The organism is Rhodococcus phenolicus (assembly GCF_001646785.1).
Taxonomy (GTDB): domain Bacteria; phylum Actinomycetota; class Actinomycetes; order Mycobacteriales; family Mycobacteriaceae; genus Rhodococcus; species Rhodococcus phenolicus.
The window spans coordinates 1-57,671 of record NZ_LRRH01000023.1 but is presented as its reverse complement, the minus strand read 5'-3'; the positions used below and the strand labels follow the sequence as shown (position 1 = coordinate 57,671).

Below are 57,671 nucleotides of genomic sequence, written 5' to 3'. Positions count from 1 at the left end.
CTGCGCCGATCGTGGGTGGGGCCGCACAGACCCAACGACAGCGCATCCTCGAGCCCGAGCAGACGACGCACGATCAGCGCGCGGTTCGCCCACGGGCAGGCCCGCGCCGCGACCAGCCGGTATCGACCGGCCTCGACGGGGTGACCGTCGCGGCCGTCGGCCGTGATCCGCGTCGTCAGATAGCGGGTGTCGCGGTCGAATTCGCCGGGCTCGACGTAGCTCCCGGACTCGTTGCTACCGGAATCGGACCGTTCGGTCACGGGATCTCCTTCCGTGCGTACTGGACTACACGCTAGCGCGCAGCTGCACCGTGAGGTGGCTTCCGCACTCCTCGTACCCCAGCGCGGCGGCCAGACCACGGCCGGCGAGATTGTCGCGGCGGACCCGCCACTGCGGAACCAGTCCGGCATCGAGGGCATCGTGCGTCGCCAGGGTCGCGACGGTCGCGGCCAGCCCGAGCCGCCGGTGTTCGGGGACGGTCAGCGCCACCACGTCGGCGAGGATGCCGTGCATTTCGCCGTATCCGGCTGCGGACAGCGGACGATGATCGTCGTCGAGCAGTACGAACACGCGGTCGCCTGCGGCGGGCGTGGCGTCGATCGTGTCGTCCGGCGGGCAGCGCCGGCGCAGCTCGGCGAGGTCGCGGGCGTCGTGTGAGATCAGCGGATCGCGTACGCGGCTCGCATCGACCCAGTCCGCGCAGTAGTGCAGCAGGTGCGTGCGCGCTCCGTGCCCGCCGGTCGCCGCGCGCACCGCCGACGCGTCGAGCGCGGTGTCCGGGATGTGCGCCACCGCGTCCACCGCGTCGCCGGGGCCGGTCACCGCGGTCGCCGTGCCCAACCTGAGCACGTGCAGCCGGTCGGCGGTATCGTCCACGCGCGTTGCTCGCCCGGACCTGCCGAGCGCGTCGTCGTCGAGGGCGAGTTCACGGCACCAGGCGAGCTGCACGATGTCCAGGAGATGTCGGTCCACGCGGCTACCGTAGACCCGCCCCGGCAGAAGGAGAGTGCGTGAACACCGAGATCGAGCCGTGGCCGGCACTGTGGGCGCTGTGCCTCGGCTTCTCGCGGTCACGGCGATGACGCTGCCGCTGATGTTCTCTGCGCAGGCGGTGCGCGGGCTCAGCCCGACCGGTTCGGCGGTCGATGTGGTTGCCCGCCGCCGTGCTGGTCGTCGGCCTCGTCGCTCCCTGTTCTTCGCCCGCCCGCACAGCCGGTCGAAGCGGCCTGCGGTAGCCGATTCGGACACTGCGGACGTCGCGCGGAGCTGAGCCCGCCGAACCCACCCCCAAATGTGATGCACGCCATATAGTGCGAGTCACGCAGACGATCGGAGGTGGCGATGTCGCCGGCGTTGGTGCAGTTCTCTGGTGGTGCCGAATGGCTGCGCGACGAACGCGTCACCCGGCACGCGGGCATCTTCCGGTACGAGGGCCTCGAGCCGTGCCTGGCGGAGCTCCTCGACCGCAGTGCGCTGCGGTTCGCGCAGCGCACTGCCGCCGTGGACCGGTCCGGTCGCGGCATCACCTACCGCGAACTGTGGGCCGCCGCCGCCCGCGTCGCCGGGGGTCTGCTGGACCAGGGTGTCGGCCCGGCGGATCGCGTCGTCGTGCACTTCCGCAACGGATTCGACTGGCTCCACGCGTTTCTCGGTGTCGTCCTGGCCGGTGGTGTGCCGGTACTGCCCGACCCGACGTGCAGTGACACCGAACTCGAATGGATCGTCGCGGACAGCGGCGCGATCGTGCTGCTCGACGGGGAACTGCCCGACGGGATCGCATTCCTCGACGGTGGTGCCGCGCCCGACGAGCTGGCGTTGCTCTACTACGTGCGCAAGTGCGGCGGGGGACTGCACGGCGTCGAACTGAGCAACGAGAACATCCTGTCCACCATCGAGGCGGTCGTCCACGCGATGGATCTCGGTGTCGGCGGGGTGCGCACCGTGATCACGGCGCCGTTGTCCACCGCGGTCGGGTGCGGTGTGCAGCTGTTGCCCACGCTCTCCGTCGGCGGCACCGTCGTCGCGGCCGGGGCGCGCGGTATCCGGGTGCCGTGGCGGCACCTGCGCGCCTCGTTTCCGACCGCGCGCTGCGTGCGCGGATGGGGGGTCGCCGAGACCGGCGGGATCGGGCTGGTGCTGCCGATCGAGTTCCGGCAACGGCATCCCCGCAGTATCGGGATTCCCTTCGGCGGTATGGAGGTCGCGTTGTTCGGTCCCGATGCCGAAAACGGCGTCGGTGAACTGTTGTGCCGCGGACCGAGTGTCGCGCGCAGGTACTGGAACGATCCACAATCCACCGCCGAGACGTTCGGCGACGGCTGGTTCCGCACGGGCGATCAGGTGCAGATCGACGAGGACGGGTTCGTCACCCAGCTAGCGGTACGAGTGTCGTGATGTGGTGCGGACTCCGGTATACAGCTGATGTGCCGTGACCCACACCGGGGCGGCGCATCCGACCCGCCCAGTGGAGGTATACGCACATGTCCGACGTGGTTTTGCTCGAGCGTCGCGGTCGAGTACTGATCATCACCATCAACCGGCCCGACGCCCGTAACGCCGTCAACGCGGCCGTCAGCCACGCGCTGGCCGACGCGATCGACGTGCTCGACGGCGACGACGACCTGTCGGTCGGCGTCCTCACCGGAGCGGGCGGAAACTTCTGCGCGGGCATGGACCTCAAGGCGTTCGTCGCCGGCGAGAACGTCGTGGTCCCCGGCCGGGGTATGGGCTTCACCGAGCAGCCGCCCCGCAAGCCGCTGATCTCCGCGGTCGAGGGCTTCGCGCTCGCCGGTGGCACCGAACTGGTGCTGGCCACCGATCTCGTGGTCGCCGCCAAGGGCGCCAAGTTCGGTATCCCCGAGGTCAAGCGCGGTCTCGTCGCCGCCGGTGGTGGTCTGCTGCGCCTGCCCACGCGCATCCCGTACCAGAAGGCACTCGAGCTCGCCCTGACCGGCGACTCGTTCACCGCCGAGGAAGCGTACGGTTTCGGGTTCGTCAACACGCTCACCGAACCCGGCGGTGCCCTCGACGGTGCTCTCGCACTCGCCGAGCGGATCACCGCCAACGGCCCGCTCGCGGTGGCGGTGACCAAGCAGATCGTCGCGTCCGCCGCGGACTGGTCGTCGGACGAGGCCTTCGCGAAGCAGATGGAGTTCGCCGGTCCGGTGTTCGTGTCGGAGGACGCCCGCGAGGGCGCGACGGCGTTCGCGGAGAAGCGCGCCCCTGTGTGGAAGGGTCGCTGACACGTCCGCGGTGCCCGTTCGGCGGACGGGCACCGCGGTTCCGGTACCAGGAGGAGTGAACGTATGAGCGCCGAACTGCACGTGCACATCGAGGGCACGCTCGAACCCGAGCTGATCTTTGCGCTCGCCGAACGCAACGGGGTGAGCCTGCCGTACCGCGACCTCGCGGATCTACGGTCCCGATACGAGTTCACCGATCTCGGATCGTTCCTGGAGCTGTACTACGCCAACATGCAGGTCCTGCGCACGGCGCAGGACTTCGCCGATCTCGCCCGCGCCTACCTGACGCGGGCGGCCGACGCGGGCGTGACCCGCGCCGAGTTCTTCTTCGACCCGCAGGCCCACACCAGCCGCGGGGTCCCGCTGCGCGAGGTCGTGGACGGGCTCGCCGACGCCGTTGCCGACCGTGGTCGTGAGTTCGGTGTCGACGCCGCGATGATCGCGTCGATCGTGCGGGACCGTCCGGTGCACGAGGCGGGTGAGGTGTTCGGTGAGCTGCTGAGACTGCGCGCCCCGATCATCGGTCTCGGCCTCGACTCCGCGGAGGTCGGTTATCCGCCCTCGTTGTTCGAGGACGTGTTCGCTCGTGCCCGCGCCGAGGGGCTGCACGTCGTCGCGCACGCCGGAGAAGAGGGACCCCCGGACTACGTCCGCCAGGCGCTGGATCTGCTCGGCGCCGAACGCATCGACCACGGCATCCGGTCGCTCGAGGATCCGGAGCTGGTGGCGCGGCTCGTCGACGAGCAGGTTCCGCTCACCGTGTGCCCGCTGTCGAACGTGCGCCTGGGGGTGGTCGATTCGATCGAGCACCACCCGCTGCGCCGCATGCTCGACGCCGGACTGATGGTCACCGTCAACTCCGACGACCCGGCCTATTTCGGCGGCTACCTCGACGACAACGTCGCCGCGCTGCGCAGCGGGCTGGCTCTGACCGACGCCGAGCACGAGACGGTGGTGCGGAACTCGCTCGCGGCGGCGTTCATCTGAGCGCACCGTTGCTCCGGGTCCCGAACACCCGCTCGAGATAAGAGTTGACGAACATCCCGTTCGGGTCGACGCGTTCGCGCACGGCGAGGAAATCGTCGAATCGCGGATACGCGGGCCGCAGGTCGTCGGCCGTACGCGTGTGCAGCTTTCCCCAGTGCGGCCGGCCGTCGACGCCGCGCACGATCTCCTCGACGGTCGCGAAGTAGTCGCGGTGATCGCGGCGGTGGAACTCGTGCACCGCGACGTAGGCGGTGTCGCGACCGTGCGCGGTGGACAGCCACACGTCGTCGGCGGCCGCGAACCGCACCTCGACGGGAAACGCGACCTGCCGGCCCGTGCGTTCGAGTCCCCGGGCGATGTCGGCGAGCACGCCGGGTAGCGCGGCCACGGGGATCGCGTACTCCATCTCCCGGAACCGCACGCGCCGCGGGGAGGCGAACACCGCGTAGCTGCGGTCGGTGAACTCGCGGGGCGACAGGACCCGGCCGGCCACCTCGTTGATCCGTGGGATCAGGCCCGGCGCCCGCGTCCCGACATGCTGCAGCGCACCGAACACACCGTTGGAGAGCAGTTCGTCGTCGACGAAACCGCGGACCCGGCCGACCGGCTCGGTCGGTTCGGCGCCTTCGATGCGGATGTTGCGTTTGGTCAGGACACGGTCGGTGTGCGGGAACCAGTAGAACTCGAAATGGTCCACCGCGAGCCGGTCGTCGTCGAGCACCGTGAGCGTTTCGGTGAGGGTCGCGGGTGCCTCGGTCGCGCGCAGCCGGAACGCGTGTACGCAGTCGAGTGTCAGGGACGTGAGAATGCCGACCGAGCCGACGCCGAGACGGACCGCCTCGAACAGTTCCGGATCGGCGGTGGGGGAGCAGTGCACGGTGCGCCCGTCCGCGAGCACGACGGTGGCCGCGCACACCTGGGTGGCCAGCCCCCCGAATCCTGCTCCGGTGCCGTGAGTTCCGGTGGAGACGGCACCGGCGATCGACTGGACGTCGATGTCACCGAGATTCGCCAGTGCCAGCCCGTGCGACCACAGCAGCCGGTTGAGTTCGTGCAGGCGGGTACCGGCGCCGACGGTGACGAGCGCGCCGGTCGCGGTCGGCTCGACCCGCTCGATTCCGGCGACGCCGTCGAGGGAGACGAGGACCCCGTCGGTGACCGCCGCGCCGGTGAACGAATGCCCGGCGCCCACCGCTTTGACCCGATCGCCGCGTTCGGCGGCCCGGGTGACGACGGCCGCGACCTCGTCGGCGCTACGGGGGGTGTCGAATGCGCGGGGGGTCGCGTGCTCGGTTCGCGCCCAGTTGCGCCAGGTTGCCATGACGCACATCGTGCTCTTGGACGTCCGTCCAGGTCAAGGGTTGCAGGGTGGTCGCGTTCCCCACGGGGACAGCCGCGAGCCTCTACCATCGGGGAATGCTGAACCGGTTGCCCGCGGATGAGCGTCGCGCCCAGCTCATCGAATCCGCCCTCGATCTCGCAGAGCGCGGCGGAGTCGGCGCGGTCACGGTGCGGGCGGTCGCGGAGAACGCCGGCGTGTCCCTGGGCGTCGTGCACTACTGCTTCGAGAGCAAGGAAGCGCTCGTCGTCGCGATGGGGGAAACGCTCATCCGCCAGCTCAGCGAGGCACTGCACGTCGCGTTCGACCTTCCCCACGACGGTCCGGATCCGCAAGGGGTACGGGGGCTCCGGCAGCTCCTGTACGCCGGGCTCAACGCGATGTGGCCCATGATCGAGGCGACCGCCGACCGTCAGATCCTCACCTACGAGATCACCACCTACTCGCTGCGACAGCGGGCGTCGGAGGCCGATCTCGGAGGCCGGATCGCCGACGAGCAGTACCGGATCATGGACGCGGAGGCCTGTCGTTTTCTCGCCGACTGCGCCGAACGCACCGGGACGACGTGGACCGAACCGATCGAGGGCATCGCGCGGATGTCGCTCGCGATGATCGACGGTCTCGTGCTGCGGTGGCTCGTCGATCGCAACGGCGACTTCATCGTCGCGGAACTCGACGACATGGCCGGGATCATCGCTACCCGCGCGGTCGAACGACGCTGAGCGGAGACGCCGCACCTGCCGACAAACGAGCATTGATCTGGACAAGCGTCCACTCGGGTGTTCGACTGGTCCCACCGACGACCCGACGATTGGACCCGCCGTGACATCGCCCCTCGACCGGCTCGACACCGCGACCGCCGACCTCGATCCGCCCTTCGCCGCCGCCGACCTGGCCACGTTGCGCCGCAACGCCGCCGACCTGGTCCGGCGCGCGGGCGGTACACCCGTTCGGGTCGCGAGCAAATCGGTGCGTTGCCGCGCGGTCCTCGAGGAGGTCCTGGGAGCGGATCTGACAGGTTCGCCCTCGGCTTTCCGGGGCATCATGGCGTACTCGCTGCGTGAAGCGTTGTGGCTGGTCGACCGCGGGGCCCGCGACGTGCTCCTCGGTTACCCGACCGTCGACCGCGCTGCCCTCGCCGAACTGTCCTCGCGACCCGGAGCCCTCGATGCGATCACCCTGATGGTCGACTCCACCGCCCAGCTCGGGGTGATGCGCGATGCGTTCGGCAGCGCCCGCATCCGCCCGCGGGTGTGCCTCGACGTCGACGCGTCGCTGCGGCTCGGGCCGGTGCACCTGGGGGTGCGGCGATCCCCGCTGCGCGGTCCGGACGACGCCGCGCAGCTCGCCCGGTGCGCGACCACCGCCGGCTTCTCCGTCGTCGGTGTGATGTTCTACGAGGCGCAGATCGCCGGTCTTCCGGACTCGTCTCTGCCGGTGCGGCTCGTCAAACGCGCGTCGGCGCGGGAGCTTTCGACCCGCCGGGGTGTCGTCGTCGACGCCGTGCGGTCGGTCGTCGGCGATCTCGAGATCGTCAACAGTGGCGGGACCGGTTCCCTCGAAGTGAGTTCCGCGGATCCGGTCGTCACCGAGGTGACCGCCGGGTCCGGGTTGTACGTGCCGACCCTGTTCGACCGCTACCGCGCGTTCACGCCGCATCCGGCGCTGTTCTTCGCGTTGCCGGCGGTGCGCAAACCGACGCCGGCGATCACGACGCTGTTCGGCGGCGGTTACATCGCGTCGGGGCCCGCGGGAGCGTCGCGGGTGCCGCGGCCGGTGCGCCCGGCGGGTCTGCGGCTGATGCGCAACGAGGGCGCGGGAGAAGTGCAGACACCGGTCACCGGGCGCGCCGCCGCCGACCTTCCCATCGGTGGGCGCGCCTGGTTCCGGCATGCCAAGGCCGGTGAACTGTGCGAGCGGTTCACCCACCTGCATCTGGTCGACGAGGACGGCTCGCGCCACACGGTCCCGACCTATCGCGGCGAGGGCCACTGTTGGTGACCCCCCGCGCTCGTGCGTGGTTTCGGTAGCGGGTGCTACCGAAACCACGCACGGCAGGACAATGAGCGGCATGCCGTTCATAGCCGGGGCCACGGGCCGCATCCACTACCGATCCTGGAACACGGACGCGGCCGACGCCGCGATCGTCTTCGCGCACGGTATGGGCCAGCACAGCGGCCACTACCATCGGTTCGCCGCGGGCCTGGCCACGGCCGGGATCGCCCTGTGGAGCGTCGATCTGGCCGGTCACGGGCTGTCGGAGGGGACGCCGGGGGAGCCGGGCGACATCACCGCCCACGCCGCCGATCTGGCAGCGCTCACGACGCTCGCCGAGGACGACGGCATTCCGCTCGCGGTGATGGGACATTCGCTCGGTGCCGCGACGGTTCTGGCCCTGCTGCGCACCGACGCAGCCCGATTCGGCCGGGTCGTGTTGTGCGGGACCCCGCGCAGTGCGACCGTCCCCGCGACCGCCGGGGTTCTCGAAGCCGCCGGTCTGCCGGTGCTTGCGGTGCACGGCGTCGACGACCGGCTCGCCCCGATCGATCCGGTCCGTGAATGGGCCGCGACCGTCCCCGGTCTCGTGCTGCGCGAATATCCGGATGCCGGGCACGATCTCCTGCACGAGCCGGTGTATCGGACGGTCACCCGCGACATCGCCGGCTTCGTGGCGTGAGCGGAGGGCCGGAGCGCCACGGCCCGCGCGTGTATCGAACACGCACGGGCCGTGGCGGATCGGTGACGACCGGGTTCCGCGAGGATCAGTTGTAGATCGAGGCGATCGCGTCGCCGTGAACCTCGTGGATGATGTTGCGCTTGAGCTTGAGCGTCGGCGTCAGCTCACCGGACTCGACTGTGAAGTCGACGTCCAGGATCCGGTACTTCTTGATGGCTTCGGCCTTCGACACCTTCTTGTTGGTGTCGGCGACCGCGGCGTCGATCTCGGCGATCAGGTCCGCGTTCTTGATCAGTTCCGCGACCGTCGTGTCGGCCGGAACATCGTTGCGTTCCTTCCAGCCGGGCAGGACCTCGGGGTCGAGGGTGATGATCGCGCCGATGAACGGCTTGGAGTCGCCGACGACGATCACCTGGCTGATCAGCGGGTGCGCGCGCAGCGAGTCCTCGAGGACGGCCGGGGCGACGTTCTTGCCACCGGCGGTGACGATGAGTTCCTTCTTGCGGCCGGTGATCGAGATGAAGCCGTCCGCGTCGACGGTGGCGATGTCGCCGGTGTGGAACCATCCGTCGACGAGCGCGTCCTTCGTGGCCTGCTCGTTCTTCCAGTAGCCCTCGAACACGACCGGACCCTTGAGCAGAAGCTCGCCGTCCTCGGCGATCTTCGCCGAGTGGCCGTTGAACGGACGGCCGACCGTACCGACCTTCTGGTTGCCGGGGGTGTTCATGACGACGCCGCCGGTGGTCTCGGTGAGGCCGTAGCCCTCGAGGACGTTGACACCGACACCGCGGAAGAAGTGACCCAGGCGGGCACCGAGCGCGGCTCCGCCGGAAACCGCCTGCGTCGCGTTGCCGCCGAGGGCGGCACGCAGCTTGCCGTAGACGAGCTTGTCGAACAGGGCGTGCTTGAGCTTGAGACCGAGGCCCGGTCCGCCGGCCTCGAGCGCCTGGCTGTATTCGATGGCGGTGTCGGACGCCTTCTCGAAGATCTTGCCCTTGCCGCCGTCGTACGCCTTCTGCTTCGCGGAGTTGTACACCTTCTCGAACACACGGGGCACCGAGAGGATGAAGTTCGGCTTGAACTCGGCGAACTGGTCGAGCAGCGTGGTCAGGTCCGAGGTGTGCGCGACGGTGACCTTGTTGTCGAACGCCGCGAACGAGATGAGCCGCGCGAAGACGTGCGCGAGCGGCAGGAACAGCAGGGTGCGCTTGCCCGGCACCATCGAATCCGGAAGCTGGATCGCCGCTGCGGCCGATTCGGCGTACAGGTTGCGATGCTTGAGCTGCACGCCCTTCGGGCGGCCCGTCGTGCCGGAGGTGTAGATGAGGGTGGCCGCGGAATCCGCGTTCACCTGCTTGCGGCGCTCCTCGACCTGCTCGTCGGTGACGGCTGCGCCGCGCGCGACGAGTTCCTCGATCGCACCCTTGCTGCCGTCTCCGGCGACGATGCGCAGGACCTCGCGGACGGTCGGCGCCCCCTCGGCGACCTCCTTGACCACGTCGGCCAGTTCGTCGTTCTCGACGACGAGCAGCGACGTGCCGGAGTCCTCGAGGATCCACTGCGACTGGTCGGCGGACGACGTCTCGTAGATCGCGACGGTCGCGCCGCCCGCGGTCCAGATGGCGTAGTCGAGCAGGACCCATTCGTAGCGGGTGGACGAGAGGAGCGCGACGCGATCGCCGAGCTCGATGCCGGAGGCGATCAGGCCCTTGGCGACGGCGCGGACCTGATCGGCGAATTCCTTCGCGGTGACCTTGGTCCAGGTGCCGTCGACGAGCCGCTCGAACGGCACGAAGTTCGGGGACTCCTTTTCGTGCCTGAAGACGGAATCCGCCATCGATGCGTCCTCGGGAATCGAGAACGTCTGTGGCACGGAAATCTCACTCACTGCTGACCCCTCCATCGTTTTGCCTTGGGATGTGCATTGCATCACAGGTCGGGGCGTTTTGCACCAAGCAGGGTGTCCGTTATGCGCTGTTTTCAACCGGAGGTGCGGGTGATTTCCGTTACGTTCGGTAACACTGGTTACTCGTCGGTAGGCAATGACGCAGGTCACAGCGGTTTCAGCAGTTCGGCGGCCTCGGAATCGGTCAATTGGTGAAAATCGTCGTACGCCGCTCCGACGCTGTCCTGATCCGCGGGTTGCAGCGGGCACACCACGTCGTCCGCGACCCTCAGCAACCGGTGGATCGCCTCGGGTGAGGCGACCGGCACCGCCACCACGACCCGGCCCGCCCCCTCGGCGCGGGCGGCCAGGCACGCCGCCGCGGCCGTTGCGCCGGTGGCGAGGCCGTCGTCGACCAGCACGACCGTCCGGCCCGCGAGCGGGATACGGTCGCGGTCGCCGCGCAGCAGACGTGCCCGGCGGTCGAGTTCGGTGCGTTCGCGATCCTCGACCCGGGCGAGGGAGTTCTCACCGATCCCGCCCCGCCGCAGGATCTCCTCGTTGAGGATGCGGGCGCCGCCCTCGGCGATCGCGCCCATCGCGAGCTCGGGTTGCCAGGGCACGCCGAGCTTGCGGACGACGAGCACGTCGAGCGGAGCCCCGAGTTCCCGCGCGACCTCCCGCGCCACCGGGATCCCGCCGCGGGGAAGTGCCAGGATCACCGGTTGCGCGTCGCGCAGGTGCCCGACCGAGCGGGCCAGCCGCCGCCCGGCCTGTTCACGGCCGGAATAGCGCACGACTCCAGTATGACCCCGCCGTTCCCGGAACAGCCGCACGCTCGTCGTCGCGCGGCTGTCCTCCTCGTCGGCTGCGGGAGCGGCTAGGACAGGTCGCCCGACAGGTAGGAGTGGTACGCGGGCAGGTCGAGCTGTCCGTGCCCGGACAGGCCGATCACGAGGACCTCGGGTGTGGTCAGGCCCTTGGCGTACTCGGCGGCAGCGGCGATCGCGTGCGCGGATTCGGGTGCGGGCACGATGCCCTCGGTGCGGGCGAACTGCACGGCGGCGGCGAACGCCTCGGTCTGGGGAACCGCCTTGCCCTCGACGTACCCGAGTTCGACGGTGTGGCTGAGCAGCGGTGCCATGCCGTGGTAGCGCAGGCCGCCGGCGTGGATCGGATCGGGGATGAAGTCCTGGCCGAGGGTGTGCATCTTCAGCAGCGGCGTCAGTCCCGCGATGTCGCCGTGGTCGTAGCGGTATTCGCCCCGGGTGATGGACGGGCACGCGGCCGGCTCGACGGCCACCACGCGCGTGGCGGCACGCTCGTGCAGTACCTCGCGGATGAACGGGAACGCCAGGCCCGCGAGATTCGAGCCGCCCCCCGCGCAGCCGAACACGACGTCGGCGTTCTCCTCGCCGGCGGCACGCAGCTGGGCGACGGCCTCGAGGCCGATCACGGTCTGGTGGAGCACGACGTGGTTGAGCACGCTGCCGAGGGTGTAGCGGGCGGCCGGGTCCTTCACCGCGACCTCGACGGCCTCGGACACGGCGATGCCGAGGGAGCCGGGGGTGTCCGGATGGTCGGCGAGGACCTGACGGCCCGCGTCGGTGAGCTCGGACGGACTGGCGTGCACCGTGCCGCCGTACGTCTCGATGAGGAACCGGCGGTACGGCTTCGAGTCGTACGACGCGCGTACCTGCCACACCTCGAGGTCGATGCCGAACTTCGCGCACGCGAACGACAGGGCCGAACCCCATTGCCCGGCACCCGTTTCGGTGGTGAGCCGGGTGACGCCGTCGATCGAGTTGTAGTACGCCTGCGCGACCGCGGAGTTGACCTTGTGGCTGCCGACCGGGCTCACGCCCTCGTACTTGACGTAGATGTGGGCCGGCGTGCCGAGGGCCTTCTCGAACGAGTGCGCCCGGATCAGCGGGGTGGTGCGGTAGTTGCGGTAGGCGTCCCGGACCGGTTCGGGGATCTCGATGTCCGTCTCCGTGGACAGTTCCTGTTCGATCAGGCCCTTCGCGAACAGCGGGGCCAGGTCGTCCGCGGTGATCGGTTCCTTCGTGCCGGGGTGCAGGTGCGGCGGCGGAGCGACGGGCAGGTCGCCGGTGATGTTGTACCAGTGGGTGGGAATGCTGACGGGCTCCGACACCGGGTCGTCCTTTCGATGTGCAACGAGAACTCGTTCAGTGTGCCAACGCACACCTGTAGGCCCGGCGGCGGTGTGGCCTCTACCCAAAATATGTAGACCGGTCTATTATCGAAGGGTGACCACCAAGGGCGCGCGGACCAGAACGCGCATGATCGACACGACGCTCGAACTCATCCAGACCCGCGGCTATCACGGCACCGGGCTCGCACACATCACCGCCGGCGCCGCGGCACCGCGCGGCTCGCTCTACTTCCATTTCCCCGGCGGCAAGGACGAACTCGTCGCCGCCGCCCTGGACCGGGTCGGCGCCGAGTTCACCGGCCTGCTCGAGTCCCTGATCGCCGGCGGCGCGGACGCAAGGACCGTCGTCGCCGCCGTCTTCGACGATCTCGCCGCGCGGCTCGACGGCTCCGGCTTCGCGGCCGGATGCGCGATCGCGTCCGTCGCCGTCGATGCCGCCGCGGAGAATCCCGCGCTCCAGGAGAGCTGCGCCCGGGTGTACGAGTCGTGGCGGGTCGTACTCGAACAGCTCTTGGCCCGCGACGGCGTACCGAATCCGGCACGGCTCGCGGGAGCGATCGTCAGCCTCGTCGAAGGCGCGACCGTCGTGGCGCGGGCACGGCGCGACACCGAACCGCTGGACGAGGCGCGGACCGTCGTCCTCGAACTGATCGGAGCCACGCGATGACCGGGGCCGGGTCCACGGTGGTGTTCGGTGCGACCGGTTTCATCGGCCGTGGCCTGCTGCGCGAGCTGCTCACCGCCCCGGCGGACGACGGCCGGATCGTCGCGGTGGTGCGCTCGGCGGCATCCGGGACCCGGCTGCGGGAGCGGCTCGCGGGCGAGGGGCTCCCGCTCGACCGGCTCTCGATCCACCTCTTCGATCCCGGCGCCGCGGCGATCACCCTCGAACCGGCCGTGCCGGACGTGCGCGACGTCCACAATCTCGCTGCCGCGTTCGCCTTCGGCATGACACCGGAGGCGGCCCGCGCGGTGAACGTGGTTCTGGCCGAGAAGATCACCCGTTTCGCCGCCGCGGCGCACGCGCGCAGGCTGGTCCACGTCAGCGGATATCGCGTCGGGGCCCACCCCACGACGCCGGTGCCCTGGCCGTCGCGTCACCGCCGCCGCGTCTACGGACGGCTCGGGGCCTACGAAGCATCGAAGATCGAAGCCGACGCGGTGGTCCGCGCTCTCGCGGCCGAGCTGGACGTCCCGCTCACCGTCGTCAACCCCGGCACCGTGATCGGCGACTCCCGGACGGGGGAGGCCGACCAGTACCTGGGGCTGGCGGACCTCGTGCTGCAACTGTCCCGCGGGGAGTTGCGAGCGGTACCCGGATCTCGGGGCGCCGTGCTGCCGGTCGTCACCGTCGACCATCTCGCGCGATTCCTGGCGCTGGTACCGCGGGACCCGGGTGCGGCGGGGGAGGCCTACTGGGTGCTCGACGACGCGACGCCGCCGTTGCCCGAGCTCGTCGCTCTGCTGGCGGACGAGCTGGGGGTGCCGGCGCCGCGCCGTCGCGTTCCCGTCGCCGCGCTGCGGGTCCTGCCGGAACGGCTGACCGGGGCGCAGAAGGAGACGCTGAGTTTCATCAGTGCCGACACCTATCCGACGGCCTCGGCCACCGCGTTCACACGCAGGCACGGCTTCGGTCATCCGCCGGTGCAGCCCGCACTGCGACGCTGGGCGAAGCATCTCGCCGCGCACGCTCCGGACGCGCCGACCCGGCGGCCCCGCGGGCCCCGGGACACCGATGATGCAGGGTCATCGGCGCTCATCCGATAAACTGCAGGTCAAATGAGTGATATTGTGCAAGACCCCGACGCCGGAAACGCCACCCCCACGTTCGCCGATCTCGACATCGATGCCCGTGTGCTGCAAGCGCTTTCGGACGTGGGCTACGAGTCCCCGTCGCCGATCCAGGCGGCGACCATCCCACCGCTGCTGGAGGGACGGGACGTCGTCGGTCTCGCTCAGACCGGCACCGGCAAGACCGCCGCGTTCGCGGTGCCGATCCTGTCCCGCATCGACACGTCGAAGAAGCGGCCGCAGGCGCTGATCCTGGCGCCCACCCGCGAGCTCGCGCTGCAGGTCGCGGAGGCTTTCGGTAAGTATTCGGCGCACATCCCGGGGCTGCACGTGCTGCCCATCTACGGTGGCCAGGCGTACGGCGTGCAGCTGTCGGGGCTGCGTCGCGGCGCCCAGGTCATCGTCGGCACCCCCGGACGTGTGATCGATCACCTTTCCAAGGGCACCCTCGACATCTCGGAGCTCGAATTCCTCGTGCTCGACGAGGCCGACGAGATGCTCACGATGGGCTTCCAGGAAGACGTCGAGCGGATCCTCGCCGACACCCCGGACACCAAGCAGGTCGCCCTGTTCTCCGCGACGATGCCCGGCGCGATCCGCCGGCTGTCGAAGCAGTACCTCAACGACCCCGAAGAGATCACGGTCAAGTCGAAGACCACGACCTCGTCCAACATCTCCCAGCGCTGGGTGCTGGTCTCGCACCAGCGCAAGCTCGACGCACTGACCCGCATCCTCGAGGTCGAGTCGTTCGAGGCGATGATCATCTTCGTCCGGACCAAGCAGGCCACCGAGGACCTCGCCGAGCGACTGCGTGCCCGCGGTTTCTCGGCCGCCGCGATCAACGGCGACATCGTGCAGGCCCAGCGTGAGCGCACGATCGGCCAGCTCAAGAGCGGTGCCCTCGACATCCTCGTCGCGACCGACGTCGCTGCCCGGGGTCTCGACGTCGAGCGCATCAGCCACGTCGTGAACTACGACATCCCGCACGACACCGAGTCGTACGTCCACCGGATCGGCCGCACCGGCCGCGCCGGCCGCAGCGGCGACGCGCTGCTGTTCGTCGCCCCCCGCGAGCGGCACCTGCTCAAGTCCATCGAGCGGGCCACCCGGCAGCCGCTCGCCGAGATCCAGTTGCCGACCGTCGAGGACGTCAACGCGCAGCGCGTCTCGAAGTTCAACGACGGGATCACCGAGGCGCTGACCTCGGATCACCTGCAGTTGTTCCGGACGTTCATCGAGGACTACGAGCGCGAGCACGACGTTCCGCTCGCCGACATCGCGGCCGCCCTGGCCGTGCTCTCGCGCGACGGCGACTCGTTCCTCATGGAGAACGAGCCGGAGCCGATCGCGCCGGCGCGACGCGAGCGTGAGCCGCGGGAGCGACCGCCGCGCCGGTTCGACGACGACGGAGCCTCCCGGGTCGGCCGCGACGGGCAGGAATTGATCACCTACCGGATCGCCGTCGGCAAGCGGCACCGGGTCCAGCCGGGCGCGATCGTCGGCGCCATCGCCAACGAGGGCGGGCTGCGCCGCAGCGACTTCGGGCACATCAGCATCCGTGCCGATCACAGCCTCGTCGAGCTGCCCAAGGACCTGTCGGCGCAGACCCTCGAGGCGCTGCGCGCGACCCGGATCTCCGGGGTTCTCATCCAGTTGCAGCCCGACTCGGGCGCCCCGACGGGACGCCCCGCCTCCTACCGGTCCCGCGACGACCGCGGCGAACGTCGCAGCAGCGACCGCCAGTACGGCGGCCACAAGAAGGAGTGGGGCGACCGCGGTGGCCGGAAGGACTTCGGCGACAAGCCGAACCGCGGCTACAAGGAACGCGGTGATTTCAAGGATCGTGGTGATTTCAAGGACCGGGGTGATTTCAAGGACCGCGGCGGCTTCTCGCACCGCAGCGACCGCGGTGACCGGGGTGGTCAGGGCGGTCGCGGCGGCGGATTCCGCGGTCGCGACTGATTCACCGCGCCCGGTGTCCGGTCACATCCTTCCGTAGCGCGCCAGGACGAAGCAGTAGACACCGTAGGTGGCTATGCCCAGTCCGGCCGCGCACAGGAGAACCTGCCCGAACGGGACGGTGCCCAGCGTCTTCAGGGCACCGTCCAGCCCGGTCGCCTTGGCCGGGTCGGACGTGAAGGTGGCGACGATGACCAGGATCCCGGCCCCGGCGATCGCCAGTCCCTTCGCGGTGTATCCGGCGACACCCAGGACCGTGGCCACGCCCGGTACCGGCCGGTGCAGGTCGTCGAGGAAGTTCCGGCTCACCCCCTTGTAGACGTGGTAGGCGCCGATCCCCACCGCGACGAGCCCGGCCGCGACGAGCAGAGCCTTGCCGCCGCCGGACTGCATCAGTCGCGCGCTCAGCCCGACGCTCTGTTCGCTGCTGGACCGGCCGCTGCCCAGCGCGAAGCGCAGCGCGGTGTACGCGAGCGCCACGTATGCGAGCGCGACTCCGGCGGACTTCAACCGGTCCAGCGTCGACGGGTCCTCGAGATCGGACCGTTTGCCCATCACCGCCTCGGTGAGCCGCCACAGCGCGAGGGCAGCGAGCGTCACCGCCGTGACCCACAGGACGGCGGTGCCGCCGGGCGCCGCGGCCATCGTGGCCAGCGCGCCGGACTGGTCGGCATTGCCGGAATCGCCGAAGGCGAGCCGCACGACGATGTACCCGATCAGCGCGTGGACGACGCCGCTGGTTGCCTGGCCCACCCGGGCGATCCGTTCGAATGGTGTGTTCTGCGCGGCATCGGCCGCTCCGGCTCTCATGGCTACCAGGTGCGTCCGGCGAGGCTGTCGGCGGTGGCACCGTCGATCGACTCGCGGATGACATCGGCGTGTCCGGCGTGCCGCGCCCACTCCTCGATCTGGTGCACCAGCAGGAACCGCACCGTGAACGGCACGCCCTGACTCAGATACCGGGCCACGTCGGCGGGCAGGTCGATGACGCGGTCGAGGTCCGGTTCGTCGCGGATCAGTTGCGCGAACCGGGTCGCGGCCGCGTCGAGCTTCGCGAGCTGATCGGCGACGGTCTCGTCGTCGGCGACCAGCCAGCCCGACGTCCACGCCGCCACCGGGTCGTCGGCGCGGCTGTTGGTTCCGGCGACCCGGTCGGCGGCGGCGACCTCGCCGTCGACGACGTGCGCGAGCAACGAGGCCAGGCTCAGCGACGACGCGCTCGGCACCGAGCGTGCCTGTTCGTCGGTGAGCCCGGAGACCGCGTTGCGGAACGCCTCGTGCTGATTGCCGAGGATCTGGAGCAGCAGCTCGGATTCGGTGGGGATGCTCATCCTTCGAGTATCGGCGCCAACGCGGACGAATTCTTTCCGGAATCGGCAAACTGGGTGCGATACAGCTGCTCGTACCGCCCGCCCGCCGCGAGCAGCTCGGTGTGCGTGCCCCGCTCGACGATGCGCCCGGCCTCCACGACCAGGATCTGATCGGCCGCCCGGATCGTCGACAACCGGTGTGCGATGACCACCGACGTGCGCCCGGCCAGCGCTTCGGTCAGCGCCTCCTGCACCGCCGCCTCGGACGTCGAGTCCAGGTGCGCAGTCGCCTCGTCGAGAATGACGACGCGGGGATGCGCGAGCAGCAGTCGCGCGATCGTCAACCGTTGACGTTCCCCGCCCGAGAGCCGGTAGCCGCGTTCGCCGACGACGGTGTCCAAACCGTCCGGCAGCGACGCGATGAGATCGTGCAGGCGAGCCCGGCGCAGCGCGTCCCACAGGTCCTGTTCGTCGGCGTCCGGCCGGGCCAGCAGCAGATTCGCCCGCACCGACTCGTGGAACAGGTGCCCGTCCTGGGTGACCAGGCCGACGGTGCCGCGGATCGACGAGGCCGTCAGTTCCCGGACGTCGACCCCGCCCAGCAGCACCTGCCCGGAATCCACGTCGTACAGCCGCGGAATGAGCTGGGCCACCGTGGACTTACCGGCACCCGACGAACCCACCAGCGCGACCATCTGTCCCGGTTCGACACGGAAGCCGATGTCGTGCAGCACGGTTTCGCCGCCGCGGGTGTCGAGCACCGCGACCTCCTCGAGCGACGCCAGGGACACCTTGTCCGCCGACGGGTACGCGAAGTTCACGTCGTGGAACTCCACGGACACCGGTCCCGGCGGCACCGCACGGGCGTCGGGCGCCTCGACGATCAGCGGCTTCAGATCGAGCACCTCGAAGACCCGCTCGAAGCTGACCATCGCGCTCATGACGTCCATCCGGGCACTGGCCAGGGCGGTGAGCGGCGAGTACAGGCGGGTCAGCAGCATCGCCATCGCCACGACCGACCCGGCGTCGAGCTGGCCGCGCAGCGCGTAGAAGCCGCCGAGGCCGTAGACGAGGGCGAGGGCGAGCGCCGAGACGAGAGTCAGGGCGGTGACGAAGACGGACTGCAGCATCGCCGTGCGAACCCCGATGTCGCGCACGCGGCGGGCGCGGACCGCGAATTCGGTGGACTCGCGTTCGGGTCGCCCGAACAGCTTGACCAGGGTTGCGCCGGGCGCGGAGAAACGCTCGGTCATCTGGGTACTCATCACCGAATTGTGGTTGGCGGCTTCACGACTCAAACGTGCGAGACGAGTTCCCATGTGCCGCGCCGGAATCACGAAGATCGGCAGAAGCAGTAGTGCGAGAAGTGTGATCTGCCAGGAGATCCCGACCATCACGACGAGGGTGATCGCAAGGGTGACGAGGTTGCCGACGACGCCCGAGAGGGTATCGCTGAAGGCGCGCTGTGCGCCGATGACGTCGTTGTTGAGCCGGCTGACCAGGGCGCCCGTGCGGGTGCGGGTGAAGAACGCGACGGACATCCGCTGGACGTGGTCGAACACGGTCGTGCGCAGGTCCAGGATCAGGTCCTCGCCGATGCTCGCCGACAGCCACCGGTTCGCGATCGCGAGTCCGGCCTCGACGATCGCGATGCCGGCGATCAGCACCGCGAGCCCGACGACCACCGACAGCGCGGCGTGGTCGACGATGGCGTTGACGACCCGGCCGGCCAGGACCGGCGTCGCCACACCGAGCGCCGCGATGACGACGCTGAGCACCAGGTAGAACGCGATGTTCCGGCGATGCGGCCGGGCGAACGCGCCGATCCGGCGCAGGCTCTCTCGGGAGAACGGCCGTCGATCGTTGTGCGCGTGCATCGCGTTGTACATCGCGTTCCACGCGGTGACTTCCATGCTCATCTCGGTGAGCCTCCCTCTCTCGATTGTCCCCGACCGTAGAACCTCGAGCGGGCTCGAGGTCAAGGGTAGCTCTCGACAGTCCGACCCGCGGCATGTCGCTCGAGTGCTCCACGGCAGTGATAATGTCGCCCCGCCGGAGGGGGAGCCGGACGGACGTGAGCAACGTCGTTCGCTGATCGGGGGGATTTCGAAACGTGACCAGTGCTGTTCCGGACGAATCTGCTGTATTCGTCGACGACTACCTGGAAGAAGTGGCGGGGATACCGCCGGCGGGTCGAGCGCCGGGTTCGGTGAACTCCGGGCCGGGCAGTGACGTCGAACTCTTCCGGGTGAACCCGGGCGAACTTGAACGGCTGTCCAAATTGCTCGATTCGGCGGTAGAGGTAATCGAAGATCTTTCGGCGGTCCTCGGGTCCGGAGATTCGGTTGTGCGATTTCCTGGATGTCGCGTCGCGCAGGCGAGTGCGGCAGTGACCGAACTTCTGAACACAGCCTCAGTTGCTGCGGCAGACCGGATCGCGTACATGTCGGGCGTCGCGCGGGGCTCGGCGGGCGATTACCGTATTGCTGACGGTGCTTTCGCGGCGAAACTTGTTGCAGTGGGTAATCTTCGGTGACGCCCATGCGATCCCAGGTCGAACTGTGGCGGCCGTCGGATCTGACCGTGACGGCTTCCAACCTGGACGGGTTTCGCCGGTCCATAGTCGATGTTGTCGAAACCATGCGTAACGACGTTGATGGAATGGCTCCGGACTGGTCCGGAATTGCCTTCGATGCAGCAGCACGCAGAGCGGACGACGAGTACGACGAGGTTCGTCGCCTTGGGAGAACGATTCAGGCGATTGTCGATGCGTACAACGAGGGTGCGCGGGAACTCGAGTCCGTGTTGGGGTTCCTTCGCCGCGTGGTAGTCGAGACCGAGGAACTGTTCGTCGTCACCGAAGAATGGGCGCTCACTCGCAAACCGGCTGAAGAGGGTGGGCTTCGGGATCGTCAGGATGAACTCGCAGACTACTTCGCGGAACGGATCCGTAACGCCGTTGCAGGAGTCCGGATGTTCGACGAGAAGCTCGCGGCTGCGTTGGAGGCATTCGGTGTCGAGCTCTCCCTGAACAGTCCGCAGGGCGTGCCTTCGGATCTACGGGATGCAATTGCTTCGACACCTGGACGATTGACCGCTGCCTCGGTCGCATTCGAGGCGATGTTCGGAAGGCGACCCGCGGGCGCGGTCGACTGGCGCACCGCTGTGGCACTCGATCCCACCAGTTATCTCGACAAGAACCAGGGCGTCCGGGCCGAGGTGGTCGTCGGTCGTATCGAGCCGGTCCCGGGGCAGGGAATCGTCAGGATGGGCCTCTACATTCCGGCGGGTGAGGTCGTCAACTTCCCTCACAACGATCTCGGTGACGACCGTGGCGAGGATCAGACGTTCGATCCGGAACGGACGAGGGTTTCGCTGTATGTGGACTACGAGAACGGTCTGGTGATTGCGCGCCAGAACCCCTCTGTCGGGGTGGCGGGTGAAGTGGGGGTCGGCGTTCCGGAGGTGAACGTACAGCAACTCTCGGACGGGTCGGTGCGCCTTCAGTACGAGGCGGAGAATGCGCTGCCTCCCCTCGATTCGGAGACACTGGCGACCTTTTATACCGTGAATGGGGACATCGTTCTCTCTCCTGGCCCGGACGGCGTCGGTGTTGCCGCGCAGATCGGGGACTATCCGTCTTTGGAGATCTATCAAGATTCAGAATCCGGCGGTACGCAGCAGATCTACATCGACCCGGCCGACAGCGGCTCGAAGTGGGGCCCAGTGGGCAACCTACCGTTCCATCACATCCTCGGTGATTACTCTTCGGCCACACAGCGTTTCGATGCTGTGCCGTCCATGGCGCTCTGGGAAGTGAGCGTCCCGTCGGCAGGCAGGGGTGGGTCGTGAAACGGATGGCCGGGATCGGATCGGTGTTGAAACCCCGCGTTGCCGCCGACGGGCTGTTCTGGGGCGTGGCGACGGTGACGGTGCCGATCACGGTCGCGTTCGCGAGCGCTGTGGCCATCTTCGCCTTCGAGGCGTTCCGGATGGACGATGCGGAGGAGCCCGAGCTGCTCGCGGCGTTGGTGGTTCTCGCGGTAATTCTGGTACCGCTCACCTGGGCGGTGCTGATGCGGACCACGTCGCGGATCCGCGCGGGGGTCGCGCTGGGGGTCGCGGTGGGATCGCTGGTCGCGGTGTACGGCGGCGTGATCCTGGTGGTGCGGTAGTGGTCGCCGACGAGGCCCGGGTTGTGCCCGGGCGAGTGTTCGGCCCGGCGAGCCTGATCGGTGTGGTCGCCGGGATCGTGGTGCAGGCGACCGTGCCGTTCTGGGTTCCACGCGAATTCGGGTGGATCGCAATGGTCTTTCCGCTCGTGTTCGGCCTGGGGTGCTGCATCATCCCGGGTCGTGCGCGCCATCTCGGCGTGGGGTCCGTCGTGTCGGCGGTGGCGCTACCGTTGTCGCTGCTCTTCGTCCTGGCGGCCGGCGCGCTTCTGCACGCGATGCGGTACTGACCGCGGTCGACGCGGTCAGTACCGCATCATTCACGACGAACGCTGTAAGGACCCCTGGTCAGCGCGCCACGTCGATCACCAGCCGGGTCGGGCCGGTCAGCGCGTAGACCGAGAATGCCGTGCCGGGCTCGGTGATGCCGATGAACGACTGGGTGACACCCTCGAACACGCCCGCTCCGTTGACCTCGACGACCGAGCCGCCGGGCGCCGCGAGCACCGGTTGGGGACCCGAATACTGGTCGACGCCGCTGTCGAACGGGTACGCCGAGCCGTCGATGAGCACTTGGAGGATCGCACCGCCCGCGACCTGCACGTCGGTGCCGCTCCCGTCCTGCACGGCGCGGTCGACGTAGCCGACGCGCCAGCCGGGGGCCCCGGTGCCGCCGAGCTCGTAGACCACACGGTCGAAGCCGTCGTGGACGCCCGTGCGGATGTCGGTGACGGTGAGCTTCGAGCCGGGCTCCGCCGGGGAAGTCTTGTCGGTCGCGTCGACCGGGAGGTTCTCCGAGACCGCAGGCTCGGTTGTGGTGATGGCGGCTGTCGTGCCGGCCGACGCGGGCGGAGCGGGGCTCTGGGAGTCGGCGCACCCCGCGACGGTCAGGACGGTAGCAGCGGCAACGGCGACGACGGCGATGCGGCGGTGGTTCATGGGATCGATGTTACGGCTGTGACCCGCGAGAGCCGGGGATTGGCGGGTCCGTCACGTGTGCGTCGAAGTGCTCCCGCTCGGTTCGTCAGGCACCTTCGAGTACCTAATTCCCGCAGAAGCCGGCCCGCGCCCGGCCGAGCTGCTCACCCGGACGGCGACCGGCGGGAGCATGCCGTGTTGCCGCTGGACCGCGCGGCCGACGCGTATCGCGCCGTGGCCGGGCGGGGGGGTACGCGGCCGGTACGTCCTCGTGCCCTGACCGCGCCCGAGGGTTGACGGTCGCCGGAGTTAGGGTGCACAATTCAACAGACGATGATTTCATCACTCGATGAATAGAGTCCCTCATGAACGACTCCACTCCTGCCGTGGACATCCGTGACCTGAACGTCCGCCGCGGCCCGCACCGCGCCCTCGAGGGCGTAACGGTCACGATCCCCAGAGGCTCGATCACCGGACTGCTCGGGCCGTCCGGTTGCGGGAAGACCACGCTGATGCGGTGCATCGTCGGCACCCAGATCGTCGAATCCGGCACCGTCACCGTCCTGGACCGGCCCGCCGGAGAGGCGAGCCTGCGTCGGCGGGTCGGTTACGTGACCCAGGCGCCGAGCGTCTACCTCGATCTGACCGTCGCCGAGAACGTCGCCCACTTCGCCGCCCTGTACGGGAAATCGGGCTCCGTCGTCCGCGACACCATCGCGGCCGTCGGACTGGGCAGCCACACGAAACAACACGCAGGCAACCTGTCCGGCGGTCAGCTCGGGCGGGTGTCGCTGGCGTGCGCTCTGGTGGGCGAGCCGGAACTGCTCGTCCTGGACGAACCCACCGTCGGCCTCGATCCCGTTCTGCGCGTGGAACTGTGGGAACACTTCCACACCCTGGCCGACCGGGGCGTCACGCTGGTGATCTCGAGCCACGTCATGGACGAGGCGGACCGCTGCGCACGTCTGCTGCTGATGCGCGAGGGCCGGGTGCTCGCGCAGCTCACTCCCGGCGAGCTGCGCGAACAGACCGGCGAACCCCAGCTCGAGGACGCATTTCTCAGGTTGATCCGGGCCGGAACGGGAGGCGCGTCGTGAACGCCACCATCTACGCCGCGACGACGACGCGGATCCTGCGGCAGTTGCGGTCCGATCATCGCACCGTCGCGATGATCGTGCTCGTACCGAGCCTGCTGATGATCCTGCTGTTCTTCATCTACCGGAACGTGCCGGCGCCGCCGGTGGGTCCGTCCCTGTTCGACCGCATCGCGATCACGATGCTCGGGATCCTGCCGTTCGTGGTGATGTTCCTCGTCACGTCCATCGCGATGCAGCGCGAACGCTCGTCGGGCACCCTCGAACGACTGCTCACCACACCGCTGACGAAGTTCGATCTGCTCGCCGGGTACGGCAGCGCGTTCTCCCTCGCGGCGGCCGTGCAGGCCGGTCTGGCGTGTCTCGTGTCCTTCGGGCTGCTGGGTCTGGCCACCCTGGGAAACGTCGGGTGGGTCATTCTCATCGCGGTGCTCGACGCCGTGCTCGGAGTCTCCCTGGGCCTGCTGTGCAGCGCGTTCGCCCGCACCGAGTTCCAGGCCGTGCAGTTCATGCCGGTGATCGTCATCCCCCAGTTGCTGCTGTGCGGTCTGCTCGTGCCGCGCGATCAGCTCCCCGACTGGCTGCAGTGGATCAGCAACGTGCTGCCCCTGAGTTACGCGGTGGAGGCCCTGCAGCAGGTCGCCGCCCATCCCGGGATCACCGCCGTGATGCTGCGTGACCTGGTGGTCGTCGTCGCCTTCGTGGTCGCTGCACTGTCGCTCGGGGCGGCGACACTGCGTCGGCGGACACCGTGACCGGGACGCGCCCGGGCCGTCGGCCGGGCAACTCCGGCAGCCGCGAGCGGATTCTGGAATCGGCGCGAGAACTGTTCGCCACCAACGGTTTCGGCGAGACTACCATCCGCTCGATCGCCGCCCGCGCCGAAGTGGACGCCGCGCTGGTGCACCACTACTTCGGCAGCAAACACGCCCTGTTCGCCGCGTCCATCGCGTTGCCCGTCGACCCCTACGACGTCCTCGCACCCGTCCGGGACGGACCTGTCGACGAGATCGGGCCGCGGCTGGCGTCCGCGCTGCTCGGTGTCTGGGATTCGCCGCACCGCGACGCCATCGTCGCGGTGTTCCGCACGGTCCTCGGCGGGAGCGGCGACATCGGGCTGCTGCGGACATTCCTGCTGGACATCGTCTTCGACGAAATCGTCCCCCGCGTGGATCACCCGGCGGGCACCGGACCGCTGCGCGTCGAACTCGTCGCGTCACAGATGGCGGGGTTGATGGTCACCCGCTACCTGCTGCGGCTCGAACCCCTCGCGTCACTGCCCGCCGACAGTGTGGTCGGTATCGTCGGCCCGACCCTGCAGCGTTATCTCACGGGGGAACTGGACCGGCCCAACCGCTCCCGCAGGTAGGCGATGTCGTCGGCCATCCCGTCCGCGGGTGTCTCCAGGACGATCGGGGCGCCGGCGGCAGCGGCCACCTCGGCGAGCAGCTCCCGGTCGATCTGCCCGTCGGCGAGGTTCGCGTGCCGGTCCCGGGCCGAATCGAACTCGTCGCGCGAGTTGTTCAGGTGCACCAGGTCGATTCGCCCGGTGACCGCGCGCACCCGCTCCACGACGTCGACCAGGTCTTCGCCGGCCGCCCATGCGTGGCAGGTGTCGAGACAGAACCCGGCACCGTAGCCGCCGATGGCATCCCACAACCGGCCGATCGCATCGACGTAGCGGGCCATCGCGAAATCACCGCCGGCGGTGTTCTCGACGAGGATCGGCACCGCGAAACCGCCCTTGTCCTCCTGCCGTTCGAACAGCTTCCGCCAGTTCTCCACACCGGCTGCCACGTTCTCGCCGTCGCGGACGTGCCCGCCGTGCACGACCAGACCGAGCGCGCCGATCGCGGCCGCCGCGGACGCGTGTTCGGCGACCGCCTTGCGCGACGGCATCCGCAGCCTGTTGTTCAGGCTCGCGACGTTGATGACGTAGGGCGAGTGCACCACCACATCGATGTCGGACGCGAGGATCTGCTCGGCGCGCGGGTGCGTTCCCGGCGTGTCCCACTTCTGCGGGTCGGACAGGAAGACCTGCACCAGGTCCGCGCCGAGACGTTCACCCTGACCGATCGGATCGTCGTCCTGCCGGACGTGTGCGCCTATCCGCATGTGCTCCAGCGTAACGCCGGGGCGACCTACGCTTCGGGTTCTCCGACCGGGATGGAGGTGCCCAGTTCGTCGCCGTGGCCGCACGTGCAGCCGTCGCCGCAGCCGCCCCCACCGCATTCGCCCGCGTACGAGTCGTCGTCGGCGTCGCAGTCGAGGACGCCGCCGAACCGGGACGCGAAGTCGTCGTCCAGCTCGTGGGTGAGATCGTGGATCTCACCGATCAGGTTCACCAGGTGCTGTGGGGTGAACGGATCGGCGTCGAGGATCGTCGACACCAGCAGATGCCCCTGCTGGAGGCTGAAGCGCAGGCGGGGCCATTCCTCGGACAGCTCCGCGACCAGCTCGGCCGTGTTGTCCCGGCTGCCGACCTCGCTGAGCAGCGACGACCACACGTGCAGCTCCGGCGATTCGTCGGAGACGGTGACGAACACCCCGAACCCGTGGACGGGGATCACGATGTCGCCGTCCTCGTCGGTCTCCGGTGCACTGCCGAGCAGTTCCGCCAGTGCCCGGGTGCTCAGGTCGATCAGCTGCTGCCGTTCCTCGGTCGCCACGGCGAGTTCGCCGTCGACGCGGATCGGTCCGTCGTGGGTGTCGTGGTCGGTCATCGTGTCCTCCCGGTGGGCGCCGACCCGGGTGGTACGGCCTCGGCACCCGAGCCTAGGCGATCCCGGCGAGCAGGATCGGTCCAGGTCCGGGGAGCAGCGACCCGATCACCGGGACCGCGGCTGTCCGGTGCCCGAGCGATCTGTTTGCATTCCGGGCGGCACGCAGCAATACCCGGCACGCAACAGCACGGAAGGGTCGTCAATGGGCACACTCGAAGGCAAGGTCGCGTTCATCACCGGCGCCGGACAGGGCGTGGGGCAGGGGATAGCGTTCGCGCTGGCCCGTGAGGGCGCCTCGATCGCCGTGTCCGGCCGCACCGAATCCAAGCTCACCGACACCGTCGAGCAGATCCGCGCGTTCGGCGGCACCGCCGAGCCGATCGTGTGCGACATCGCGGACACCGCGCAGATCACGGCCGCGATCGACCGGACCGTCGAGGTGTTCGGCGGAGTCGACATCCTCGTCAACAACGCCAGCCTCAACCCGCTCGGGCCGCTGCTCGAGCTCACCCCGGAGCTGATGGCCAAGGCCTACGGGTCCGGTCCGATCGCCGCACTGCACGCGATGCAGGCCGTGTATCCGATCATGAAGGAACGCGGGGGCGGCAACATCGTGAACCTGGTGACCTCCGCGGCGGTCCGGTGGGACACGAGCGGCTACGGCGCCTACGCCTCCGTCAAGGAGGCGTTGCGGTCGCTGACCCGCACCGCCGCCTCCGAATGGGGTCCCGACAACATCCGCGTCAACGCCGTGTCTCCGCACGCCCTCTCGCCCGGACTGAAATGGTGGACCGAGAACCGGCCGGAAGAGGCCGCCGAGTTCGTCGCGACCATTCCGCTGCGCCGCATCGGCGAGTGCGAGGAGGACATCGGACGTGCGGTCGCGTGGATCGTCAGCGACGGCGCGCGCTATCTCACCGGCGCCACCGTCCCGCTCGACGGAGGCCAGGCCCGCTGGAGCTGACCCCGTCCGGGCACCCGGGGACGAGGATCAGGGTGGTCCCCGATGGTGCCCGGACGCGGGACCGGCAAAGATGGAGCCCATGTCATCCCACAGCGCCGCAGCCGCCCGCGCCATCGACCTGAAGAAGATCTACGGAACCGGCGAGACCGCCGTGCACGCCCTCGCCGGGGTGACCGCCGATTTCGCGGCGGGGGAGTTCACCGCCATCATGGGCCCGTCCGGTTCGGGCAAATCGACGCTCATGCACTGCCTGGCCGGTCTCGACAGCGCGACCGCCGGGTCCGTGCTCATCGGCGACACCGACCTGACGTCGCTGTCCGACAAGCAGATGACGCAGCTGCGCCGCGACCGCATCGGCTTTGTGTTCCAGGCGTTCAACCTGGTGCCGACGCTCACCGCGCTCGAGAACATCACGCTGCCGCTCGACATCGCCGGCCGCAAGGTCGATCGGGAGTGGCTCGACACCGTGGTGTCCCGGCTCGGTCTCGGGGAGCGCCTCGGCCACCGTCCGGGCGAGCTGTCCGGCGGTCAGCAGCAGCGCGTGGCCTGCGCTCGCGCACTCGCCGGCCGGCCCGACATCATCTTCGGCGACGAACCGACCGGCAACCTGGACTCGCGGTCGTCGAGCGAGGTCCTGTCGATCCTGCGGGCCTCCGTCGACGAGTTCGGGCAGACCGTCGTCATCGTCACCCACGATCCCACCGCGGCGAGCTACGCGGACCGCGTGGTGTTCCTCGCCGACGGCAGCATCGTCGACGAACTGCGCAATCCGACCGCGGACGCCGTGCTCGACCGGATGAAGCGGTTCGACACGACCACCGTGCCCGTGGCGGAGTAGGGGACACCTGACGATGAGTTCGAATCCCATCACCAAGGTTGCCCTGCGCAACATCGCCGCGCACAAGGTCCGGCTGCTGCTGACGGTGCTGTCCGTGGTGCTCGGCACCGCGTTCGTCACCGGCTCGTTCGTGTTCACCGACACCCTGCAGCGCACGTTCGACGACATCTTCGCCGACGTCGCCAAGGGAGTCGATGTACGCGTGAGCCCCGAACGGGCCGGCGCCAGCGGCGTCCCGGTCGAGGACCTCGATGTGGTCACAGCCGTGCCGGGCGTGCAGACCGTGGTGCCCTCGTTCGGCGGCGGTGTCATCGTCCTCGACTCGGAGGGTGCCGCGATCCAGACCGGGGGCGCCCCCGCCGAAGGACACGCCTACCTCCCGCCGGACCGCATGCTCGGCGACCCGGAGACGTTCGTGGCGGGCGGTCCGCCCACCGCGGACGGCCAGATCGCGCTGAACTCGAGTGCCGCGGAGCGAGGCAACCTCGCCGTCGGTGACACGACGAAGATCCTCACCGCTTCCCACGGCATCCAGCCCGTCACGATCAGCGGCATCTACGACGTCGACAGCGACACCGGCGGCTACGTCGGCGCGCTGTTCACCGAGGAGCAGGCCCGCACCCTGTTCACCGACGGCCGGTACGTGCAGTATCTGGACGTCGCCTCCGACGGCAGCGTGTCTCCGGACGAGCTGCGCGACGAGATCGCCGCCGCCGTGCCGGACATGAAGGTGCAGACCGGTGCCGAAGTCACCGAGGACGTCAAGTCCGATGTCGAGCAGGCGCTGAGCTTCCTCAACTACTTCCTGCTCGCGTTCGGCGCGATCGCGCTGCTGGTCGGCACGTTCATCATCTACAACACCTTCTCGATGATCGTCGCCCAGCGCCTGCGCGAACTGGCACTGCTGCGTGCCATCGGCGCCAGCCGCCAGCAGGTCGGCCGTTCCGTGACCCTCGAGGCACTGGTGGTCGGCATCGTCGGCAGCGCCCTGGGTATCGCTGCGGGTGTGGCCCTGGCCTACGGGCTGCGTGCCGCGCTCGGCGCGGCCGACATCGGCCTGCCCGCCGGTCCTCTGCAGCTCGCGCCGCGCACGGTGATCATCGCGCTGCTCGTCGGCGTCATCGTCACCGTCGTCAGCGCGTACGCCCCGGCGCGCCGCGCCACCAAGGTGCCGCCGGTCGCGGCGATGCGTGAGGAATCCACCGCCACGGTCGAGTCGCTGCGGGTGCGCACCCTCGTCGGTGCGGTCGCCGCGGTCGCCGGTGCCGTGCTCGTCGTGGTCGGTGCGCAGGGCACGGGCGGCGGCGCCGCCGCGACCGTCGGCGTGGGTGCGCTCGCGCTGATCTTCGCGGTGCTCCTCGCCGCACCCGCCCTGTCGCGGCCGATCGTCGGCGCACTGGGAGCGGTCTTCGCCCGGCCGTTCGGCGCGGTCGGCCGGCTCGCCCGCACCAACGCCGCGCGGAACCCGCGGCGCACCGCGGCCACGGCGTTCGCCCTGACCCTCGGCCTCATGCTGGTCTCGGTCATCGCCGTGTTCGGCGCGTCCGCCAAGTCCAGCGTGAACACGCTCGTCGACACCGGCGTCAAATCCGAGTTCATGCTCATGGGCCCACAGATGATGGGAGTTCCGGCGGGTGCGGAGACCGCGGCAGCCGGCGTCGCCGGGGTGACCGAGGCCGTCGGTGTGTACGGCGTGCAGGCGAAGGTCGGCGACGTCGACGAGTTCGGTACCGCATTGTCCGGGTCGGCCGGGGACGTGCTCGCCCTCGACATGACGGCCGGGTCGGAGGAGGTCGGCGACAGCGGAATGCTGGTCTCCACGGACACCGCCGACACGCACTCCCTGCAGGTGGGGTCGACGATCCCGCTCACCAATCGGGACGGCTCCACGATCGACGTGACGGTCGCCGGCATCTACGAGGACAACCAGGTGGTCGGCCCGTGGGTGCTGTCGTCGCAGCTGCTCGACGAGTTCGTCCCGGCGGCCTCCCGCGCCCCGATGGTGGTGCTGCTCAACACCGCCGACGGCAGCGACCCCGAGACGATCCGTACCGGTCTCGAGGACGCGACCAAGCAGTTCGTCGTGGTGCAGGTACTCGACCGCGAACAGTTCAAGGGTCAGCAGGCGGCGCAGATCGACACGCTGCTCGCCGTCCTCTACGGCCTGCTGGCGCTCGCCGTCGTCATCGCGATCCTCGGCATCGTCAACACGCTGGCGCTGTCGGTGGTGGAACGACGTCGGGAGATCGGCATGCTGCGCGCGGTCGGTATGCAGCGCGCCCAGGTGCGCCGCACCATCTACCTCGAGTCGCTGCTCATCGCCGTCTTCGGCGCCGTGATCGGATTGGTGCTCGGCCTGGTCTTCGGGTGGGGCTTCGTCCGCACCCTGGCCGATCAGGGGCTCGGGGAGATCACCGTTCCGTGGGGGCAGGTGCTGGCCATGCTGATCGGATCCGGTGTCGTCGGTGTCCTGGCCGCCCTGTGGCCGGGTGTCCGGGCGGCCAAGACACCCCCGCTCGAGGCAATCGCCGACGTGTGACGACCGTTGTGGAAACACCGTTTTCCACAACCGCACGATCCATCCACAGCCGACCGGCCCGCGACACTCGTCGCGGGCCGGTTGTCGTCGCACTCCTCTACTGTGACGAGCCGGGGGGTGATTGCGGATGGACATCCGACAACTACAGCAATGGGATCCGGACGCGCTCGAGCGGTTCGGCGGCGCACTCGGGGGGTTCGCCGGGCGGATCGAGACCGTCGGGACCGACGTCGTCGCGGTCGGCGCCGTGGGCGGGTCATGGATCGGGAATGCGTCCGACGCTGCCGTCGGCAATATCGCGCGGACCGGCAGACGCATTGTCGATCACGCGGATTCGTATCGGCGGGCCGGCCGGTGTGCGTCGGACTGCGCGCCGCGGCTACGGCTGCTGCGCGACCGGTTCGACGAAACGGTGCGCGGGGCCGCGGAACTGGGGTTGACGATCGGGCCGGACGGTACCGTCACCCCCGCCGGTTCCGCCGAATCCGAGCAGTTCCGCCTGCGTGTCGTCGCGATTCTCGAGTCCGCCGACGCACTCGACCGTGAGGCCGCGACGGTACTGGCCGAGCTCACGGGTGAAGCGGGTTCCCGGGCAACATCGTTCGGTGGACTGCACACCCAGGGCCCGGCGATCGTTCCGGTGCCCGGTCCGGGCACCGACCCACGTGAGGTGACCCGCTGGTGGGACATGCTCGGAGAGCAGGCACGCGAGAATCTGCTCACCACCCGGCCGGGGGAGATCGGGGGACTCGACGGCGTTCCCGCCGCCGACCGGGACCGTGCGAATCGTGCCCTGCTCGAGAGCGAACGGGTCCGGCTCGAACGGGTCGCCGCGCAACTGGCCACCGAACTCGACGGCAACATCTTCGGTGGACTGTTCAGCAATGCCGACGCCGGCCTCGAGCAGACCCGCAACAAGATCGCCGCACTCGATGCCATCGGTGAGGTCCTCGCGCGCGACGACCGGTATTTGCTGACCCTCGACCTGACCGGGCGCGAGGCCATGGCCGCGGTCGCGGTCGGCGACGTCGACACCGCCGATCACATCGCGGTCTTCACCCCGGGAGCCGGGTCGACCGTGCAGGGCAATCTCGCCGGCTACGACGAACAGATCGCGGAGGTACGGGCGCAGGCCGAGCGCGGGCTGGGCTCGGCCGGCGTCGAGGGTTCGGTCGCTGCGGTGACCTGGCTGAACTACCAGGCCCCCCAGTGGGGTTGGGGGCTCGCCGTCACCGAACACAGCCCGGTGTCCGATCTCGCGGCGACGCGCGCCGCGCCCCAGCTGAGCGGCTTCCTGTCGAGTCTCGATGCGCGCGAAGGCAATCCGAACGTGACCGCGATCGGGCATTCCTACGGTGCGCTCGTCACGGGCTTGGCGTTGGCGCAGGGCGCCCCCGCCGATGCCGCGGTGTTCCTGGGTGCACCGGGCATCGGCACCGACGACGTCGACGACCTGGGCCTGCCGCCGGGATCGGCGTTCCTGGTCGAGGCCGACCGTGACCCGGTCGCGGACGCCGGCACGTTCGGCGGCGACCCCAGCTTTCTCGACGGCCTGACCCGGCTGTCGTCGGACGCCGGGATCGACGGTTCCGGCACGCCGCACAGTGGCTCGACCGGCCACAGCGCCTATCTGAATCCGGGGACGATGAGCTCGTACAACGTCGCGCTGGTCGTTGCGGGGCTCGCCGGTCAGGCGGTGCGATGAGGGCCCGGCGTCTGCTGTCGGTGGCGGTGTTGCTCGCGGCGGCCACCGGCTGCGCATCCGGTCCCGAGTTCCGCGCCGTCCCGGAACCGGTCGCGCCGACCATCGATGGGGCCGTCGAGCATTACCTGCGGGTGCAGCGCGAGATCGCCGATGCGCTGTCGGCGGAGTTCCCCGAACTGGTTTTCGGACCCAGCCGCGCGCGACTGAATGCGGGATGTGAGATGCCGGACGGCAGCACGGGCTGGGTTGCCCACCTTCCGTTGCTTCTGTCCGACCACAGCGTGCCGAGCGACGTGCAGCGTGCCATCGACGTGTTCGACCGCGCCGCCGCCCGCGCGGGATTCCACCAGCACGAGCTGGTGCCGCGGCTGGCCCCGCTCTTCGACGAACGGCGGGTCGCGTCCGACGGCTCGTCGGTCACGTTCGGTGCCGGGGTGTCGACCGTGCTCGGACTCGAGGTCGGCTGTTACCCGCACTGACGGTCGCGTCGGTTACGCTCGGTTGTCCGTCAGTCCGAACCGGCGAGGGGGATGACATGCGTGCGGTTCTCGGTGTCGCGGTGGACGACGGTGAGATCAGCGCCGTACTCGTCGACGCGGACGTCCCGGCGCTCGGACCGTTCGATTCGCAGCGGTGGGCCGCGTCCGATACCGGTGAGACGGCCACCGCGACGGTCGGCGCCGTCGCCGCCATGACCGAACGCGCCGAACGTGCGGGGCTGACCATCGGCCGGATCGGTCTGGTGGCCGACGCCGAAGTCGCCGATGCGGTCCGGGAGGCGGCGTCCGTGGAGGTGACGGCCGTCGATGTGGACGCGGCCCGCATCGCGTACCTCGCCAACGCCCCCGAACTGGCCGCAACCCCGGTACTGGCCCTGCACACCCGCAGCGCGGGAGCCGAGACCGTCTCGGTCGTGGACGTTCCCGCCGGGACCGTACCCGCGGCGGTGACCCCGGACGGCGACGATCTGACGGGATACGCAGATCTGCTTCCGGACGCGATGGACGAGGCGATCGCCCGCGCCGGCCGGTCGCCGCAGGCCCTGGTGTTCCTCGACCTGCGCCCCGGCGACGCCGGGCTCGCCCGCGAACTGGCCGCTGTGCTCGGTGTTCCGTTCGTGACCCCGCACGGTGTGCCCTGGCACCGGGCGACCGGCGCGGCTCTGGTGGCGGCACGCCGGGACGCGCCGCCACCGGTGGCCGGGGGAAGCCGCGGCCGCGGACGGATCGCCGCGCTGGTGGCGTCGCTGGTCGCGCTGCTCGCGATTCTCGGAACCGGTCTCGCGGTCGCGATCGGTGGTGCCGGCGAATCCCGGCAGGCCGAACCGACCGTCGTGTTCGACGAACGGCCCGTCCCGACCTCGGCGCCGCCCGCGCCGACGGACGGCGGGGTTCCGGCGCCGGTGCCGTGCACGTCGGAGGCCCCCGGCGCACCGCAGGTCCGTCCCGCGTCCTGGCCGGTCCGTGTCTCGGATCCGGATCCGGGACCCGCACCGGCTCCCGCTCCGGCACCGCAGCCGTGCCCTTAGGAGATCCGGCCGCGGGTCAGCGACCCAGCCGCGCTCCCGCCGCGCGCATCGCATCCGCATCCGTCGCGACGACGATGCCGGCGAACCGGTCGCGGTAGTCGCCGAGGTCGTCGCCGACCGATCCGACGACCGCGACCACCGGTACCGAACCGGTCCGGTCGAGGATCGCCGAGACGATCTTTCCGGCCCGGCTCTGCCCGTCGAGGCGTCCCTCGCCGACGACCACCAGGTCGGCGGTTGTGAGCTTCCGGTCGAATTCGAGTGCGTCGAGCACGAATTCGGCGCCCGAGCGCAGTTCGGCGCAGTACCTGGCCCACATGCCGCCGGAGAATCCGCCGGCCGCGCCGGTGCCGTCGACGCACCGCGGGTCGCGGGGCAGAGCCGTCGCGGTCGCGTCGAGCCGTTGTGTGAGCAGATCCACGGTGGCGGGGTCGGCGCCCTTCTGCGGTCCGAACACCCGTGCCGCATCGACGTACCGGGTGGTGACGTCGGTCAGAACGGTGACCGACGCACCGCGCAGGCCGCCGGACGAGTCGATCGCGGCGATGGCCCCGAGGCCGCCGTCGGTGGTCGCCGAACCGCCGGCCGCGACGACGATCCACGCCGCACCGCGCCGCGCCGCCTCCGCCATGAGCAGCCCGGTGCCGTAGGTGTCGGCGGTGACGGGATCGCGGAAACCGTTGTGGGCGGTGGTGATCCCGCTCGCGGTGGCGAGTTCGACGACGGCGGTGCCGTCCGGTGCCAGCCCGAGCACGCCGGGGCACGGGACGCGCCACGGGTTGACCGTCTCGACGGTGACGTGGTCCAGGCGCAGCGGTCCGGTCAGGGCGTCGAGGGTGCCTTCGCCGCCGTCGGCGACGGGCAGCCGGACGGCCTCGTGCCCTGCGGACTCGGCGCCGGACGCGACGGCCTCGGCGACCTCGGCCGCCCGGTAGGTGCCCTTGAAGCTGTCCGGCGCGATCAGGATCCGCACGTCGGTGCTCCCGTCACGAGCGCAGCACCCATTCGAAGGCCGCGGCCTCGGAACGCGCGCCCTGCGTGGCCCGCGCCCGGTTCGGCTCGTCCAGTTCGGCCACGAGGTCCTCGCCGAGCCGCACCAGATCGGCGAACACGTCCGGCGACAGCCACTGTGGGCGGGTCGCGAACAGCAGGTCCTCGGTGGCGGTGTTGCCGCTCGCGCCGGGCGCGAACGGGCACCCGCCGAGCCCGGCGAGGGCGCCGTCGACGACGCTCGCCCCGGCGGACACCGCGGCGAGGCTGTTCGCGACGCCCAGCCCCCACGTGTCGTGGCCGTGGTAGACGATGCGGCGGCCGGGGGATTCGGTGTGCACGCGGGAGACCAGGGCGGCGACCTGGCCGGGCACGGCCTGCCCGAGGGTGTCGGCGAGCACGATGTCGGCCGCGCCGTCGGTACGCGGATCGCACGCGATGTCCAGTACCCGGTCGGGATCGACGGGGCCGTCGAACGGGCACGTGAACGATGTGGCCAGACACAACTGGATGCTGCCGCCGGCGGCGTGGGCCAGGTCGACGGCCGCGGGCATCGCGGCGACGCTGGTCTCGGTGTCGCGGCCGATGTTCGCGTTGTTGTGGGCGTCGGACACCGAGAAGCAGTACTGGAAGTGCCGGGCGCCGGCCGCGATCGCCTTCTCCACGTGCCGGGGCGTGGCGACCCACACCCAGCAGCGGTCGAGTTCCTCCTCGGTGAGCGCCGAGATCAGTTCGAGGGTGTTGGCCATCGGCGGGACCAGATCCGGGCGTGCGAGCGAACCGATCTCGAGTTCGGGGACACCCGCGTCCAGCAGGGACCGGACGAGACGCACCTTGCGTTCGGTCGGCAGGAGCTTGCCGGTCAGTTGCAGTCCGTCGCGCAGCGTCACATCCCGCACACGGACGTGTTCGAAGTTCACGTGTCGCCTCTCCGTCGTCGATGTCCGCTCCGAGCCTACGGACCGGAGGGGCCGGTGGGGGAGCCTGCGGAATGCGGATTTTCTGACACGCCGGACCGGGTGTCGCGGCAGTTGTGACAGGTGACACTATGGTCGATTGTCGGATTGGGGCCTTGCGGAAGGTGCGTGGTCATGGGTGTGGTCCTCGCCAAGGCGTTGCTGTGGTGTGCACTGCTGGCAGGTGTCGTCGGGGCCGCGGTCGCGGTCAACGCCCTGCACGTCAACGGTGCCGTCGCGTCGTTGATCGTCGCGTTCGTGGCGGGCCTGGTGCTGCTGCGGCTGAGGCCCGCCGCGCAGGACACCCAGGATTCCGACACCGCGGCGTCCTGAGCGGTCGCAGTCTCACGGGCACCCCTGCGGTGCCGGCACACCGGCGAGCCGGTCGGCGATCCAGTCCAGCATCCCGGGTGCACCCGCGATCGCGGCCGTCAGGTGCTCACCCCACACCGGCACATAGGTCACGTTCGCTCCGCCGGCGCACCATTGCCGTTGCAGGGCAAGCACTCCTGATTCCGGGATGAACTCGTCACCGAGGAAGACCTGCGACGACCCGTGGTACAGGTACATCGGGGCCTGCGGGATCTGCCCGCCGAGCCGGTTGGCGTCGAGCACCTGCCGGACGCCCGGATCGTCGAAGGGATCCGGCACGGTGGTGAACGCCTCGACCGGAACCATGGCGATCCCCCCGACGGCGAGCGCGATCGTGCACTGGTCCTTCAACGGGGTCGTGGCGAGCTGAGCGGTCAGCGGGTCGGCCAAGGCCAGCAGTTGCGGATACTCGCGGGCCAGACCGACCGTGGCCGCGAGGAACAGCCCCGAGCCGAGCTGCCCGTTCATCGTGATCCGCAGCAGCGACAGGTCGGCGGGCAGCCCACCGGCCGCGGCACCGGCGAACCGCACGTCAGGGGCATAGGTCGGCTGCAGCTGGGCAGCCCAGCCCGTCGCGATGGCGCCGCCGCTGTATCCGGTCATCGCGAGCGGAGCACCCGCGAGTTCGGGTGCGACGGTGCGCAACCCGCGCACCGAGTCCAGCACGGCGTGCCCGGCCATCGGACCTGCGGCGTACGCCATGTGCGGCCCCTGGTGATCCGGGACGAGCACCGCCCAGCCGTGGGCGAGCAGGATCGGCAGCATCGGCGGTGCGTCGATGTCGACGGCGTCGTGCACCATGCGGTACGACGGGGTGCAGCGGGAGCCGAGCGAATCGATCGCCATGTTGTAGACGACGACCGGCCGCGGCCCCGCCGGCCACGGGGTGTCGGGCAGCACGAGCGTCGCCGTCACCGGGATCGGACGACCGGACGAATCAGTCGAGCGCACCATGAACCGGCGCGCGGTGTGCGGGACGACCGACGCGGGCAGCGCACGCATCCGCGTGGGTTGCTCCCGCAGCACCGTGCCCGGGTCGTACGCGCCGAGATCGCCGGGTGGGTCGAAGAACGGGTCGTCGACGATCGGCGCAGGCAGGATCGCGTCGAGTGTCACCCGCGGCGGAGCCGGAACGGGGAGCGGGAACCCGGACACCGGATCCGCGGACGCCGGGCCGTCCGACAGGAGACACACCGCGACGAGGACCGTTGCCAGCAGCGCCGGGAGGGACAGCGCCCGGGACGCTCGATGTGGACGTCGCATTCGGAACTCCTCACCCGAGGTGAACCGCGGTGGAATGCCCGGCATGATCAACGGTACCGCCGGGTGCCGGCGGATCCGGTGGAATCGGCGGCGCCGGACCGGCCCGTCCGGCACCGGCCACGACGAGGATCCGTCGATGCGCCCAGACCGGTCGGCGCACCGGTAGAGTTTTCCCAGGGGGTGCCGCTCGGGTGACCGTGGCGGTCGGGGGGCGTGGTATTTCCCCGAGCCGTCGAAGAGGAGCACCCGGTCGTGTCGCTGTGGTCCATCGCGTTGTCCGACAACGAACTCGGGGAGCGTCGCTGGCTCGACCTGATGCCCTGGCTGGACCGGTACGGGTCCGGGCGTGCCGCCGCGTTGTCCGAACTGGCGCCGGGAGACCGGTGGTGGGAGAAACAGTCGCCGGCCGAGACGGCCGCGTCGGCCGATGTTCCCGCGGTGTGCGCGGCACTCGCCCGCATCTACGTGACCGACCACCCCGACATGCCCCTCGCCGACGGGCTCGCCGACCCGATCGACGTACCGGTCGCCGCCCTGGACCTCGGAACGGCCGCGGCCACGGTCGTCGACCGCCTGCCGGGGGTCGCGACCACGGCCGCGTTGTTCGCCCGTACCCCGTCCGACCTGTTCGCGGTGCGCGGTGCCGGACCCGGCACCGTCCACGAGATCGTGTGTGCGGCGATGGTCGTCGCGATCCTGCGGGATCCCGGTGTGCTCCGCGCGCCCGAGGGCGCCCCGGGTGGATCGGACACACCCGCGCTCGACCTGCTGATCTCCGATCTCGCGGAGCTGGCCCGGTGGCAGGTGCTGCGGGGCCACGGCGACCGGCCGCTGCTGCGCATCCACCTCGAGGACGGCGCCCCCGAGGAGATCCAGGAGGTCGCCGCGCGCATCACGGCACTCACCGCGCAGGACCTGCGGATGCCCGCCCCGCAGGACCCGGTCGCCGAACTCGGCGGATATGTCGCCGCCCTACCCGAATCCGACCGGCAGCACCTGCGGCAACGGGTCCTCGGCGACGACCTCGCGGACCTGTCCGCCCCGTCGACGTTCCCGTACGACACGGCCGTCGGGGACCTGCTCGCCGCGGTACGCGTGCAGGTGCGGCCGGTCGCCTCGCTCGACCGGATCGAGGCGCTGTTTCCGGACCTGTCCCGGCAGGTTCCGGGGCTCGGGGTCCCGCTGCGACAGGTGCTGGACCGTCTCGACGACCGCTTCGAGGTGGCGGACGGCTGGGTCGCGGTGCCGAACCTGCCCGAGGCGGAGAGGCAGACGCGGGCCCTGCTCGCCGAGTTCGAATCCGAGAACGGGGTCGTCGAGCCCGCGGCCGTCGCGACGCTGTGGAATCTGCCCGCCGGTGAACTCACCGCCTGGCTGCAGCACTGCGGACTGCCGATGTTCGACGGCCGGGTCCTCACACGCCAGGACAGTCTGGCCGACCGCGCGGCGCAGGTCCTCGAGGTGCTCGGCGACCCCATGTCGGCGGCCGACCTCGTCACCCGGATGGACACCACCCACGACACCGCGACCGTCATCGACGAGATCGCGGACGACGAACGGTTCGCCGTCACCGAGTCGGGAGTGTGGTCCCTCGTCCAATGGGAAACCGACGTCCCGGGGGCGGTCCGGGCCCGCATCGCCCGGATCGTCGACGCGGCGGGAGGGTCCACCGACACCGCCGTCCTCGCCGAGGCGCTGAGCGCACGGTTCCCCGTCTCCCGGGCCGCGGCCCTGCTCTTCGCGGACAGCGGTGATTTCGAGGTCGCCGGCGGCCTCGTGCGCCGCCGGGTACGCGACCACGTCCGGGTGCGGTCGCCGCGCCGCACACGCCGTCTGTACCGGCTCGGCGACGTGTCGCGGCTGCGGATCACCGCGACCCGTGACCACCTGCGGGGCGCCGACTTCCCGGTACCGTCGGCTGTCGCGGCGATCGTCGGGTGCCCGCCGGGCGGAGAACGGATGCTCGGATCCCGTCTGGGTACGCAGGTGATGCGGTGGTCGGGTGCGACCCCGCAGCTCGGCACGGTGCGCCGGTTCCTCGAGGATCTCGGTGTCGAGGAGGACAACGAGGTCTTCCTCGAGTTCCACCCGGACGGCCACTTCGACGTCGTGCCGCTGCGCACGGTCGCCGACAACGCCGACCCGCTGCGCAAGGCGCTGGCGCTGGTGGGGCATTCGACGCCGGAGATCGTGCCGGAGGACGGCACCGCCGCGGCGCTCGCCGCCGCGATCGGTGTCGACGACGAGACCCGCCCGCGCCGCGTCCTGAGCGCGTACCGGGCCCGCCGGGAGATCGACGTCGTCGCGCTGCTCGAGGACGCCTGGGTGCGCGTCCCGAACTGACGGCCCGGGTGTGCACGTGGGACTGCCGGGTACCGCGTGCGCCCGGAAACCGGACGTAGCACCATGGACGTCATGACCGAACCGAACCCCGATTCCGCCGGCGCCGCGTCGCCCGGCGCGGAGTCTCGCGACTCGTCGTCGCTCGACGCGGTGGTCCGTGCCCTGCGAGGCGCCGTCCCGTCGGTGGAGGCCGCGGTGGCCCGGGTGTACGCCGGTCCGGCCGGGGCGGACTCCGACACGGTCGAGCAGCTCCTCGAACTGGCCGGGGCCCCCGGACTCGGCGACGTCGTCGCCCACCACAACGCGCTGTCCCGGGCCGTCGGGATCGTCGACCAGACCGGTGCGCTGCCGCCACGGGAATGGGACGCGATCGCCGGCCTGGGTGCGCCGCTCGCCTCGGCCGTCACCCGGCTGCGCACCCGCGCGGCGACGGTGCTGGACGCCGCCGATGCCGCCGAACCGGGCGCGCTCGATCCGGAGCAGCGGCTCGGTGAGACCCTGCAACTGCTCGTCCTCGTCGAGGACTGCGTGAACCTGTGGCATCGGCTGCGTCTGGACCACCTGCGCACCACCGATCCCGAAGCCCTGCCGGGAGCGATCGGGGAGGCCCGCGGCCTGCTCGCCGACCACTTCGCCCGCGACGGCGAGCTGCTGCGCCGTGCCCGCCGCGCCCTGGCACGGTCCGCCGACGGCAGTGCGCTCGAGCTGGTACGGCGGATGTCGTCGGCACGCACGGTGAAGAACCTGATCGATCTGCGTCAGGATCTCGACGACTTCCGGGCGGCGTGCCGGGCAGACGCCGCCGGGTGGCTCGACGACGAGGACCCCGCCGTCTCCGCGGCGCTCGAAGAGATCTCCAGTCCCGTCCGTGTCGTCGGAGGTGCGCTCGGCGTGGCGATCGGCGGCAGCGCCAAGGCGTTCGGGGACCGGGCCGCCGGCGTCGGCGCGTCCGGTGTCGAACGGATCGGCCGCGGCTTCGCCAAGGTGACCGAGGCCCGGCACCGTCACGAAGGCGACGATGCCGACGTCTCCGGCATCGTCGCCCCGAACGAGACCACTTGACCCGGAGTGCACTCCAGGAGTGACACTCGGGACATGCCTGTCACCGGGATTTCCATCGCCGACGCCGCGAACCGGCTCGGACTGTCCATCGAGACGTTGCGGTACTACGAGCGGGACGGTCTGCTCCTGCGGCCGGTGCCGCGTTCGGCCAGCGGCCACCGTCGCTACCAGGACCACGACCTCGGCTGGATCGAGCTGGTGACGCGACTGCGCTCCACCGGTATGCCGATCCGCGAGGTCCGGCGGTACGCCGATCTGGTGCGCGCCGGTGACGGCAACGAGAGCGAGCGGCTCGCGCTGCTACAGGCGCACCGGCTCGAGGTGCTGCGTCAGCTCGCCGAGGTCACCGCCCATCTGGGTGCGATCGACCACAAGATCGGCATCTACACCGACCGGCTCGAACGCGCGGCGCGGGCGGCCGGGGCTTGACCTGGAGTGCACTCCAGGCTGTTGGCTGGACGACATGAGCATCCACCAGCGCACACTCGGCGCCACCGCACCGCTCGCCGTCTCGGCTCTCGGTCTCGGTTGCATGGGCATGTCGGAGTTCTACGGCACCCCCGACGAGGCCGGGGGAGTCGACACGATCCACCGGGCCCTCGACCTGGGCGTCACGTTTCTCGACACCGCCGACATGTACGGTCCGTTCACCAACGAGCGGCTCGTCGGCCGGGCGATCGCCGGTCGCCGCGACGAGGTGCAACTCGCCACCAAGTTCGGCAACGAACGCCGCCCGGACGGCACCCGTGTCGGCATCAACGGCCACCCCGACTACGTGCGGGCCGCGTGCGACGCCTCGCTGCAGCGGCTCGGCGTCGACCATATCGACCTCTACTACCAGCATCGCGTGGACAGGACCGTGCCGATCGAGGACACGGTCGGTGCGATGGCCGAACTCGTCGCCTCCGGCAAGGTCCGCCGTCTCGGTCTGTCCGAGGCATCGGCGGCAACCGTCCGGCGCGCACACGCCGTGCACCCGATCACGGCGCTGCAGACCGAATATTCCCTGTTCACCCGCGACATCGAGGACGAGATCCTGCCGACGCTGCGCGAACTCGGCATCGGCCTGGTTCCGTACTCACCGCTGGGCCGGGGGGTGCTCACCGGGACGGTACCCGCGTCCGGGTTCGCTGCCGGCGACAGCCGGGGGTCCGCGTACTTCCCCCGGTCGAACGGCGAGAACCTGCGGACCAATCTCGTACTGGTCGACCGGGTCCGCGCGCTCGCCGACGAGCGCGGCTGCACACCGGGACAGCTCGCCCTCGCCTGGGTGGTGGCACAGGGCGACGACGTCGTGCCGATCCCCGGGACCAAGCGGGTGCGCTACCTGGAGGAGAACGTCGGCGCACTCGAGGTTCGTCTCGGGCCGGACGACCTCGCGGCGCTCGACGCCGCCGTGCCGCGCGGCGCCGTTGCCGGTGCCCGCTACGGCGACATGGACAGCATCGACGCCTGAGACCCTCGGACGCCTGAGACCTGGGTGAGCACACCACACCCCTGGGGTGTGTTCACCGCGGGGGCTCGGCGCGGGACGGTGGAGAAGCCGGATTCGAACCGGCGAACCGAAGAATCCACCGTCCCGCCGCGGAGCCCGCGGCACCAGCGATCAGGGGTTGTGAATCGATGGACCGCGCCGCGTCGACCACTGTCCACGAGCCGTTCCCGCTCTCGGCTGCCCAGCACGGACTGTGGTTCGCGCAGCAACTCGCACCCGACGTGCCGATCTGCATCGCCCAGTACCTCGACATCCGGGGCCCGCTCGATGTCGCACTGTTCCGCGACGTGGCGATGCGGGCCGCGCACGAATTCCAGTCGGTGTTCCTGCGCATCGTCGAGGTCGACGGTGAACCGCACCAGGTCGTCGACCCGCCTGCCGACGCGGCGATGGGGTTCCACGACCTCCGTGCCGAACCGGATCCGCTGACCGCCGCACAAACGTGGATGCACGCGAACTACACGTCGCCGGTCGATTTCGACCGCGACCACCTGTGCGAGTCGACGCTGCTGCGGGTCGGTGACGAGCACTACCTGTGGTACAGCCGCATCCACCACATCGCGCTCGACGGGCACGGCGCCGCGACGATGGTCGGCCGTGTCGCGTCCCTCTACACCGCCGCGGTGGAACGGTCGGTGCCGGAACCGAACCGGGCTGCGGACCTGCGCACCCTCGAACGGCTCGACCGCGATTACCGCGAGTCCCACCGGTTCGCCGCCGACCGCGACTACTGGGCGCAGCGCCTGGACACCCGCGCCGACGGTGCGACCCTCGCCGGCCGTGACGCACCGCCGGTCGCGACCGGCCGCACCGTCCGTGCCGCCCTGTCCGAGCGGGCCGCCGCGCTCCTCGCCGGCACCGAGAACGCCCCGGCCGCCACCCTCGTCGCGGCGTTCGCCCACTACCTGTCGCGGCGCACCGGTCGGCGCGAGGTCACCGTCGACGTCCCGGTCTCGGCGCGACCCACCGCGGTTCTGCGGCGCTCGGGCGGCATGCTCGCCAACGTCGCTCCGCTCCGGGTGCGGATGCGGCCGGGCGACACCGTCGGCGACCTGGTCGACCGCGTCCAGGCCGAACTGCTCGGCGCGCTGCGGCACCAGCGCGGCAACGTCGAGGAAATCCTGCGCGATCTCGGCGCCGACGCTGCCGCCCGCGCGGTCACCGGCCCGATGGTCAACGTGATGCTGTTCGACCGGCACCTGCAGTTCGGTGCGCTCTCCGCCGACTTCCACATCCTCACCGCCGGTCCGGTTCCGGACCTCGCGATGAACGTGTACCGCAGCGGCGCAACCGTATTCGTCGAACTCGCCGCCAACCCCGCTCGGTACGGCGACGACGACCTGCGGGCGCACCACGACGCCCTCGTCACGCTGGTCGAGACGATGCTCGCCGCCGACCCGGGAACCCGGCTGTCCGGTCTCGACGCCGCGCAGTGCACCGTCGTGCACGGTACCGGCCCGATGCCCGAGATCACCCTGCCGCAGCTGCTGGCCGACGCGGTCGCCGCGAACCCCGGCGGCATCGCGATCGCGGCATCCGGCCGCCGCGTCACCTACGCCGAACTCGACGCCGCGTCGAACCGGCTCGCCCGTCTGCTGCAGGCCGCCGGGGTCCGCCGCGAGTCGATCGTCGCGGTCGCGCTCACCCGATCCGTCGAATCGGTGACCGCGGTCTGGGCCGTCGCGAAGACCGGCGCCGCGTTCGTGCCGGTGGACCCGAACCACCCCTCCGGCCGCATCGAGCACATGATCACCGACTCGGAAGTGACGGTCGGTGTGACCGTCTCGGCGACACGGCACCGGCTGCCCGGCACGGTGCGCTGGCTGGCGCTCGACGAACCCGCCGGGGAGGTGTCCGACGAGCCGATCGTCGCCTCGGTCCGCCCCGGTCAGGCCGCGTACGTGATCTACACGTCGGGGTCGACCGGCCTGCCCAAGGGGGTCGTGGTCACCCACCACGGGCTGGCCGACCTGGTGACCGAACAACGCACCCGCACCGGCGTCGACCGCAATGCGAAGGTGTTGCACTGCGCCTCACCGAGTTTCGATGCATCGGTGTTCGAAATGCTGTGGGCGGCAGGGTCGGCCGCGACCCTGGTCGTCGTGCCCCCGACCGTCTACGGCGGTGGCGAACTGGCAGATCTTCTGCGGCGCGAGGCCGTCACCCACGCGGGGATGACCCCGAGCGTCCTGGCCTCGCTGGACCCCTCCGGCCTCGGCGCGCTGCGCACCCTGCTCGTCGCCGGGGAGGCGTGCGCACCGGAACTGGTGGACCGCTGGGCACCCGGCCGGACGATGCTCGACGGATACGGACCCACCGAATCCACCGTGATGGCCAATCTCAGCGAACCGCTCGCCGCCGGGGAACCGGTGACGATCGGCGGGCCGGCGCGCGGCTTCACCGAGGTGGTCCTCGACTCCGCGCTGCGCCCGGTCCCGGCCGGTGTCGCCGGCGAACTGTATCTCGGCGGCCCGGCACTGGCCCGCGGCTACCGGGGCCGCCCGTCGCTGACCGCGTCCCGGTTCGTCGCCGATCCCTTCGGTCGACCCGGGGCTCGTCTGTATCGCACCGGCGACGTCGTGCGCTGGCGGGACACCGCCGACGGCACTCCGACCCTCGACTACCTCGGCCGCTCCGACTTCCAGGTCAAGATCCGCGGTATCCGCGTCGAACTCGGCGAGATCGACGCCGCTCTCGCACGTCGCCGCGATGTCGGTTTCGCCGTCACCGTCGGGCGCGTCGGGCCTGCCGGGGACACCGTCCTCGTCTCCTACGTGCTGCCCGCCGAGGGAGAACCGGACGCCGGGGTCGCACCCGAGCCGGGCGCGCTGCTCGAGCATCTCCGGGACTTCGTGCCCACGCACATGATTCCGGCGGCGATCGTCGTGCTCGACGAACTGCCGCTCACCCCCGTCGGCAAACTCGACCGTGCCGCCCTGCCCGCCCCGGACCTCGCCCGTGCCGAATACCGGGCTCCGGTCACTGCCGCCGAGCGAGCCGCCGCGGACGCCTTCGCCGAGGTGCTGGGGCTGGAGCGGGCCGGTCTCGACGACAACTTCTTCGACCTCGGCGGCAACTCGCTGAGCGCAACCCGGGTTGTCGCGCGGGTCGGCGCCGACACCGGCACGGCCCTCGGTGTGCGGGACGTGTTCGAGGCGCCCACCGTCGCTGCACTCGCCGCCCGCGCGGACGAGGCCGTCCGGCGTGTGGGGGAGCGGCCCCCGCTGGTCGCAGGCCCGCGTCCCCGGCACGTGCCGCTCGCGCTCGCGCAGCAACGCATGTGGGTGGTCAACCAGGTCGATCCGACCTCCCCGGCCTACAACGTCCCGATCGCGCTGCGCCTGACCGGCGACCTGGACCTCGGCGCGCTGCGCGCCGCGCTCACCGACGTCCTGGAACGGCACGAGTCGCTGCGCACCGTCCACCCGTCGTCCCCCCAGGGTCCGCAGCAGGTCGTGCTTCCCGCCGACAGCATCGGCACCGATCTCACACCGGTGCAAGTGACGGGAGGAACCGAACTGCGGGAGCGGCTGCGCACCGTCGCCGCCGGCGGGTTCGACGTGAGCGTCGACGTCCCGATGCGCACCGCGCTGTTCCGGCTGGGCCCGGACGAGCACGTCGTGGCGATCGTGCTGCACCACATCGCGGCCGACGGGTTCTCGATGGCACCACTCGCGCGGGACGTCGTGCTCGCCTACACGAACCGCTCCGGGGGACGTGCGCCGCAGTGGGCGCCCCTGCCCGCGCACTACGCCGACTACACCCTCTGGCAGCGGGAGAAACTCGGCGACGACACCGACCCGGCTTCGCTCGCGACCGCGCAGCTCGACTTCTGGCGACGCACCCTCGACGGGCTGCCGGAACTGCTCGAACTGCCCACCGACCGGGACCGGACGGCGCAGCGTTCCGCGCACGGCGCCACCGTGCCCTTCGAGGTCGGATCGCGCGTACACCGCGCGCTGACCGATCTGGCCCGCGCGCACGACGCCACCGTGTTCATGGTCGTGCACGCCGCACTGGCGGTGCTGCTCGGAAAGTTGTCGGGTACATCGGATCTCGCGATCGGAACACCCGTGGCCGGGCGGGGCGACGCCGCGCTCGACGACATGGTCGGGATGTTCGTCAACACGGTGGCCCTCCGTACCCGCATCGCCCCGCAGTCCACGTTCGGGGAACTGGTGGCGCAGGTGCGCGACGACGATCTCGCCGCGTTCGGACATGCGGACGTGCCGTTCGATCACGTCGTCCGGGCGGTGGATCCGGTGCGGTCCTCCGCGCACGCACCGCTGTTCCAGGTCCTCCTCGAGTTCCGCAACCTCGACGCGACCCGGCTCGATCTGCCGGGACTGACCGTCGAGACCGTCGACTTCGACCTCGAGGTCGCCAAGTGCGACCTGTACCTGAGCGTCGACGAGACCCGGGACGAGACCGGCGCCCCCGCCGGGATGAGTGCCGAATTCGGGTTCACCACAGACATCTTCGACAGCAGCACAGTCGAGGGTTTCGCGCGCCGGTTCGTGCGGTTGCTCGACGCGGTCGTCGCCGAGCCGACACGGCCCATCGGTGTCTTCGACCTCCTCGACGACCCCGAACGCGCCGAACTGGTCCCGGTGTCGGGAGGAGCGCCGGCCCCCGCCGTGGCCCTGCCCGAGTTGTTCGCCGCCGCGGTGTCCGCCGACCCCGACGCGGTCGCGGTGGTCGCGGGGGAGCGCCGGCTGACCTACCGCGAGCTGGACCGGCAGTCGAACTGGCTGGCGCGGGTACTGATCCGCGCCGGTGTCGGTCCGGAGTCGATGGTGGCGATCGCGCTGCCACGGTCGGTCGAATCCGTGCTCTCGGTGTGGGCGGTCGCGAAGGCCGGGGCGGCCTTCCTTCCCGTCGACCCCGGCTATCCAGCGTCGCGGATCAAGCACATGATCGCCGATTCGGCTGTGACGGTGGGAATCACGACGACCGGTGCGCGTGACGCCCTGCCGGGAACGGTGACGTGGCTGAACCTGGACGAACCGTGCGAGCAGGCGTCGATCGATCGCGTGACCGAGGCGGATCGGGTGCGCCCGCTGTGTGTCGAGCACCCGGCGTACGTGATCTACACGTCGGGCTCCACGGGGGTGCCGAAGGGCGTGGAGGTCACGCACGCGGGACTCGCGAACCTGGTGGCCGAGCAGCGCACCCGATTCGGTCTGGGCCCGCACGCGCGGGTGCTGCACGCGGCGTCGCCGAGCTTCGACGCGGCGGTGCTCGAGATGCTGTGGGCGTTCGGTACCGCCGGCCGCCTGGTGATCTCCCCGACGGGCGTGTTCGGCGGCCGGGAGCTGGCCGACCTGCTGGCGCGCGAGCAGGTCACGCACGCCGCGCTGACACCCGCCGCGCTGGGCACGGTCGACCCGGCCGGGCTCGACCAACTGGGCACGGTCGTGGTGGGCGGCGAGACCTGTCCCCCGGAACTCGTCGCGCGGTGGGCGCCGGGCCGCACGATGGTGAACACGTACGGCCCCGCCGAGACGACGATCCAGTCGAATGCGGGGCGGCCGCTCGCGGCGGGCGAACCCGTCACGATCGGCGGCCCGATCCGCGGCTTCGGCGAACTCGTGCTCGACGATCGGCTGCGCCCGGTGCCCGTCGGCGTCGTGGGGGAGCTGTACCTGTCCGGACCGGGGCTCGCCCGCGCATACCGCCGGCGCCCGGGACTGACGGCGGCGCGGTTCGTCGCGGCACCGTCCGGGGAGCGCATGTACCGCACCGGCGACCTGGTGCGCTGGCGTCGCCGCGCCGACGGAACGCTCGACCTCGACTACGTCGGCCGTTCCGATCAGCAGGTGAAGGTGCGCGGCTTCCGCATCGAGCTCGGCGAGATCGAATCCGCCCTGCTCGGCTTCCCCGGTGTCGCACACGCCGTCGCCCACACCGACGGTGACCGTCTCGCCGGCTACGTCGTCGCGGACGCCGGCACAGTCGTCGACACCGACGCCGTGCTCGGCCACGCCCGCACGCGCCTCGCCCCGCACATGGTCCCCGCGACCGTCACCGTCCTGGACCGTGTCCCGGTCACCGCCAACGGCAAGCTCGACCGTGCCGCCCTGCCGCGCCCCGAACACACACGGGTGGCCTACCGGGCGCCGCGCGACACCGCCGAGACGATCGTCGCCGACGCATTCGCCGGTGACCTCGGGCTCGACCGGGTCGGGCTGGACGACAACTACTTCGCGCTCGGCGGAACCTCCCTGAGCGCGACCGTCCTGATCGCGACGATCTCGGACCGGGTCGGCCGACGGGTGCCGGTGCAGTGGATCTTCACCGACCCCACGCCGGAATCCCTGGCCCGCCGGATCACCACCGCACCGGACCACGAGATCGACGACGCGCTCGCGCCGCTGCTTCCGTTGCGCCCGGACGGTGCCGGCACCCCGGTGTTCTGCATCCACCCGGCGATAGGCCTGGCCTGGTGCTTCACCGGCCTGGTGCCCTACCTCGGGGACCGCCCGGTGTACGGGCTGCAGTCCCCGGCACTCACCGACCCGCAGGCACGATTCGGTTCCCTCACCGAAGTCGCCGACCACTACATCGAGCGGATCCGCTCCGTGCGGCCGGACGGCCCGGTCCATCTCGTCGGGTACTCGGTGGGCGGTCAGATCGCCCACGAGATGGCGGTGCGGCTGGGCCCGGACTCGGTCGCGTCCCTCACGATGCTCGATTCGCATCTGCTGGGCGAGAACGACATCCGCGTCGAACCACCGACCCTCGGGGAACTGCTCGCCGAGTTCGGTGACCTGCCCGCCGACGAGACACCGACCCCCGAACGTGCCGCGGACATGTTGCGTCGCACCGGCGGCCTGTTCGACGCGGTGACCCCGGAGCGGGTCGAGGCACTGCACCGGGTGTTCACCGCGACGGTGGAACTCGCTGTCGCACACCGGCCCACGGCCGCCCTCGACGCCGATCTGCTGTACTTCGCCGCCGCCGAGTCCGCCGGCGATCCGACCGCCGCGGCGGCCTGGGCGGCGCACATCGCACGCCGGGTCGACGAGCGTGCGGTGCCGGCCACCCACCAGCAGCTGACCGGTCCGCAGGCCCTCGACGCCATCGGCCCCGCCCTCGCGCGGCACCTGCTGGGCGCGGACGCCGCGGCGATGCGGGGGTGAGGACACGCACCCCTGGGGTGCCTGGTCCGGCCGGTGCATCCGCAGGATTCTGGTCTCACGACATCCGATGGTCCCGGCCACACAGCCTCGGCCACATAGCTTCTGGGAGAAAACATGTCGATCACCACCCGTCAGCTCGGATCCGAAACGTCCCCCGCCGCGGTGCATCCGGACTTCCGTGTGCGAGGGCCCCGCTCGGGCATCGAACTCGGCAGCCTGTTCGACGGCTTCGGCACCGACGAGCATCCCCGCGCCGGTGAACTCCGGCGGTGGGCGGTGGACTTCCTGTGCGCGCCGCACGAGGACCTCGGCCGGACCGGACCGGTGTGTCCGTTCGCCGGTCCGTCGATCACCCGGCGGCTGTTCTGGGCGGCGTTCGTCCCGGGCACCGATGTCGGAGAGGACCGGATGCGGGCTGTCGCCGACGATCTGGCCGAGCTGTTCCCCGAACTGCCGCCCGACTCCGGTGCCGATGCCGCCCTCAAGGCCGTCGTCGTGGTCTTTCCCGACCTCACGGACTACGACGTGATCGAGCGGGTCCAGAACGAACGCAAATCCGATTTCGTCCTCCAGGGCCTGATGCTGGGTCAGTTCTACCCGGGCTGCACGGTGTCCGGTCTGCGCAACAGTGCCTTCCGCGCCCTCGACGCACCCCTGCCCATGCTCGCCGTCCGGCACATGGTCGGCTCGGACTTCCCGTTCCTCGCCGCCGACCGGGACTGGGTGCTGGCCTACCTCAAGAAGTTCGCCGGGTCCGTGCCGTCGACGGTGCGGACCGAGATCGCCGAGAAACTCGCAGCGCCTACCGTGGGAGCATGAGCCGAGTCGATCCCGTTCCCCACTACACGCTCCGGCAACTCGCGGCGTTCGTCGCGGTCGCGGAGTGGGGATCGATCGCCGGCGCCGCGGACGTGCTGAGCATGTCGCAGTCGGCGGTGTCCTCGTCGATCACCGAACTCGAACGCGCCCTCGGTGCCCGGTTGTGCATCCGCCGCCGTGCCCGCGGGGTGCAGCTCACCCCCACCGGCGAAGGCGTTCTCGAGCGGGCCCGGCTGCTGTTGCACCAGGCGGGAGAGCTGCAGGCCGATGCGAGCGCCGAGGCGGGGGAGGTCGTCGGCAGGGTCAAGGTCGGGTGTTACCCGTCCCTGGGACCGACCGTGCTGCCCCCGCTGCTCGAGGGGTTCATCCGCACCCACCCGCGCGTGCAGCTCGATTTCCACGAGGACGACCAGAATCATCTCTCCGCGCAGCTCGAGTCCGGGGAACTGGACGTCGCGGTGATGTACGTGCTGGAGCTGCGGCCGGGGCTGGGTACCGTCGTGATCGGGCAGCGCAACCCGATGGTGCTGCTGCCGGCCGCGCATCCCCTCGCCGCGGACGGCGGGCCGATCCGGCTCCGGGACCTCGGCGACGAACCGATGGTGCTGCTCGATTCACCACCGAGTTCGAACCACGGCCTCGGGGTGTGCCGGGCGGCCGGGATCACCCCGAACATCGTGTACCGCACCCGCAACTTCGAGACGTCCCGCGCCTTCGTCGGCCGGGGCCTCGGCTGGACGCTGCTGTTGTCCCGGCCGCGACGCGACATCACCTACGAGGGCCTCGAGATCGCCGTGCGCGGCATCACCGACCCCGTTCCGGAGCCGGTCGACGTGGTCGTCGCCTGGAAGGACGGGGCCCTGCTGAGCCGGGCGGCCCGGGAATTTCTCACCTTCGCGGCGGGGCAGTTCGTCCCGCCCCACGTGCAGAAACAGCTCTACTTCGAGAGAGTTGTGGAATAACCCGGAAATTTCGCGCTTTTCACGGGGTTGTGGTCGGGGTCATCGTGGGTGTCGGCGGTCACGTTCCGCCCTCCTCGAAAGGTCCCCATCCATGACGGTTATCGACAGGCGGGAAGAAGCGCGCGGCACGGCCGCGACTGCTCGCAAGGCCGCCCTCGGAAGCTTCGTAGGCACCGCGATCGAGTGGTACGACTTCTTCATCTACGGCACCGCCGCGGCGCTCGTCCTCGGGCCCCAGTTCTTTCCCGGCACGTCCGACCTGGCCGGTACGCTCGCCGCGTTCGCTACCCTCGCCGTCGGGTTCGTCGCCCGTCCCATCGGCGGCGTCGTCATGGGCCACTTCGGTGACCGGGTGGGTCGCAAGTCGATGCTGGTGACCTCGCTGCTGCTGATGGGCTTCGCGACCGTCGCGATCGGCCTGCTGCCGAACTACGCGGCCATCGGTGTCGCCGCCCCGATCCTGCTCGTCGTCCTGCGCTTCGTCCAGGGACTCGGTGTCGGCGGCGAATGGGGTGGCGCGGTGCTCGTGGCCACCGAGAACGCCCCCGCGGGCAAGCGCGGCCTGTACGGTGCGGCACCGCAGATCGGCGTGCCCGCCGGCGTGCTCCTCGCCAACCTGGTGTTCCTGCCGCTGTCGGTGTTCATGGACGAGGCGACGTTCGACTCGTGGGGCTGGCGTGTCCCGTTCCTGCTGTCGGCCGTTCTCGTCGGCGTCGCCATGTGGATCCGCCTCGGCCTCGAGGAGAGCGCCGAGTTCCGGAAGGCGAAGGACGAATCCGCCGACGAACCGGCGAAGATGCCGATCGTCGAGGTCCTCACCAAGCACTGGAAGACCGTCCTGCTCGCCGGTGGCACGTTCATCGCCACCAACGGCATCGCCTACGCCTACATGGTCTACGTGCTCAAGTACGGCGAGAAGGAACTCGGCTTCTCGCAGACGACGATGCTGACCCTGCTCATCGCCTCGTGCCCGGTCTGGATGGCCGGCATGGCGTTCAGCGCGTGGCGATCCGACCTCGTCGGCCGGCGCACCGTCTACATCCGCAGTTCCGCCGCCCTGGTCGTCGCAGCCGCGCTGTTCTTCCCGCTCATGGACACCGCGATCCTGCCGGTCATGTTCCTGGCGATGGCCGGACTCGGCTTCACGCTCGGCTGCTGCGCCGGCCCCCAGTCGGCGCTGTTCGCCGAGTTGTTCCCGCCGGCCGTGCGATACAGCGGCGCGTCCCTCGGCTACCAGATCGGTGCGATACTCGGCGGGGGCCTCGCCCCGATGATCGCCACCACCCTGTTCGCGAAGACCGGAACCTCGTGGTCCATCACCGGCTACTTCGTCGTGATCGCGCTGATCAGCCTCGTCAGCATCCTCGTCCTCCGCGTGCCCTCCGCCGAAACACCCGGCCACGCCGCCCGAGCCACCCAGGAAGGGGTGTGACGACCGTGTCGACCTACTACCAGCCCCGCAAGTACCCGGCGTCGACCTTCGACTCGATGCAGCCCGCCGACGACGCACTGCCCGTCGTCGTCGTGGGCGCGGGCCCCGTCGGCATGGCCACGGCGATCGGCCTGGCCCAGCGCGGCATCCCGGTCACGATCATCGAAGCCGGCGACCAGGTGTCGTTCGGCAGCCGCGCAATCTGCATCTCCCGCCACAGCCTCGAGGCCGCCGCCCGGCTCGGGTACGGCGACGAACTCGACGAGATCGTGCTGCCGTGGGTCGGCGGTCGCAGCTTCTACCGTGACAAGCAGGTGCTGCACTTCCGGATGCCGCTGCGCGACTTCGACGTCCGCCCGCCGATGATCAACGTCTCCCAGTCCGAGTACGAGCAGATCGTCGTCGACGCCATCGAACGCAACCCGCTCATCACGCTGCACTGGTCGGCGAGCATCGCCGGCATCCTGCGCGGCGACGACGAGGTCACCCTCGAGATCGACACCGCCGACGGCAAGCGGCATCTGCGGGCACGCTGGGTCGTCGCCGCGGACGGCGGCCGCAGCCGCATGCGCGAACTCGCCGGGTTGCGCCTCGAGGGCACCAACTACGAGGGCCGTTACGTCATCGCCGACATCCACTGGGAGTCGGAACTGCCCGCCGAACGCATGGTGTGGTTCGACCCGCCGAGCAACCCCGGCTCGACGATCATCATGCACAAGCAGCCCGGGAACATCTGGCGCATCGACTACCAGCTCGACCCCTCCGAGGACGCCGAGATCGAAACCCGCGAGGACGCGATCCGGGCGAGGATCACCAAGCATCTGGACTGGCTGCAGAACGACCTGCCGTGGACCCTCGAATGGCACGGCTTCTACAGCGCTCGCGCGCTTGCCCTGCGCGACTTCACCCACGACCGCATCCTGTTCGCCGGTGACGCGGCCCACCTGGTACCGATCTTCGGTGTGCGTGGGCTCAACTCCGGCATGGAGGACGCCGAGACTCTCGCGTGGCAGCTCGCCGCCGTCATCCACGGCAACGCCGAACCCGCGCTGCTCGACGCGTACTCTGCCGAACGGCACCACGCCTGGGAACAGAACGTCGCGAACGCCGGCAAGTCCACGCTCATCATGTCGCCCGGCAGCCACGGGCACCGCACGACCCGCGACGCCGTGCTCGCACTCGCCGTGGACCGCCCCGAGTTCGGGCACCTCATCAACCCGCGGCAGTCCAGCGCAACCCATGCCCGCCTGTCCCCGCTCACCTGGCCCGTCGCCGCCGGTCTCACCGGCGTGCTCCCGGGCGATCCCGTCGAGGACCGCCGGGTCCGCGTCGCCGGTGACAGCCCCGCGGAGTCGTCGCTGAACGCTGTGCGCGGCAACGGCTTCGCGTTGCTCGGCATCGGACTCGACGCAACCGGCAGCGCCGCGCTGGCCGCGGCCGCGGCCGCGCTCGGGGCGGCCCTGGCTCCGGAAAGCGTCCGGGCGGTACTCGTCGACGGCGCACCCGTCGACGGCGTCACGACCCTCGACGCACCGGACCTGGCGGACGCGCTCGGCGCGACACCGGGGGAGGTCTTCGTGATCCGCCCCGACAGTCTGTTGCTGTGCCGCGTCCCGGTAGGCGAGCTGTCCGGTGTCGCCGACGCGCTGCGCACCGGCTCCGCCCCCGACGGCCCGGCTGTTCCGGCGCGACCGGCCGAGGCGCTGACCGCCGACGAACAGCGGCGCGAGAACGTGTGGCTGGGCCTGTCCGCCGCACTCGACCAGGCCGGCGAATCCGACCGGGAAGGATTCCTCGCGCGGCTCGCGTTGCTGCTCGGATCGCAGGTCGGGCACCGGGAATTCGAGGAGGCCGTCGCGGCCGCCGCGGCCGCGGCCCCCGGAGCGAGCTCAGTGGTCGAGGAAGTCGAGCACGTCGCCGGCTAGCCGCTCGCTGCGCATCACGCCCAGGTGCCCGACCCCGGGATACAGCAGCAGCTGCCCGTCCGGGACGCCCTCCGCGGTTTCCTCGAACAGGCCGGGGCTGTAGAAGCCGTCGCGGTCGCCGCCGACGACCAGCACCGGGCACGGGATGTCGGCGAGCCGGTCCGACAGGTCGAAGCGGTCCTCGGCGTCGATGACCGTGAGCATGTCGTCGTATCCGTGCCGCCCGGCGGCGGGTTCGAGCAGCCACCCCGCTGCCCACAACAGGTGATGGGACCATCCGTGGGCGGCGGTGGTCGCCGCAAGTTCGGCGAACGCGCGGCGGGGATGACCGGCCCGGACCGCGGCCGCGACGTCGCGTTGCACCCGCCGGCCGGCTCCGAGCCGGTACGCCGAGGCGACCAGGACCACCCGGCGCACGATGCCCGGATGGTCGGCGGCGAGCTGCAGGGCGATGCTGCCTCCGGTCGACGTGCCGACCACATCGACCGGCCCGTCGAGGTGTGCGCGGATCGCGTCGCTGTAGGCGCGGGCGAGATCGCCGATCGTGGTGCCGGTCGCGAGTCCGGCCGGCCGGTTGACCGACCACACCTCGTGGTTCCGGGAGTACCGCGCCATGGACTCCAGCTGACCCTTGCGCGATTTACCCTCCGACGGAAGATGATTCGGTGTCAGTCCCGGCAGGAACACCAGCGGGGCGCCGGAGCCGAGACGCAGGTAGGCCATGCCCGGATCCCACAGGCCGTCGGATACCGTCATCGGCGACTCCCGTCGTCGTGCCGTCACGGATCGTCCTCGGAATCTATCCCGGGACCGTTCCCGCGACCGCCGCTTCAGGAATTTTCGGCCCGATCCAGCGCATCCCCGATCGGGGTGCGCCCGTTGTTGAATTCGATGGTCCGGTGCACCGTGGCCGGACGGTCGAGCACCGCGGCGACGACCGCGGCCACGTCGGCCCGGCTCACCCGTCCTCCGGCGGCGGCCACGCCCGTGTCGATGGACCCGGTCGCCGGGTCGGTCGTCAGTGCGCCCGGACCCAGGATCGTCCAGTCGAGGCCGGTGGTACGCAGGTGGGCATCGGCCGCCGCCTTCGCCTCCGCGTACGGGAAGAAACTGTTGTCCTCGGGAACGCCGTGCTCCGGTCCGGCCCCGAAGTAGGACACCATCACGTAGCGCCGCACCCCCGCCTGCTGCGCCGCGTCCATCGAGACGATCGCGGCATCGCGATCCACCGCGTACGTGCGGTCCGGGTCGCCGCCGCCCGCGCCGGCCGACCACACCACGGCGTCGTGGCCGCGCAGCAGGCCGGCGAGTTCGGCGACGTCGAGCTGCTCCACGTCCGCGACCACCGGGGTGCCCCCGGCGGCGCGCACGTCGTCGGCGTGGCCGAGATTCCGGATCAGCGCGGTGGTCTCGTGTCCGGCATCGGCCAGGAGCCGCTCGAGGTGCAGCGCCACCTTTCCGTGACCGCCGATGATTGCGATGCGTGCCATGGCTATACCTCCGGGACGTTCGAACCGAGCAGAGTGGAAATCATCAGATTGTGGATGCGCGGTGCCTCCTGCTGGGCGGCGGCGGGACCGAGGAACACCCCGAGGTCGGAGACGAGGTTGAGCGCGCCGTACATGAGGAACCGCGATTCGACGACGGACAACTCGGGGCGGACCTCGTGGACGAGCGCAGCCCACTGCTCGATGTTCGAGCGTTGCCGCAGCCGCAGATCCGCGCGCGGTCCGGGCGCAACGTTGATCAGTTCCGCGAAGTACACCGACATCAGCTCACGCTGGGAGAACGACAGGTCCACGTACACCGACGTCAGTGCCCGCACCGCGTCGACGGGGCCGGCCGCGGTGCGGACCTCCTCGGCGACGGCGGCTTCGAGTCCGTCGATGGCCCGGTAGAACGCGGCGGCGAGAATGTCCGCCTTCGACGGGTAGTAGCGGTACACCCCGGACGCAGGCAGGCCGACGGTGGCGGCGATCTCCTCGACACCGATCTCCGCATAGCCGCGGTCGTGGAAGAGCTGGACCGCCGCGCGCAGCAGATCTTCGCGCATGTTGCCCATCGCGGCCGGCTCCGGCGGGGACACCGGCACGATCGCTGTCCTGCCGGTCGACGCGAAATCGGATTCGGCGATCGCGGTGCACGCGTCGAGCAGGAGTTGCTCGATGCGTCGCGGGGAGAGCACGAGACTGTGTGCGGTGATACTGCCGATCACGCTGAGCATCGCGGCGACGGTGACGAAGGCGTCCCCGTCGGACAGGTCGGGGCGGATGCGGATGACGCATTCTCGCAGGGCGCGGTTGACCTCCCATGACCGAGTGCGGATGGGTGTGCGGTCCTCCTTGCGCAGGTACCGGCGTTTCCATCGGTAGATACCCGCGGTGTGGCGATGCGTGATCGTGGTGCCGATGATCGAGGACAGGTGCGCCCGGAGCTGATCGTAGGGGCTTTCCGGATGCGTGTCCGACGACTGTGCGAGCGCGGCCTCGAGCGCGTCGAGCAGGATCAGGGCCGAGTTGAGGAAGAGCGCGTACTTCCCCGGAAAGTGCCGGTAGAGCGCGGACTTGGTGATTCCGACTTCGGCGGCGATGTCCTCGACGCTGACCCCGTGATAGCCGCGCTCGCTGAAGGCGATCGCGGCCGCGGTGGCGATGCGGTCGCGGCGGTCCTTCGGCCGCGACCGGCGCTCGACCGGAGGGGAGGAAGTATTGCTGACCACGCGCACCTGCCTCTGTTCGCTCGGTTTGCCCTGTCGATGTTGCCCGGTGCCGCTGTGGGCGTGTCGCCCCTGTGAGCATAAGCCACGGCGACCTGTGTGAATCGGTGTCCACATATAACCGAGATCGTCGTGTTCTCGGAACGGATTCTTTCGGTATCCATGCCTGTGAACTGGAATTACTCCGTTGATCGGGGCGATCGACCACGAGTCGATCGCTTCGGAATGATTGTTCACAAAATCCGGCGTTTCACGGATTCTCGCTGGTAACGTCCACCGCGTCCGTGGGACGCGGGTTCGCCGCGGGTGCTCGTCCGAGGGGGGTACGTCATGGATGCGCTGCAGGG

At 70.3% G+C, this 57,671-nt stretch carries 50 protein-coding genes (1 of these 50 running past the window's edge); 32 read left to right on the top strand and 18 right to left on the bottom strand.

All coding sequences use genetic code 11. The features are described from left to right. Positions 1–260, bottom strand: the 5' end (the start) of a protein-coding gene (locus A8G15_RS08340; RefSeq protein ID WP_068157769.1) for a glutathione S-transferase family protein. It extends 781 nt beyond the left edge of the window; 260 of the gene's 1,041 nt are visible here — the first part of the coding sequence; the start codon lies at positions 258–260; the stop codon falls past the left edge of the window. Positions 261–285: 25 nt separating this feature from the next. After that, the gene (locus A8G15_RS08335) at positions 286–972 is read right to left on the bottom strand and encodes a GNAT family N-acetyltransferase (RefSeq protein ID WP_068157762.1); all 687 of its coding nucleotides are present in this window, start codon (positions 970–972) and stop codon (positions 286–288) included. A gap of 369 nt (positions 973–1,341) precedes the next feature. Here A8G15_RS08335 and A8G15_RS08330 point away from each other — a divergent pair, with 369 nt between their 5' ends. The 3 genes from A8G15_RS08330 to A8G15_RS08320 all read left to right on the top strand — a co-directional run bounded on the left by A8G15_RS08330 (position 1,342) and on the right by A8G15_RS08320 (position 4,229). After that, positions 1,342–2,394, top strand: coding sequence for a class I adenylate-forming enzyme family protein (locus A8G15_RS08330; protein ID WP_068157808.1), 1,053 nt, complete (start codon positions 1,342–1,344; stop codon positions 2,392–2,394). Positions 2,395–2,480: 86 nt separating this feature from the next. Further along, on the top strand, positions 2,481–3,242 hold the full coding sequence (locus tag A8G15_RS08325) for a crotonase/enoyl-CoA hydratase family protein (RefSeq protein ID WP_068157760.1): 762 nt from the start codon (positions 2,481–2,483) through the stop codon (positions 3,240–3,242). 63 nt (positions 3,243–3,305) lie between these two features. After that, on the top strand, positions 3,306–4,229 hold the full coding sequence (locus A8G15_RS08320) for an adenosine deaminase (RefSeq protein WP_068157758.1): 924 nt from the start codon (positions 3,306–3,308) through the stop codon (positions 4,227–4,229). On the opposite strand, the gene A8G15_RS08315 is transcribed toward A8G15_RS08320, so the two are convergent. After that, positions 4,222–5,550, bottom strand: a complete 1,329-nt coding sequence (locus A8G15_RS08315; RefSeq protein ID WP_068157747.1) for a D-arabinono-1,4-lactone oxidase — start codon at positions 5,548–5,550, stop codon at positions 4,222–4,224. The two genes, A8G15_RS08320 and A8G15_RS08315, sit on opposite strands and share 8 nt — an antisense overlap. A gap of 95 nt (positions 5,551–5,645) precedes the next feature. On the opposite strand from A8G15_RS08315, the gene A8G15_RS08310 reads away from it, so the two are divergent. From A8G15_RS08310 to A8G15_RS08300, 3 genes are all read left to right on the top strand, one after another. Further along, the gene (locus tag A8G15_RS08310; RefSeq protein WP_068157745.1) at positions 5,646–6,290 is read left to right on the top strand and encodes a TetR/AcrR family transcriptional regulator; all 645 of its coding nucleotides are present in this window, start codon (positions 5,646–5,648) and stop codon (positions 6,288–6,290) included. A gap of 100 nt (positions 6,291–6,390) precedes the next feature. Then, complete coding sequence (locus A8G15_RS08305) at positions 6,391–7,569, top strand: amino acid deaminase/aldolase (protein ID WP_068157742.1); 1,179 nt, start codon at positions 6,391–6,393, stop codon at positions 7,567–7,569. Positions 7,570–7,639: 70 nt separating this feature from the next. Next, entirely contained in the window at positions 7,640–8,245 is a 606-nt protein-coding gene (locus tag A8G15_RS08300; RefSeq protein WP_068157799.1) for an alpha/beta hydrolase, read from the top strand. Positions 8,246–8,330: 85 nt separating this feature from the next. Here the strand turns inward: A8G15_RS08300 and A8G15_RS08295 are convergent, their stop codons facing one another. The 3 genes from A8G15_RS08295 to A8G15_RS08285 all read right to left on the bottom strand — a co-directional run bounded on the left by A8G15_RS08295 (position 8,331) and on the right by A8G15_RS08285 (position 12,285). Beyond that, the gene (locus A8G15_RS08295) at positions 8,331–10,133 is read right to left on the bottom strand and encodes an AMP-dependent synthetase/ligase (protein ID WP_068157740.1); all 1,803 of its coding nucleotides are present in this window, start codon (positions 10,131–10,133) and stop codon (positions 8,331–8,333) included. Between the two features lie 164 nt (positions 10,134–10,297). Beyond that, positions 10,298–10,927, bottom strand: a complete 630-nt coding sequence (locus A8G15_RS08290) for a phosphoribosyltransferase (RefSeq protein WP_068157737.1) — start codon at positions 10,925–10,927, stop codon at positions 10,298–10,300. Positions 10,928–11,010: 83 nt separating this feature from the next. Beyond that, positions 11,011–12,285: a TrpB-like pyridoxal phosphate-dependent enzyme gene (locus A8G15_RS08285; RefSeq protein ID WP_068157734.1), complete on the bottom strand. Its 1,275-nt coding sequence runs from the start codon at positions 12,283–12,285 to the stop codon at positions 11,011–11,013. A 115-nt stretch (positions 12,286–12,400) separates the two neighbouring features. On the opposite strand from A8G15_RS08285, the gene A8G15_RS08280 reads away from it, so the two are divergent. The 3 genes from A8G15_RS08280 to A8G15_RS08270 are packed head-to-tail and all read left to right on the top strand — an operon-like array spanning position 12,401 to position 16,059. Continuing rightward, positions 12,401–12,973 carry a TetR/AcrR family transcriptional regulator gene (locus A8G15_RS08280; protein ID WP_082899744.1) on the top strand — a complete coding sequence of 191 codons (573 nt, stop codon included), beginning with the start codon at positions 12,401–12,403 and terminating at the stop codon, positions 12,971–12,973. Further along, positions 12,970–14,073, top strand: a complete 1,104-nt coding sequence (locus A8G15_RS08275; RefSeq protein WP_068157731.1) for an SDR family oxidoreductase — start codon at positions 12,970–12,972, stop codon at positions 14,071–14,073. Before A8G15_RS08280 ends, A8G15_RS08275 begins: the two co-directional genes overlap by 4 nt. Before the next feature lie 12 nt (positions 14,074–14,085). Continuing rightward, positions 14,086–16,059, top strand: a complete 1,974-nt coding sequence (locus tag A8G15_RS08270) for a DEAD/DEAH box helicase (protein ID WP_082899743.1) — start codon at positions 14,086–14,088, stop codon at positions 16,057–16,059. Positions 16,060–16,080: 21 nt separating this feature from the next. On the opposite strand, the gene A8G15_RS08265 is transcribed toward A8G15_RS08270, so the two are convergent. From A8G15_RS08265 to A8G15_RS08255, 3 genes are read right to left on the bottom strand one after another with little or no spacing between them, the layout of a single operon-like run. After that, the gene (locus A8G15_RS08265; RefSeq protein ID WP_068157727.1) at positions 16,081–16,866 is read right to left on the bottom strand and encodes a DUF1206 domain-containing protein; all 786 of its coding nucleotides are present in this window, start codon (positions 16,864–16,866) and stop codon (positions 16,081–16,083) included. Positions 16,867–16,868: 2 nt separating this feature from the next. Further along, positions 16,869–17,387 carry a mycothiol transferase gene (locus A8G15_RS08260; protein ID WP_068157725.1) on the bottom strand — a complete coding sequence of 173 codons (519 nt, stop codon included), beginning with the start codon at positions 17,385–17,387 and terminating at the stop codon, positions 16,869–16,871. Continuing rightward, the gene (locus A8G15_RS08255; protein WP_068157723.1) at positions 17,384–19,285 is read right to left on the bottom strand and encodes an ABC transporter ATP-binding protein; all 1,902 of its coding nucleotides are present in this window, start codon (positions 19,283–19,285) and stop codon (positions 17,384–17,386) included. The genes A8G15_RS08260 and A8G15_RS08255 overlap by 4 nt, the downstream gene beginning before the upstream one ends. A 194-nt stretch (positions 19,286–19,479) precedes the next feature. Here A8G15_RS08255 and A8G15_RS30515 point away from each other — a divergent pair, with 194 nt between their 5' ends. The 4 genes from A8G15_RS30515 to A8G15_RS08240 are packed head-to-tail and all read left to right on the top strand — an operon-like array spanning position 19,480 to position 21,828. Further along, positions 19,480–19,902 carry a hypothetical protein gene (locus A8G15_RS30515; RefSeq protein WP_156665305.1) on the top strand — a complete coding sequence of 141 codons (423 nt, stop codon included), beginning with the start codon at positions 19,480–19,482 and terminating at the stop codon, positions 19,900–19,902. A 5-nt stretch (positions 19,903–19,907) separates the two neighbouring features. Next, positions 19,908–21,218, top strand: a complete 1,311-nt coding sequence (locus A8G15_RS08250; protein ID WP_156665304.1) for a hypothetical protein — start codon at positions 19,908–19,910, stop codon at positions 21,216–21,218. Between the two features lie 23 nt (positions 21,219–21,241). Further along, entirely contained in the window at positions 21,242–21,541 is a 300-nt protein-coding gene (locus A8G15_RS08245) for a hypothetical protein (RefSeq protein ID WP_156665303.1), read from the top strand. After that, a complete protein-coding gene (locus A8G15_RS08240; protein ID WP_068157715.1) occupies positions 21,541–21,828 on the top strand; it encodes a hypothetical protein in 288 nt (95 codons plus the stop codon). Before A8G15_RS08245 ends, A8G15_RS08240 begins: the two co-directional genes overlap by 1 nt. A gap of 58 nt (positions 21,829–21,886) precedes the next feature. Here A8G15_RS08240 and A8G15_RS08235 read toward each other — a convergent pair whose 3' ends face one another. Then, positions 21,887–22,477 carry an AMIN-like domain-containing (lipo)protein gene (locus tag A8G15_RS08235; protein ID WP_068157713.1) on the bottom strand — a complete coding sequence of 197 codons (591 nt, stop codon included), beginning with the start codon at positions 22,475–22,477 and terminating at the stop codon, positions 21,887–21,889. Between the two features lie 344 nt (positions 22,478–22,821). Between A8G15_RS08235 and A8G15_RS08230 the strand changes: the two genes are divergently transcribed. From A8G15_RS08230 to A8G15_RS08220, 3 genes are read left to right on the top strand one after another with little or no spacing between them, the layout of a single operon-like run. Beyond that, positions 22,822–23,553: an ABC transporter ATP-binding protein gene (locus A8G15_RS08230; RefSeq protein WP_068157710.1), complete on the top strand. Its 732-nt coding sequence runs from the start codon at positions 22,822–22,824 to the stop codon at positions 23,551–23,553. Then, positions 23,550–24,305: an ABC transporter permease gene (locus A8G15_RS08225; RefSeq protein WP_068157707.1), complete on the top strand. Its 756-nt coding sequence runs from the start codon at positions 23,550–23,552 to the stop codon at positions 24,303–24,305. Before A8G15_RS08230 ends, A8G15_RS08225 begins: the two co-directional genes overlap by 4 nt. After that, positions 24,302–24,919, top strand: coding sequence for a TetR/AcrR family transcriptional regulator (locus A8G15_RS08220; protein ID WP_068157704.1), 618 nt, complete (start codon positions 24,302–24,304; stop codon positions 24,917–24,919). Before A8G15_RS08225 ends, A8G15_RS08220 begins: the two co-directional genes overlap by 4 nt. Here the strand turns inward: A8G15_RS08220 and A8G15_RS08215 are convergent. Both A8G15_RS08215 and A8G15_RS08210 read right to left on the bottom strand, forming a co-directional pair. Next, positions 24,874–25,665 carry a deoxyribonuclease IV gene (locus tag A8G15_RS08215; protein WP_068157700.1) on the bottom strand — a complete coding sequence of 264 codons (792 nt, stop codon included), beginning with the start codon at positions 25,663–25,665 and terminating at the stop codon, positions 24,874–24,876. The genes A8G15_RS08220 and A8G15_RS08215 overlap by 46 nt on opposite strands. A gap of 26 nt (positions 25,666–25,691) precedes the next feature. After that, positions 25,692–26,273: a T3SS (YopN, CesT) and YbjN peptide-binding chaperone 1 gene (locus A8G15_RS08210; protein WP_068157696.1), complete on the bottom strand. Its 582-nt coding sequence runs from the start codon at positions 26,271–26,273 to the stop codon at positions 25,692–25,694. Between the two features lie 202 nt (positions 26,274–26,475). Here A8G15_RS08210 and A8G15_RS08205 point away from each other — a divergent pair, with 202 nt between their 5' ends. The 6 genes from A8G15_RS08205 (at position 26,476) to A8G15_RS08180 (ending at position 33,847) form a co-directional block, all read left to right on the top strand. Further along, the gene (locus tag A8G15_RS08205) at positions 26,476–27,237 is read left to right on the top strand and encodes an SDR family NAD(P)-dependent oxidoreductase (protein WP_068157693.1); all 762 of its coding nucleotides are present in this window, start codon (positions 26,476–26,478) and stop codon (positions 27,235–27,237) included. A 79-nt stretch (positions 27,238–27,316) separates the two neighbouring features. Then, positions 27,317–28,075 carry an ABC transporter ATP-binding protein gene (locus A8G15_RS08200; RefSeq protein ID WP_068157793.1) on the top strand — a complete coding sequence of 253 codons (759 nt, stop codon included), beginning with the start codon at positions 27,317–27,319 and terminating at the stop codon, positions 28,073–28,075. A 13-nt stretch (positions 28,076–28,088) separates the two neighbouring features. After that, positions 28,089–30,614, top strand: a complete 2,526-nt coding sequence (locus tag A8G15_RS08195; protein WP_068157690.1) for an ABC transporter permease — start codon at positions 28,089–28,091, stop codon at positions 30,612–30,614. A gap of 127 nt (positions 30,615–30,741) precedes the next feature. Then, positions 30,742–32,319, top strand: a complete 1,578-nt coding sequence (locus tag A8G15_RS08190) for an alpha/beta hydrolase (protein WP_068157687.1) — start codon at positions 30,742–30,744, stop codon at positions 32,317–32,319. Beyond that, the gene (locus tag A8G15_RS08185) at positions 32,316–32,798 is read left to right on the top strand and encodes an LppA family lipoprotein (RefSeq protein ID WP_068157685.1); all 483 of its coding nucleotides are present in this window, start codon (positions 32,316–32,318) and stop codon (positions 32,796–32,798) included. Before A8G15_RS08190 ends, A8G15_RS08185 begins: the two co-directional genes overlap by 4 nt. A gap of 56 nt (positions 32,799–32,854) precedes the next feature. Continuing rightward, positions 32,855–33,847 (top strand): hypothetical protein, encoded by a 993-nt coding sequence (locus tag A8G15_RS08180; protein ID WP_068157682.1) that lies wholly within the window; start codon positions 32,855–32,857, stop codon positions 33,845–33,847. A gap of 16 nt (positions 33,848–33,863) precedes the next feature. On the opposite strand, the gene A8G15_RS08175 is transcribed toward A8G15_RS08180, so the two are convergent. Continuing rightward, positions 33,864–34,820 carry a glycerate kinase gene (locus tag A8G15_RS08175; RefSeq protein WP_068157679.1) on the bottom strand — a complete coding sequence of 319 codons (957 nt, stop codon included), beginning with the start codon at positions 34,818–34,820 and terminating at the stop codon, positions 33,864–33,866. A gap of 13 nt (positions 34,821–34,833) precedes the next feature. Continuing rightward, entirely contained in the window at positions 34,834–35,757 is a 924-nt protein-coding gene (locus tag A8G15_RS08170; protein ID WP_068157676.1) for a beta/alpha barrel domain-containing protein, read from the bottom strand. 177 nt (positions 35,758–35,934) lie between these two features. Between A8G15_RS08170 and A8G15_RS08165 the strand changes: the two genes are divergently transcribed. After that, on the top strand, positions 35,935–36,126 hold the full coding sequence (locus A8G15_RS08165) for a hypothetical protein (protein WP_082899749.1): 192 nt from the start codon (positions 35,935–35,937) through the stop codon (positions 36,124–36,126). 12 nt (positions 36,127–36,138) lie between these two features. On the opposite strand, the gene A8G15_RS08160 is transcribed toward A8G15_RS08165, so the two are convergent. Then, on the bottom strand, positions 36,139–37,428 hold the full coding sequence (locus A8G15_RS08160) for a lipase family protein (RefSeq protein ID WP_082899748.1): 1,290 nt from the start codon (positions 37,426–37,428) through the stop codon (positions 36,139–36,141). Positions 37,429–37,680: 252 nt separating this feature from the next. On the opposite strand from A8G15_RS08160, the gene A8G15_RS08155 reads away from it, so the two are divergent. The 9 genes from A8G15_RS08155 to A8G15_RS08115 all read left to right on the top strand — a co-directional run bounded on the left by A8G15_RS08155 (position 37,681) and on the right by A8G15_RS08115 (position 54,608). Beyond that, positions 37,681–39,771 (top strand): hypothetical protein, encoded by a 2,091-nt coding sequence (locus tag A8G15_RS08155; protein ID WP_068157669.1) that lies wholly within the window; start codon positions 37,681–37,683, stop codon positions 39,769–39,771. A 72-nt stretch (positions 39,772–39,843) separates the two neighbouring features. Continuing rightward, entirely contained in the window at positions 39,844–40,833 is a 990-nt protein-coding gene (locus A8G15_RS08150; protein WP_245687756.1) for a hypothetical protein, read from the top strand. Positions 40,834–40,866: 33 nt separating this feature from the next. Continuing rightward, positions 40,867–41,262 (top strand): MerR family transcriptional regulator, encoded by a 396-nt coding sequence (locus A8G15_RS08145; RefSeq protein ID WP_068157667.1) that lies wholly within the window; start codon positions 40,867–40,869, stop codon positions 41,260–41,262. Between the two features lie 34 nt (positions 41,263–41,296). After that, positions 41,297–42,289: an aldo/keto reductase gene (locus A8G15_RS08140; protein WP_068157658.1), complete on the top strand. Its 993-nt coding sequence runs from the start codon at positions 41,297–41,299 to the stop codon at positions 42,287–42,289. Between the two features lie 167 nt (positions 42,290–42,456). Beyond that, a complete protein-coding gene (locus A8G15_RS08135) occupies positions 42,457–49,470 on the top strand; it encodes a non-ribosomal peptide synthetase (protein WP_068157655.1) in 7,014 nt (2,337 codons plus the stop codon). A gap of 114 nt (positions 49,471–49,584) precedes the next feature. Continuing rightward, complete coding sequence (locus A8G15_RS08130) at positions 49,585–50,289, top strand: DUF6875 domain-containing protein (protein ID WP_068157652.1); 705 nt, start codon at positions 49,585–49,587, stop codon at positions 50,287–50,289. Beyond that, a complete protein-coding gene (locus A8G15_RS08125) occupies positions 50,286–51,251 on the top strand; it encodes a LysR substrate-binding domain-containing protein (protein WP_068157649.1) in 966 nt (321 codons plus the stop codon). Before A8G15_RS08130 ends, A8G15_RS08125 begins: the two co-directional genes overlap by 4 nt. 91 nt (positions 51,252–51,342) lie before the next feature. Beyond that, complete coding sequence (locus A8G15_RS08120) at positions 51,343–52,683, top strand: MFS transporter (protein ID WP_068157646.1); 1,341 nt, start codon at positions 51,343–51,345, stop codon at positions 52,681–52,683. Positions 52,684–52,688: 5 nt separating this feature from the next. Beyond that, positions 52,689–54,608: an FAD-dependent oxidoreductase gene (locus tag A8G15_RS08115; RefSeq protein WP_068157787.1), complete on the top strand. Its 1,920-nt coding sequence runs from the start codon at positions 52,689–52,691 to the stop codon at positions 54,606–54,608. Here A8G15_RS08115 and A8G15_RS08110 read toward each other — a convergent pair. From A8G15_RS08110 to A8G15_RS08100, 3 genes are all read right to left on the bottom strand, one after another. Next, positions 54,573–55,364, bottom strand: a complete 792-nt coding sequence (locus tag A8G15_RS08110; protein ID WP_068157643.1) for an alpha/beta fold hydrolase — start codon at positions 55,362–55,364, stop codon at positions 54,573–54,575. The two genes, A8G15_RS08115 and A8G15_RS08110, sit on opposite strands and share 36 nt — an antisense overlap. 74 nt (positions 55,365–55,438) lie before the next feature. After that, positions 55,439–56,098 (bottom strand): SDR family oxidoreductase, encoded by a 660-nt coding sequence (locus A8G15_RS08105; RefSeq protein ID WP_068157640.1) that lies wholly within the window; start codon positions 56,096–56,098, stop codon positions 55,439–55,441. Between the two features lie 2 nt (positions 56,099–56,100). Then, entirely contained in the window at positions 56,101–57,327 is a 1,227-nt protein-coding gene (locus A8G15_RS08100) for a TetR/AcrR family transcriptional regulator (protein ID WP_169833869.1), read from the bottom strand. Between the last annotated feature and the right edge of the window lie 344 nt (positions 57,328–57,671).

Excerpts from the sequence above, each read along its gene's own strand:
- A8G15_RS08330 (WP_068157808.1), top strand. The coding sequence starts at position 1,342 with ATGTCGCCGGCGTTGGTGCAGTTCTCTGGTGGTGCCGAATGGCTGCGC.
- A8G15_RS08325 (WP_068157760.1), top strand. The coding sequence starts at position 2,481 with ATGTCCGACGTGGTTTTGCTCGAGCGTCGCGGTCGAGTACTGATCATC.
- A8G15_RS08320 (WP_068157758.1), top strand. The coding sequence starts at position 3,306 with ATGAGCGCCGAACTGCACGTGCACATCGAGGGCACGCTCGAACCCGAG.
- A8G15_RS08315 (WP_068157747.1), bottom strand. The coding sequence starts at position 5,550 with ATGGCAACCTGGCGCAACTGGGCGCGAACCGAGCACGCGACCCCCCGC.
- A8G15_RS08310 (WP_068157745.1), top strand. The coding sequence starts at position 5,646 with ATGCTGAACCGGTTGCCCGCGGATGAGCGTCGCGCCCAGCTCATCGAA.
- A8G15_RS08300 (WP_068157799.1), top strand. The coding sequence starts at position 7,640 with ATGCCGTTCATAGCCGGGGCCACGGGCCGCATCCACTACCGATCCTGG.
- A8G15_RS08275 (WP_068157731.1), top strand. The coding sequence starts at position 12,970 with ATGACCGGGGCCGGGTCCACGGTGGTGTTCGGTGCGACCGGTTTCATC.
- A8G15_RS08270 (WP_082899743.1), top strand. The coding sequence starts at position 14,086 with ATGAGTGATATTGTGCAAGACCCCGACGCCGGAAACGCCACCCCCACG.
- A8G15_RS08265 (WP_068157727.1), bottom strand. The coding sequence starts at position 16,866 with ATGAGAGCCGGAGCGGCCGATGCCGCGCAGAACACACCATTCGAACGG.
- A8G15_RS08260 (WP_068157725.1), bottom strand. The coding sequence starts at position 17,387 with ATGAGCATCCCCACCGAATCCGAGCTGCTGCTCCAGATCCTCGGCAAT.
- A8G15_RS08255 (WP_068157723.1), bottom strand. The coding sequence starts at position 19,285 with ATGAGCATGGAAGTCACCGCGTGGAACGCGATGTACAACGCGATGCAC.
- A8G15_RS08250 (WP_156665304.1), top strand. The coding sequence starts at position 19,908 with ATGCGATCCCAGGTCGAACTGTGGCGGCCGTCGGATCTGACCGTGACG.
- A8G15_RS08235 (WP_068157713.1), bottom strand. The coding sequence starts at position 22,477 with ATGAACCACCGCCGCATCGCCGTCGTCGCCGTTGCCGCTGCTACCGTC.
- A8G15_RS08230 (WP_068157710.1), top strand. The coding sequence starts at position 22,822 with ATGAACGACTCCACTCCTGCCGTGGACATCCGTGACCTGAACGTCCGC.
- A8G15_RS08215 (WP_068157700.1), bottom strand. The coding sequence starts at position 25,665 with ATGCGGATAGGCGCACACGTCCGGCAGGACGACGATCCGATCGGTCAG.
- A8G15_RS08210 (WP_068157696.1), bottom strand. The coding sequence starts at position 26,273 with ATGACCGACCACGACACCCACGACGGACCGATCCGCGTCGACGGCGAA.
- A8G15_RS08205 (WP_068157693.1), top strand. The coding sequence starts at position 26,476 with ATGGGCACACTCGAAGGCAAGGTCGCGTTCATCACCGGCGCCGGACAG.
- A8G15_RS08200 (WP_068157793.1), top strand. The coding sequence starts at position 27,317 with ATGTCATCCCACAGCGCCGCAGCCGCCCGCGCCATCGACCTGAAGAAG.
- A8G15_RS08195 (WP_068157690.1), top strand. The coding sequence starts at position 28,089 with ATGAGTTCGAATCCCATCACCAAGGTTGCCCTGCGCAACATCGCCGCG.
- A8G15_RS08190 (WP_068157687.1), top strand. The coding sequence starts at position 30,742 with ATGGACATCCGACAACTACAGCAATGGGATCCGGACGCGCTCGAGCGG.
- A8G15_RS08185 (WP_068157685.1), top strand. The coding sequence starts at position 32,316 with ATGAGGGCCCGGCGTCTGCTGTCGGTGGCGGTGTTGCTCGCGGCGGCC.
- A8G15_RS08180 (WP_068157682.1), top strand. The coding sequence starts at position 32,855 with ATGCGTGCGGTTCTCGGTGTCGCGGTGGACGACGGTGAGATCAGCGCC.
- A8G15_RS08160 (WP_082899748.1), bottom strand. The coding sequence starts at position 37,428 with ATGCGACGTCCACATCGAGCGTCCCGGGCGCTGTCCCTCCCGGCGCTG.
- A8G15_RS08150 (WP_245687756.1), top strand. The coding sequence starts at position 39,844 with ATGACCGAACCGAACCCCGATTCCGCCGGCGCCGCGTCGCCCGGCGCG.
- A8G15_RS08145 (WP_068157667.1), top strand. The coding sequence starts at position 40,867 with ATGCCTGTCACCGGGATTTCCATCGCCGACGCCGCGAACCGGCTCGGA.
- A8G15_RS08140 (WP_068157658.1), top strand. The coding sequence starts at position 41,297 with ATGAGCATCCACCAGCGCACACTCGGCGCCACCGCACCGCTCGCCGTC.
- A8G15_RS08135 (WP_068157655.1), top strand. The coding sequence starts at position 42,457 with ATGGACCGCGCCGCGTCGACCACTGTCCACGAGCCGTTCCCGCTCTCG.
- A8G15_RS08130 (WP_068157652.1), top strand. The coding sequence starts at position 49,585 with ATGTCGATCACCACCCGTCAGCTCGGATCCGAAACGTCCCCCGCCGCG.
- A8G15_RS08125 (WP_068157649.1), top strand. The coding sequence starts at position 50,286 with ATGAGCCGAGTCGATCCCGTTCCCCACTACACGCTCCGGCAACTCGCG.
- A8G15_RS08120 (WP_068157646.1), top strand. The coding sequence starts at position 51,343 with ATGACGGTTATCGACAGGCGGGAAGAAGCGCGCGGCACGGCCGCGACT.
- A8G15_RS08110 (WP_068157643.1), bottom strand. The coding sequence starts at position 55,364 with ATGACGGTATCCGACGGCCTGTGGGATCCGGGCATGGCCTACCTGCGT.
- A8G15_RS08105 (WP_068157640.1), bottom strand. The coding sequence starts at position 56,098 with ATGGCACGCATCGCAATCATCGGCGGTCACGGAAAGGTGGCGCTGCAC.